General features: G+C 47.2%; 36 protein-coding genes (2 of these 36 only partly in view). 24 read left to right on the forward strand and 12 right to left on the reverse strand.

The features are described 5' to 3' along the window. Nucleotides 1–1489 carry the 5' portion of a DUF4080 domain-containing protein gene (locus ACO0KZ_RS06025; RefSeq protein WP_422993752.1) on the reverse strand. 62 nt of this gene lie to the left of the window's left edge, so the window shows 1489 of its 1551 coding nt (coding positions 1–1489); its start codon is at nucleotides 1487–1489; its stop codon lies beyond the left edge, outside the window. Between the two features lie 303 nt (nucleotides 1490–1792). On the opposite strand from ACO0KZ_RS06025, the gene ACO0KZ_RS06030 reads away from it, so the two are divergent. Continuing rightward, the gene (locus tag ACO0KZ_RS06030; protein ID WP_422993753.1) at nucleotides 1793–2122 is read left to right on the forward strand and encodes a hypothetical protein; all 330 of its coding nucleotides are present in this window, start codon (nucleotides 1793–1795) and stop codon (nucleotides 2120–2122) included. A gap of 216 nt (nucleotides 2123–2338) precedes the next feature. On the opposite strand, the gene ACO0KZ_RS06035 is transcribed toward ACO0KZ_RS06030, so the two are convergent. Together ACO0KZ_RS06035 and ACO0KZ_RS06040 are read right to left on the reverse strand one after the other, a co-directional pair. Beyond that, complete coding sequence (locus ACO0KZ_RS06035; RefSeq protein WP_422993755.1) at nucleotides 2339–3301, reverse strand: diguanylate cyclase; 963 nt, start codon at nucleotides 3299–3301, stop codon at nucleotides 2339–2341. Then, nucleotides 3301–8169 (reverse strand): PAS domain S-box protein, encoded by a 4869-nt coding sequence (locus ACO0KZ_RS06040; protein WP_422993757.1) that lies wholly within the window; start codon nucleotides 8167–8169, stop codon nucleotides 3301–3303. The genes ACO0KZ_RS06035 and ACO0KZ_RS06040 overlap by 1 nt, the downstream gene beginning before the upstream one ends. A gap of 243 nt (nucleotides 8170–8412) precedes the next feature. On the opposite strand from ACO0KZ_RS06040, the gene ACO0KZ_RS06045 reads away from it, so the two are divergent. From ACO0KZ_RS06045 to ACO0KZ_RS06105, 13 genes are all read left to right on the forward strand, one after another. Next, on the forward strand, nucleotides 8413–9423 hold the full coding sequence (locus ACO0KZ_RS06045) for an adenosine kinase (protein WP_422993759.1): 1011 nt from the start codon (nucleotides 8413–8415) through the stop codon (nucleotides 9421–9423). 189 nt (nucleotides 9424–9612) lie between these two features. Next, entirely contained in the window at nucleotides 9613–13287 is a 3675-nt protein-coding gene (locus ACO0KZ_RS06050; RefSeq protein ID WP_422993761.1) for an EAL domain-containing protein, read from the forward strand. A gap of 389 nt (nucleotides 13288–13676) precedes the next feature. Beyond that, the gene (locus ACO0KZ_RS06055; protein WP_422993763.1) at nucleotides 13677–15314 is read left to right on the forward strand and encodes a TldD/PmbA family protein; all 1638 of its coding nucleotides are present in this window, start codon (nucleotides 13677–13679) and stop codon (nucleotides 15312–15314) included. A gap of 20 nt (nucleotides 15315–15334) precedes the next feature. Continuing rightward, entirely contained in the window at nucleotides 15335–16669 is a 1335-nt protein-coding gene (locus ACO0KZ_RS06060; protein ID WP_422993765.1) for a TldD/PmbA family protein, read from the forward strand. A 62-nt stretch (nucleotides 16670–16731) separates the two neighbouring features. Then, the gene (locus ACO0KZ_RS06065) at nucleotides 16732–18369 is read left to right on the forward strand and encodes a TldD/PmbA family protein (protein WP_422993767.1); all 1638 of its coding nucleotides are present in this window, start codon (nucleotides 16732–16734) and stop codon (nucleotides 18367–18369) included. 60 nt (nucleotides 18370–18429) lie between these two features. Then, nucleotides 18430–19758 carry a TldD/PmbA family protein gene (locus tag ACO0KZ_RS06070; protein ID WP_422993769.1) on the forward strand — a complete coding sequence of 443 codons (1329 nt, stop codon included), beginning with the start codon at nucleotides 18430–18432 and terminating at the stop codon, nucleotides 19756–19758. 142 nt (nucleotides 19759–19900) lie between these two features. After that, nucleotides 19901–20521: a DUF4159 domain-containing protein gene (locus ACO0KZ_RS06075; protein WP_422993771.1), complete on the forward strand. Its 621-nt coding sequence runs from the start codon at nucleotides 19901–19903 to the stop codon at nucleotides 20519–20521. A gap of 1 nt (nucleotide 20522) precedes the next feature. Continuing rightward, entirely contained in the window at nucleotides 20523–21527 is a 1005-nt protein-coding gene (locus ACO0KZ_RS06080; RefSeq protein WP_422993773.1) for an AAA family ATPase, read from the forward strand. Nucleotides 21528–21533: 6 nt separating this feature from the next. Next, entirely contained in the window at nucleotides 21534–22418 is an 885-nt protein-coding gene (locus ACO0KZ_RS06085) for a DUF58 domain-containing protein (protein ID WP_422993775.1), read from the forward strand. Further along, nucleotides 22415–23533 (forward strand): hypothetical protein, encoded by a 1119-nt coding sequence (locus ACO0KZ_RS06090; protein ID WP_422993777.1) that lies wholly within the window; start codon nucleotides 22415–22417, stop codon nucleotides 23531–23533. The genes ACO0KZ_RS06085 and ACO0KZ_RS06090 overlap by 4 nt, the downstream gene beginning before the upstream one ends. Beyond that, nucleotides 23517–25637: a hypothetical protein gene (locus ACO0KZ_RS06095; RefSeq protein ID WP_422993779.1), complete on the forward strand. Its 2121-nt coding sequence runs from the start codon at nucleotides 23517–23519 to the stop codon at nucleotides 25635–25637. The genes ACO0KZ_RS06090 and ACO0KZ_RS06095 overlap by 17 nt, the downstream gene beginning before the upstream one ends. Further along, the gene (locus tag ACO0KZ_RS06100) at nucleotides 25634–27331 is read left to right on the forward strand and encodes a hypothetical protein (RefSeq protein ID WP_422993781.1); all 1698 of its coding nucleotides are present in this window, start codon (nucleotides 25634–25636) and stop codon (nucleotides 27329–27331) included. Before ACO0KZ_RS06095 ends, ACO0KZ_RS06100 begins: the two co-directional genes overlap by 4 nt. Nucleotides 27332–27684: 353 nt before the next feature. Further along, complete coding sequence (locus ACO0KZ_RS06105; protein ID WP_422993783.1) at nucleotides 27685–28539, forward strand: hypothetical protein; 855 nt, start codon at nucleotides 27685–27687, stop codon at nucleotides 28537–28539. A gap of 153 nt (nucleotides 28540–28692) precedes the next feature. Here ACO0KZ_RS06105 and ACO0KZ_RS06110 read toward each other — a convergent pair whose 3' ends face one another. Then, nucleotides 28693–29979, reverse strand: a complete 1287-nt coding sequence (locus ACO0KZ_RS06110) for an amidohydrolase family protein (RefSeq protein ID WP_422993785.1) — start codon at nucleotides 29977–29979, stop codon at nucleotides 28693–28695. 579 nt (nucleotides 29980–30558) lie between these two features. Between ACO0KZ_RS06110 and ACO0KZ_RS06115 the strand changes: the two genes are divergently transcribed. Together ACO0KZ_RS06115 and ACO0KZ_RS06120 are read left to right on the forward strand one after the other, a co-directional pair. After that, nucleotides 30559–31710, forward strand: a complete 1152-nt coding sequence (locus ACO0KZ_RS06115) for a hypothetical protein (RefSeq protein ID WP_422993787.1) — start codon at nucleotides 30559–30561, stop codon at nucleotides 31708–31710. 12 nt (nucleotides 31711–31722) lie between these two features. Continuing rightward, the gene (locus tag ACO0KZ_RS06120; RefSeq protein WP_422993789.1) at nucleotides 31723–32154 is read left to right on the forward strand and encodes a hypothetical protein; all 432 of its coding nucleotides are present in this window, start codon (nucleotides 31723–31725) and stop codon (nucleotides 32152–32154) included. 873 nt (nucleotides 32155–33027) lie between these two features. Here the strand turns inward: ACO0KZ_RS06120 and ACO0KZ_RS06125 are convergent. After that, on the reverse strand, nucleotides 33028–33237 hold the full coding sequence (locus ACO0KZ_RS06125; protein WP_186891624.1) for a cold-shock protein: 210 nt from the start codon (nucleotides 33235–33237) through the stop codon (nucleotides 33028–33030). 470 nt (nucleotides 33238–33707) lie between these two features. Between ACO0KZ_RS06125 and ACO0KZ_RS06130 the strand changes: the two genes are divergently transcribed. The 4 genes from ACO0KZ_RS06130 to ACO0KZ_RS06145 all read left to right on the forward strand — a co-directional run bounded on the left by ACO0KZ_RS06130 (nucleotide 33708) and on the right by ACO0KZ_RS06145 (nucleotide 40750). Next, nucleotides 33708–36083 carry a GspE/PulE family protein gene (locus ACO0KZ_RS06130; protein WP_422993791.1) on the forward strand — a complete coding sequence of 792 codons (2376 nt, stop codon included), beginning with the start codon at nucleotides 33708–33710 and terminating at the stop codon, nucleotides 36081–36083. 117 nt (nucleotides 36084–36200) lie between these two features. Further along, nucleotides 36201–38942: a TonB-dependent receptor gene (locus ACO0KZ_RS06135; RefSeq protein WP_422993793.1), complete on the forward strand. Its 2742-nt coding sequence runs from the start codon at nucleotides 36201–36203 to the stop codon at nucleotides 38940–38942. Nucleotides 38943–39013: 71 nt separating this feature from the next. After that, nucleotides 39014–39760: a hypothetical protein gene (locus tag ACO0KZ_RS06140; RefSeq protein WP_422993795.1), complete on the forward strand. Its 747-nt coding sequence runs from the start codon at nucleotides 39014–39016 to the stop codon at nucleotides 39758–39760. Between the two features lie 111 nt (nucleotides 39761–39871). Next, nucleotides 39872–40750 (forward strand): AraC family transcriptional regulator, encoded by an 879-nt coding sequence (locus ACO0KZ_RS06145; protein WP_422993797.1) that lies wholly within the window; start codon nucleotides 39872–39874, stop codon nucleotides 40748–40750. Between the two features lie 108 nt (nucleotides 40751–40858). Here the strand turns inward: ACO0KZ_RS06145 and ACO0KZ_RS06150 are convergent, their stop codons facing one another. The 4 genes from ACO0KZ_RS06150 to ACO0KZ_RS06165 all read right to left on the reverse strand — a co-directional run bounded on the left by ACO0KZ_RS06150 (nucleotide 40859) and on the right by ACO0KZ_RS06165 (nucleotide 45639). Next, complete coding sequence (locus ACO0KZ_RS06150) at nucleotides 40859–41629, reverse strand: hypothetical protein (protein ID WP_422993799.1); 771 nt, start codon at nucleotides 41627–41629, stop codon at nucleotides 40859–40861. Between the two features lie 101 nt (nucleotides 41630–41730). Further along, the gene (locus tag ACO0KZ_RS06155; protein ID WP_422993801.1) at nucleotides 41731–42693 is read right to left on the reverse strand and encodes a cupin-like domain-containing protein; all 963 of its coding nucleotides are present in this window, start codon (nucleotides 42691–42693) and stop codon (nucleotides 41731–41733) included. A 245-nt stretch (nucleotides 42694–42938) separates the two neighbouring features. Beyond that, on the reverse strand, nucleotides 42939–45008 hold the full coding sequence (locus tag ACO0KZ_RS06160) for a methyl-accepting chemotaxis protein (RefSeq protein ID WP_422993803.1): 2070 nt from the start codon (nucleotides 45006–45008) through the stop codon (nucleotides 42939–42941). A gap of 121 nt (nucleotides 45009–45129) precedes the next feature. Continuing rightward, complete coding sequence (locus ACO0KZ_RS06165) at nucleotides 45130–45639, reverse strand: hypothetical protein (protein WP_422993805.1); 510 nt, start codon at nucleotides 45637–45639, stop codon at nucleotides 45130–45132. A gap of 262 nt (nucleotides 45640–45901) precedes the next feature. On the opposite strand from ACO0KZ_RS06165, the gene ACO0KZ_RS06170 reads away from it, so the two are divergent. The 3 genes from ACO0KZ_RS06170 to ACO0KZ_RS06180 all read left to right on the forward strand — a co-directional run bounded on the left by ACO0KZ_RS06170 (nucleotide 45902) and on the right by ACO0KZ_RS06180 (nucleotide 51308). Beyond that, complete coding sequence (locus tag ACO0KZ_RS06170; protein ID WP_422993807.1) at nucleotides 45902–46810, forward strand: foldase protein PrsA; 909 nt, start codon at nucleotides 45902–45904, stop codon at nucleotides 46808–46810. A gap of 424 nt (nucleotides 46811–47234) precedes the next feature. Then, complete coding sequence (locus ACO0KZ_RS06175) at nucleotides 47235–49466, forward strand: TonB-dependent receptor (protein ID WP_422993809.1); 2232 nt, start codon at nucleotides 47235–47237, stop codon at nucleotides 49464–49466. A gap of 90 nt (nucleotides 49467–49556) precedes the next feature. Beyond that, nucleotides 49557–51308 (forward strand): alkaline phosphatase family protein, encoded by a 1752-nt coding sequence (locus tag ACO0KZ_RS06180; protein WP_422993811.1) that lies wholly within the window; start codon nucleotides 49557–49559, stop codon nucleotides 51306–51308. A 158-nt stretch (nucleotides 51309–51466) separates the two neighbouring features. Here ACO0KZ_RS06180 and ACO0KZ_RS06185 read toward each other — a convergent pair whose 3' ends face one another. Further along, the gene (locus ACO0KZ_RS06185; protein ID WP_422993813.1) at nucleotides 51467–53860 is read right to left on the reverse strand and encodes a DEAD/DEAH box helicase; all 2394 of its coding nucleotides are present in this window, start codon (nucleotides 53858–53860) and stop codon (nucleotides 51467–51469) included. A gap of 451 nt (nucleotides 53861–54311) precedes the next feature. On the opposite strand from ACO0KZ_RS06185, the gene ACO0KZ_RS06190 reads away from it, so the two are divergent. Continuing rightward, on the forward strand, nucleotides 54312–55904 hold the full coding sequence (locus ACO0KZ_RS06190) for a response regulator (protein WP_422993815.1): 1593 nt from the start codon (nucleotides 54312–54314) through the stop codon (nucleotides 55902–55904). A 13-nt stretch (nucleotides 55905–55917) separates the two neighbouring features. Here the strand turns inward: ACO0KZ_RS06190 and ACO0KZ_RS06195 are convergent, their stop codons facing one another. Both ACO0KZ_RS06195 and ACO0KZ_RS06200 read right to left on the reverse strand, forming a co-directional pair. Beyond that, nucleotides 55918–57324 carry a DUF1501 domain-containing protein gene (locus ACO0KZ_RS06195; protein WP_422993817.1) on the reverse strand — a complete coding sequence of 469 codons (1407 nt, stop codon included), beginning with the start codon at nucleotides 57322–57324 and terminating at the stop codon, nucleotides 55918–55920. A 19-nt stretch (nucleotides 57325–57343) separates the two neighbouring features. After that, nucleotides 57344–57671: the 3' end of a DUF1800 domain-containing protein gene (locus ACO0KZ_RS06200; protein WP_422993819.1), read on the reverse strand. The gene runs 1430 nt beyond the window's last position; the window shows 328 of its 1758 coding nt (coding positions 1431–1758); the start codon falls outside the window, past its right edge — the gene reads right to left on this strand; it ends in the stop codon at nucleotides 57344–57346.

Below are 57671 nucleotides of genomic sequence, written 5' to 3' on the forward strand. Positions count from 1 at the left end.
GTTTAGTCTCACTGTTTGCTTGAATCTGGGCCAAAACTTCCGGACTTTGTTTGTGTTTTGCGTCGCCTGCGTAATCTTTACCTATCATGGTTTGCGCGGCCTGCAAATCCATTCCTCGCTCTTGGCATAACCATTTGGTGACCAAGTTTGCTAGTCGATCTAGGGCGATTTTATGAGTGGCATCGGTTTGCGCGTAAATCCAGTCCGATAAGTCCATGAAATTTTCAAATGCTTGGGTGCCTAATATGACAGGCAGAGTATGTGTGAAACGGCCAGAATTAGCGATCAGATCCCAATAGCGGGCAAAGCGTATCAGGCGTTGCATGGCGGCGAACGGTACGTCCTTGTTGGTTAAAATGGTGTAAGGCGGGTAAGGATCGAAACGCATGGCAAAATCGTCGGTGTGGCGAATGATAGGCGTGCCACGCAGACGTTTCAATATGCCAAATTGAATTTCATGCGGTCCTAAGGCGTGCAATTGATTAAAGCCTTGCGCAAAACTTTCTACAGTCTCACCAGGTAGGCCAGCAATCAAATCAACATGCAAATGCGCTTGTGAATGCTGCATCAGCCAGAGGATATTCTCGGCCGCTTTGGCATTATTTTGTTTGCGGCTAATGCGCGCTTGTACCTCGGGATTGAAACTCTGTATGCCAATTTCAAATTGTAGTGTTCCCGCTGGGAATTTTTGTATGCCTTCTTTTAATGCATCAGGTAAATGATCAGGTACGACTTCGAAGTGAGCGAATACCGGATCGTCTGGGTTCGCTGCCAGTTTATCGAGGAAGAATTGCATAATCTTCAAACTGGTTTTGATATTCAAATTAAAAGTGCGATCAACGAATTTGAATAGCCGCGCGCCGCGCGCATGCAGACCTTCCATCTCCTCCAGAAAACGATCAATGTCGAAAGGCCAAGCGGTTTTATCTAAGGCAGATAGGCAAAACTCACATTTGAACGGGCAGCCACGCGAGGCTTCCACATACAAAGTCCTATGCTTAATATCCTGGTCGCTATAGTGTTCGTAAGGTAAACGCAGCTCATCAAGCGTGGCTTGTACGCCGGCATGTATTTTCATCAGTGGCTTGGGACCATGCAATATCTGCTGACATAAAGCCGGAAAGCTGATGTCGCCCCAGCCCGTAATTACATAATCCGCCATACCAACGATCGCTTGTTCTTGCGATTCGTAGGACACTTCGGGGCCGCCTAAGACGATGATAATTTCCGGCGCGACGCGTTTGATCAGCGCCACTAAGCGTGTGGTTTCTTCCACATTCCAGATATAAACGCCAAAACCTATGATGAGTTTTTCATCAGCACGTTGCCAGGACAACAAGCGTTCTAGTAAGTCGGTGGTTTTAGCACCAATGACGAATTCTTGTAAATGCGTTTGCTCCTGCAAAGCACCCATGTTGGCGTAAAGGTAACGTAAGCCTAGGGAAGCGTGGGCGTAACGGGCATTTAAGGTGGACAACAGAATGGTCATAGCAACAAGAGCAACAAGCGGGAAAAACGCTATTGTACGCTGGACTGACTGGCGTATGCCAAAAGCGCCGAAGCGGGATTCACCTTGCCTAAGGTCAATATCGTTGAACCAGGTGATGAACTTAGCGCTAAAGAAGCGGCAACTAACTTTCGCAATCTGATTTTGTAGCTTTGTCCCTGCGTTTTTGCATTTCGTCGCAACTCGCTCGCGCTTGCAGAATCAAATCTCTATAGTTCAACCATCGACAAACGTCGACGAGTTCAAAAAAAACTGAATTCAATTTAACTTAAAAGGAAGAACAAAATGAAAACCTCTCTTACCACTAAAACTGTAGTCGCAATCGTTTCTTTAGCTGCATTCATCAGCGCAGCAACTGCGTTTCAAAGTAATGATGATAAACAACCCTTGAACACAAAAGTGGCGACGCAAAAAATGCAAAAAGTCGTAGTTAGCGCAAAACGTATGACTGCTGAAGAAAAATTATCTTTTGACCTGCAAAATAGCGCCATGCAAACCGTCGTTATCAGCGCGAAACGTTTGACCCCTGAACAAAAAATAGCGATGGATGCACAAGAACGTGCCACACAAACTATGTCCGCAAAACCTGAGCGTAGTACAGCGATCAAAGGTTAATGGTATGCAGCAAAAATTAAGCCAAAAGGTGAAGTAGGCGGCGTTGAATCAGCCACACACTCAGTAACAGATTTCAAGTGACTTCACCTTCGTTTCGCTTATAAATCAAAGTCTTTTCTGTCGTTTTAAATTACCGAGAAGTTTTTGATTTGTATTCGAAAAAATGGATAGCAGGGCAAGCAGTAGCATTAGGCAATGATAAGCTGAAGGAAAATATCAGCTCTCTAATTCGGCACCATAATAGCGATGTCGCCCATGCTCTTTTGCCTTATATAACTGAGTATCCGCCAAACTGATCAAACTCATAGCGCTACCATGTATGTGTGCCGGCTTACAGCCTACGCCTAGGCTTACCGTGACGTAAGGTGCGACTGAGGATTCTGCATGTTCGATTTGTAGCCCATTAATTTCGTGTCGAATGGCTTCTGCTAAGCGCATGGCACCAGCGAAGTCGGTATCCGGTAATAAGCAAACAAATTCTTCTCCACCATACCGAGCTACATGGTCGCCCGCGCGCATCAAACTATTCTTCAGGGTGCTGGCGACACGGCGTAAGCAGTCGTCACCAGCTTGATGCCCATAGTGGTCATTAAAGCGTTTAAAAAAATCGACATCCAACATAACCAGGCTGAGTGGTGTTTGGTTGCGAATTGCACGCCCCATTTCTGAATTCACACGCTCATCGAAAAAGCGCCGATTATGGACACCTGTCAGACCATCGAGATAGGCCCAGCTGCGTAATAAATCTGATTGGGCTTTGAGCATCAGGTGGGTTCTAACTCTGGCCTTAACAATACGTGGGTTGATCGGTTTCGAGATGAAATCGACTGCACCCAAATCGAAGCCCATTTCCTCAGCGGATTCGTCCGTTTGTGCAGTGATAAAAATCACCGGAATATCGCGAGTCGCCGCGTCTTCTTTCAACTTTTGACAGACTTGATATCCATCGATATCAGGCATGATCAAATCTAACAACACCAGATCTGGCTGTCGCGCGGCACATAGAGCAAGCGCCTGCGCACCGCTAGTGGCCATAAAGACCTGATAGTCACTCGACAAAATTTGATACAGGACTTGAATATTGGCAGGTTGGTCATCGACTACTAACAGGCGTGGTCGAGACTGCACTGGGAACAGCGCATCGTGCGAGGTTGCGGCTTGAATGATATTGCTAGCCATTAGGTTGCTGCATCTCCTAATAAATCTGCGCACAGTTGTTGCGCCGTGGTGAAGTCCAAAGCGTTGATCGCGTTTGCCAAGGGTATCAGCTTATCATGCAAATCTGCGGCAAACCGATTTTGTAATTCTATGATGGTTTCTGTTGCAGCCATATCAGCATTTTCTAGTTGTTCTGCCAAGTTAAGCAGGCTGCGGCGGAACAATTCGGGGTCGAAGACCTGATTTGTATCAGTTTCGGCAATTGGCTGATTCGATACCAGATGAGGTAGCAAGGCAGATAGGTTTTGTACCAGAGCACTGATGATCTGGCAGGCGTTCTCTATCAGTTGTTGCAGTTCAGGCTGTGGTATTTCTGTATTTAAATCTTGCTCAAGAGCCGCTAGCGCAGCCGCATACGAATTTGCGCCCAAAGTTGCGGTCAAGCCTTTAATGGTGTGCAGTTGCCTCAATACCGCCTTACTTTCAACCGCCGCCGCATCGCGTAATTGCTGCGGTGCCAATGCAAGATCACTCAAAAACATATTGAGCATGCGCAGATACAAGTCTTGCTTCCCGCCCAGGCGATTCAAGGCCGACACAATATCGATATCTAATGAGCTGGCAATGCTAATGATATTCGTGTCCGGTGCATTGACATGAGTAACACGATGTTCCAGAAAAGCGGTTGATTGTTTGGTGTAACGTAAAATAACCTGAATCAGCGTGTGTAGATCAAACGGCTTACCAATATGGTCGTTTAAACCTGCTGCCAAACACGCCGCTTTGTCGGTTGCCATGACGTTGGCCGACATGGCAACAACAGGTAATTGCGTACGGCCTAACTCATGACGTATTTTCTTTGTCGCGGTATAACCATCCATAACAGGCATCTGTAAATCCATTAAGACGATATCAAATGGACTTCGTTCGCTAGAAATTAATTCCACCGCTTCCAGTCCGTGATTGGCAATCTGCACCCTTGCTCCTTCGGCACGTAACAATTCATAAGCGACTTGTTGATTGTTGATATTGTCTTCTACCAGCAGGATCCGGATATCTTGTAAGCGTTTGGTAGTACTTACTAGTTGATTGTTTTGCAGGCTTGACGCCAGGCTGGCACCACTTTCGATCTGCTTATGAATATGGGCTAGTAGTTTATTCTTTGTGAGTGGCTTGCTGAGCACCGCATTAAATAGTAATTGTTCTTTGGGGGCGACTTTCTGTAATAATTCACGCTCGTTTTCGCGCATCAAGAGAAAGAGCGACTGACCAGTCTGGTCTGCCAAGCCGCGCATAGTCCAGATGTATCCCCAACCATCCACTTCGACGATATCCCAATCAATTAAGATCGCCTGGTGCAAGACTTTGCTAGTTTGCATAGTCAGTAAGGCCGCCATACTGCTATCGACAAACTCTGCCTCGAAATGGAGCTCCTGACAGGCCGATTTGATATTTTCACGCACAAAAATATTGGCTTCAACGATTAACAAGCGCGTCGATAGCTGATTCTCAAGTAACTGTTCGTTATGCAGAACTAAAGCTGAAGCCACAGGTAACTGAATGTCGAAGTAAAAGCATGCACCCTGGCCCAACTCGCTCTCTAATGACAGCTTGCCGCCCATCATCGACACGAGGCCCTGACTGATCGCAATGCCTAAGCCAGAACCACCGAAGCGACGTGTGGTGGAGGTTTCTGCCTGGGTAAAACCTGTGAAAATCTTTTCATGGTTTTCAGGTGCGATACCTATCCCTGTATCTTTCACTGAAAAATGTAAGTTCACCGTATTGGCGTCTTGCCGTAGCGTTTTGATTGCAATAAGCACTTGACCTTGCTCAGTGAATTTGACCGCGTTGCTGGCGAGATTAGTCAGGATTTGTCGCAAGCGCATGGCATCACCAATCAATAACTTGGGAATGCTGCGGTCAATATCGAACAGAATATCAACGGCCTTATCTGCCACCGTGATGGCCAATAAATCAGACAATTCACTGAGTAAGTGGTCGAGTTGGAAGGGATGCGGATCCAAACTCATTTTGCCCGCTTCGACTTTGGAAATATCTAAAATATCGTTCAGTAAATTAAGCAAAGAGCGCGCAGCCCCTTCGGTTTTGCTGGCGTAGTCATTTTGTTGTGGTGATAGGGCGGTCTTACGTAACAAACTTAGCATGCCTAAAATCGCATTCATCGGAGTACGAATTTCATGGCTCATATTAGCCAAGAAGGCAGACTTGGCCTGATTCGCGTCGTCAGCCGCTTGTTTCGCTTTGCGTAGCGCTTCTTCAGCTTGATACTGTAAGGTAATGTCGCGATTAATACCGGTAATCAAAATAGCATTGCCATCGGCATCTCGCTCTACACCACCAGCTGCTTGTATATATCGAATCCCATCAGTCAGACTGAGGATGCGGAAAATAGGTGCGTATAGGTCATTATTTTTTAGTGAGGCTTGCAGTCGGCGCTCTGTTTCTTCGATGTCATCCGGATGTACACACGAGCGCCAGTAGCTGTAACTTAACTTGCCGCTTCTAAGCTCGGCTGGAACCTCGTAAATATCATACATACGCTCATTGAAAGCGATTTCATTGGTCGTGACATCCCAGCTCCAGATACCGAGTTCAGCGACTTCGGCTGCTTTGGTGAGCTGGTCACGCACAGTTAGTAACAGCTTGGTACTGCGTTGTAGTTCCGCCTCCGCATTTTTTCTCTCAGTAATGTCCATTTGAGTGCCGGAGACCCATTCAGGCTTACCAAGTGGGGTAAAGGACGAGATCCTGCCTCGTGTTAACACCCAAATCCAGTGACCATCTTTGTGTCGTAGGCGAGTTTCACATTCATAGTAGGAGAGTTCATGCTCAAAGTGTCTCGCCATAAAGGCTTTCGCTTTGGTTAGATCATCCGGGTGGGTTAATCCATCCCAGGTTGTAATGTTTAGTGGTGCTAATTCGTTGAGCTCATAACCGATTTGGTCTGCCCATCGCTCGTTCAGGCGCATTTCGCCAGTTTCGACATTCCACTCCCAGGTGCCTACGTTGGTACCTTCAATGATATGTGCCAAAGCACTACGCTGGCTTGCAAGACGGCTTGCGGCTTTCTTGCTGGCGGTAATATCGGTACGAATCGAGATGTATTTTTCGATTTCGCCCTCGGCATTCTTGAAAGGCGCGATAAAAGTATCGACCCAATATAAGCTGCCATTTTTAGCACGATTACAGACTTCACCGCGCCATGGCGTACCAGAAGAGATCGTGCGCCACATGTTGGATAAAAAGTCAGGCGATTGAATACCTGTTGCGACAATACGATGGTTTCCTTCCAAGATTTCTTCTTTGTTGTAGCCGCTGATACGACAATAGGCTTGGTTGACCTCAATGATGCGACCCGCTTTGTCCGCGATTGAAACGATCGCATGCATATTCAATGTGCTAAGTAGCGCATCGCTGTCGCGCAATGCTGCTTGTAATTGTTGAGCGGCTTTCTTTTCTTCTGTGATATCGGTGCGGATGGCAATATATTTTTCGATAACACCTTGATTGTTCTTAAAAGGTGCAATAAAAGTATTGAACCAAAATAGCGAGCCATCTTTGGCTTGGTTGCAGACATCGCCGCGCCATGGTGTGCCGTGAGAAATGCTCTGCCACATATCCGCCCAGAACTGACTAGACTGCTCGTTCGAGTGTATCAGTCTATGGGTTTGCCCTATGAGTTCATGACGTTGATAGCCACTTATCCTACAAAACGCGTCATTGACGTCAATGATGGAACCAGTCGCGTCGGTGACAGAGACGATAGCATGCATGTTCAAGGTGCTGAGCAGGGCTTCGTTATCGCGTAAGGCGATATCCAGTTTCTTTTGAGTTTGGTCACCCCAACTCAGCTCAATACGTAGCAAGGTAGTGATCAGTATGCAAATCACGCTCACCGCGATAAAAAACAAAACGGGCAGCGTGCGGTTCATACCGGCTTCAAAATAAGCGGTGCTGCGTATGCTTAACTTAAAGATGTGCTGGTGCACTTCGATTTCGCGGCGTTGTTCAAACATTGCGGTGTGTGACACCGGCTCCTTATCATCTGCCTTGTGCGCCGCAAAGCTGACTATGTTGCCGTCCGGGTCAGGTAATGTATTCTGTAGATCAAATACCAGGTTGCCATTCTCAACATCACGCATTTTTGCCAGTAAATCGGGCAACATGACTGGCGCATAAACCAGACCAAAAATAGCCGCTTGTCTTGCGCTGGGTGTATTCGTTATTGCATCTTTCTTAAACACGGGGACGAACATCAAAATACTGGCTTTTTTCTCCGTCTTTGGTGGCGCATAAATCAGGGGGCTGATTGAAGGTTTACCAGCATTGATCGCGTCTTCAATTGCGAGGCGACGGCGAGGATCGGAACTAAAGTCACTGCCTGGTACAAAATGGCTAGGAAATGGTGAGACAAAATATTTTGCAATGTAGCGATAAGCGTTTTGCGCGCCCTGAAACTCTTGCAAATTAAATTGTGGATGGACTTCTACTTTTTGTTGCTCTATGTATTTGGATAAATCGGCTTGCGCGATTCTTTCCACAAAACCAAAACCCCGCACGCCTGGAAACTCTTGTGGTAAGTTGGTGGTACGAATTGCTGCTGCAAATTCACTGGCACTTAGATTCTGTTTGATTCCGAACAAACTTTTAGCGCTGTTCACACCAAAAACGGGATTATTAAATCGTTGTTGGATTTCTGCCGTTATGCGATCTGCTTTATTTTGAAATTCGGTTTCTAATTTGCTTTTGAGGTTATTGTTCAACCACCAAGTACCGGCAGCCGTGATGCACATACCCAGAATAAAAATCGTGGTGGGTAAGTGTTGTGGAAACAACCATTTTCTATTGAGCCAAAAATTTTTCACAAAAGCTTCCATAAACTTCGCTGAAAATTGAACCTATGCCTCGTAGGGTATCTTAGCTCAATCTGATTTTTTTACATTTCAAAATTCTAGGTCTTTTTCCACTGCAGTCGATTAAATATTTCTTTTGAGAAGCGTCGTTTTACGCCAAAATGTAACATATGCGGGAATTGTTCAAATAATTATTTGAATAGCCACAGAGTGACTACCTTGAACCTAAGTACCTTATTGGTATTTTATTAAAAGATGATGATGAAAAAAAAGTATGACATTTATGGCCTGGGTGCCGCCTTGGTTGATACCGAAATCACCTTGGATGACGCTGACTTAAAGCATATGCAAGTTGATAAAGGTGTGATGACTTTGGTCGATGAGGCGCGCCAAAAAGAATTGATCGCAGCCTTAGATCACCACCTGGTCGCATCAAAACGTGCCAGTGGTGGATCGGCGGCAAATACGATTATTGCTGCTAGCTATTTTGGTTGCCAGAATTTTTACTCTTGCAAAGTTGCGGCCGATGAGAATGGCGCTTTTTATTTGAATGACATGCAGGCGGCAGGCGTAACTACGCCCTCTCACATCACGCCTCCCGCAGGAACCACAGGTAAGTGCCTGGTAATGATTACGCCAGATGCTGAGCGTACTATGAACACCTACTTGGGCATTAGTGAACAATTGTCTGTGAATGAAATTGATTTTACTGCAGTACCAGAAGCGAACTATGTCTATATTGAAGGTTACTTGGTGACTTCTGTGACAGGCAGAGCCGCAGCGATTAAATTGCGTGAACATGCTCAAGAACATGGAACTCAAGTTGCCTTAAGTTTGTCTGATCCGGCCATGGTGCAGTTTTTCCGGGATGGTTTGCTAGAAATGATAGGTGAGCAGGTTGATTTGATTTTCTGCAACAGGGATGAGGCTTTGGGATTTATTCAAACCGACGATTTCGAACAAGCCTGTTTGGGTTTGCAGAAGTACGCTAAGCGATTTGCCATCACTTGCGGTGCTGACGGTGCTTTTGTATTTGATGGTGAACAACTGATACAGGTTGCTGCGCCTAAGGTCGAACCTATCGATACCAATGGTGCCGGTGATATGTTTGCCGGTGCGTTCTTATTTGCTTTGAGCCAAGCTCACAATTTTGGGCAAGCAGCAGCGTTTGCTAACCAAGCCGCCGCTCAGGTAGTTACACAGTATGGTCCTCGTTTGCAAGCGGCACAACACCATGTTCTGAGGGCAGATTTTTTCGGTGCCTAAATATTGCGGCATCAATTTTGGTACCTGAGTTTCAGCGCCTTAATTTTGATGCCGAATTTCGATGCAGATAAATGAAGTTTGTCTGCATCAGAGAGTCTGCGCTAAAGCGGCTTTCAGCTTGTGCAAAAGTTTCCACCTCGACGCTACCCGCTCAATCACAAAGAACAACCACAGAGTACAACGCAGTCTATGTTTGCTTCATTTTCTAACCGGATGACAGGCTATTTCGCCGCAGTATTAATTGCGTCGTTGGGTATTCTGTTTGTCCTTTGGTACTTTGGTTGGAGTGCGCTCGGTTTGGTCGGAGCTAGTCAGCAGAGACTCGATGCAGTGATGCAAATGCTAAGCGTGAAAGTGGACTTGCAACGCGATATGATTTCGCGTGAGTTGCAACAGGCAAGTGGCGATGCTTTGTTGATAGCGGAAAGCGCTGAGTTGCAACAAGCTTTCTTGGCGCAGCCATCGCAGAGAACAGGGCAAGACGTAATGGCGAATTTAGCCAACTCCATGCAAGCAATATTGAAACGTCAGGAACGCGCCTATCCACGACGTTTTAGCCGTTTGATGTTGCTTGATCCTGAACGCACTTTCATTCTTGCTAGCAGTCTGGATGCAGAGTCACAAACTGCATTGTTTGACACGGGTTTTACAACTCAGTGCCAGCAGCTATCCGTGCCATGTCGTATCACCAGCTGGATGCGCCCAGGTGGCAATCGAGAACTGATCGTCGTACGCGAGATCAATCTTACGAGTTCAGCGCAGCCTCCAGTGTCTACTTTCAATTTAAATGGAAATCCTTTGAATGCGCAACTGCCCACCAAATTGTGGTTGATTGCCGTGCTCAATTGGGAACAGATGTTCAGCGCCGACATCGCGCTAGCAACGGGTTTGCATCACCAAAGCGATAGCACTTTACTGTACGATAGCAACGCCAATTTATTGATGCGTTTTCCTATACTGCAGCAAACACAAAATCAATTGTTAGATGTGGCACCGGGTAGTGGTGTTGAAAAAGTTTTACTACAAACAAATCAAGTAGGTGATGAGTTTATTGTGGTTTATCGCCAGTTGAGATTGGGGACACAAGCCACTTGGAACTTGGTACACAGCGTTCGTAAATCAGAAGTTCTCTCCGGTCTCCCTGAAGGCCTAAATTTCTTGCTGATCGCAGGCACATTAATTACTTTGCTGGCACTCAACCTGATTTATCTCGCCTCGCGCCGTTTGACCCGTCCACTGGACTTATTAGCCGATGTCGCTAAGAAATTAGGGGATGGCGAGTTGGCGGTCCGAGTACCTGAGACTGTTGCGGAGTCACGTGAAATTCGTGTTTTGTCCGAAGCATTTAATGGCATGGCTGATGCAGTACAAAATGCCCGAGAGTTATTAGAAGCTCAAGTCGCACACCGCAGTCAGGAACTGGCGTGGTCTGAGGCGCGTCACCTGACCTTGTTTAATGCTACTGCCAACGCAGTGATGGTGATGGATGCTGATCGTATGATCGATTGCAATCCCGCCGCAATCAGTCTGTTTGGTGCGCAGGATAAAGAAGATTTGCTTCAGTGCAAACCTTCTGATTTGTCTCCGACATTTCAAAAAAATGGGATCAGCTCTGGTAGCTTGGCGCGCGATTACATTTTCTTGGCGCGTGATCAGGGACAGCATAGCTTTGAGTGGATGCATCGGCGTTTGGATAACGGTGACTATTTTGATGCTGAAGTCTTGTTAAACCGGGTTGAGCTTGATGGAAAGACCTTGATTCAGGCAAGCGTGCGAGACATTTCAGCGCGTAAGCGGGTTGAGGATGCCTTGCATGCAAGCGAAGAACGGCACAGAACCTTGGTTGAGTGGTCGCCAGAGGGAATTAACGTCCATCGCAAAAGTCGCCTGGTTTATGTGAATGCTTCGGCGATACGTATGCTTGGTGCTGAATCCGCTGATCAATTGATTGGCCGTTCGATCCGGGACATTATGCATCCCGATAACCATCATTTGATACAAACCCGGATTAAGTCCATGAATGAAGTGGGTGGACGCGATCAGAATTTCGAAATGAAATTTATTAAAATCGATGGCAGCGTGATTGATGTCATGGGTCAAGGTGCTTTAATCGATTTTGATGGCGAGCCCTCGGTCTATGTTGCCTGGCACGATATCACTGCTTCTAAGCGCCATGCTGAATCGCAGAGGATAGCGGCAACCGCTTTTGAATCGCAAGAAGGCATGTTTGTCACCGACGCAGCGTGGAATATTCTGCGTACGAACCAATCTTTTAATCAAATCACCGGATTTACTGCAGACGATGTGGTGGGGGCGCCGCCGCACTTCTTCAATGAGCAATTTAAGAATGAAATGGCTTACGCTGCCATGCAAAGCAGTATTCGCGAGCGTGGTTCCTGGCAAGGCGAAGTTCTGGATCAGCGAAAAAATGGGGATATGTTTCCCGCTTGGATCAATATTTCTAGCGTCACCGATGAGCAAGGCGTCATTACCCATTACGTCGGTACTTTTAACGATATCACTTTACGTAAATCGGCTGAAGATGAGATTCGTAATCTGGCGTTTTATGATCCCTTGACGCAACTGCCAAATCGCCGCCTGTTGATGGATAGATTGGAACAGGCCTTGGCATCGAGTAATCGGCATCAGCGTAAAGGCGCGCTGTTGTTTATTGATCTAGATAATTTCAAGACCTTGAATGACACTCTAGGGCATGATCAGGGCGATCGTTTGTTGCAGCAAGTCGCAGAGCGCTTGAATAGTTGTACGCGTGAGGGAGATACCGTGGCGCGCTTGGGCGGTGATGAGTTTGTCGTTATGTTAGAAAATCTTGACGAGTATTCTTTCGACGCCGCAAATCATGCAGAGACAGTCGCTATCAAGATTCTTTCTGAATTGAACCAAACCTACTGGTTAGGTGTGAATGAACATCATAGTTCGCCCAGTATTGGCATTACCTTATTTGGCGAAAAAGTAGAAACTATTTCCGAACCTTTAAAACGCGCTGATCTCGCCATGTATCAAGCGAAAGCGGCGGGTCGAAATACCATACGATTCTTTGATCCCAAAATGCAGGCGATGGTGACGCAGCGTGCGGAACTGGAAGAAGATTTACGCGAAGCGATGATGAACGATCAGTTTGAATTGTACTATCAGGCGCAGTTTAACGATGAGGGCCGTTTATTCGCGGCGGAAGTCTTAATCCGCTGGCATCATCCGGTACGCGGCATGATTTCACCTGCCGAGTTTATTCCGATTGCAGAAGATACTGGCCTGATCGCGATTCTCGGTTATTGGGTATTGAATGTCGCAACGCATCAATTAGCAAGTTGGGCGAGCCAACCAGAGTTTGCCGATCTAACCATAGCGGTGAACGTTAGCCCTAGCCAATTTCATCAGAAAAATTTTGTTGATCAAATGGAAGATGTGTTGGAACTCACTGGCGCAAATCCCCGTCGCTTGAAACTAGAGCTCACTGAAGGATTTTCGATTTCGAATATCGAAGACGTCATCGACAAAATGTCGCAGCTAAAGAAACGGGGCGTGAGTTTCTCCCTTGATGATTTTGGCACCGGCTATTCCTCACTCTCGTATTTGAAGCGATTGCCATTAGATCAGTTGAAAATTGATCAAAGTTTTGTGCGGGATATCTTAATCGACCCGAACGACGCTGCGATTTCAAAAATGGTGATTGTGTTGGCGGAAAGCCTGGGGCTGAGTGTAGTCGCTGAAGGCGTAGAAACTTTAGCGCAAAAAGCCTTTTTACAAGAGCAAGGTTGCCGTGCTTATCAAGGCTACCTATATAGCAAGCCTCTGCCACTCGCACAGTTCGAAGCTTTTGCACGGCAAGCGTATTCAGACTAGATAATAGTAAAGTAGGGCGGCCTGCGCACCTCTACGACTTCTAATCGATACTCAGGTTTGAACAGCACAGACCATTACAACGCACTCTACCAAGCTGTTTGAATAAGCCTTTTAATCTGAGCATGATTAATGATAGGGAAAGTCATTTCGTCAATCATTGCTCAAGTAGAGTTCTCAAGTGCTCCAATTCACCGTATCTATTCCGCTACTCGTGCGGAACTTATTTTCCCTGCACTAGTCTTAAACCATTAGTATCAATTCGTCCCAAGTAAAATCAAGTGGTATCTATGCCTTATCGGGTCGGCCTACTAGGTTCGGCTTAGCCCCCCGATAGCCACACCACGATGAAACTTGGTAAGAAGACTTTAACCGATAATTCAGGAGACAAAATGCAAAGACGTGATTTTCTTCATTTAGGTGGCGCCGCGCTAGGTGGTTTATTGATGCCCGCATTTGCCCGGGCGATCGAAGTCGAAGAATTATTAAAGCCAGTGTCGAATCAATTTCGCAAGAGCTTGGCCGATGTCGCCTTGAATGCCGCAACCGGCGCTGGTGCTAGCTACTGTGACGTGCGTATTGGCCGTTACTTGAACCAATTTATTTCTACACGAGATTTGAACGTGGAAAACGTGGCAAATACCGAATCGGCGGGTGTTGGTATCCGCGTCGTCGCGAACGGTGCGTACGGTTTTGCCGCCACCAATGATATGTCGCCTGACAGCGTCGCTGCCGCAGCGCGTCAAGCAGTTGCGATTGCGAAAGCGAATAGTAAATTACAAACAGCGCCGTTGCAGTTAGCCCCAGTGAAAGGCGTGGGTGAGGTTAGTTGGGCAACGCCGATCAAGAAAGACTGGCGCATCGTTCCGATTCAAGAAAAAGTTGATCTGTTGATTGCAGCGAATAAAGCGGGTATGGAAGGTGGTGCTAATTTCATGCAATCAGTGATGTTCCAGGTTAACCAGCAAAAATACTTCGCTTCCACGGATGGTTCCTATATCGATCAAGACGTGCATCGTTTGTGGATGCCGATCACAGCGACCGCGGTGGATCAAAAAACTAACAAATTCCGTTCACGTCAGGGGCTTTCCGCGCCAGTCGGTATGGGTTATGAATATTTAGATGCGCGCCCAGAAGACAAGATCAAAGCGGCTGGTGGCGTCGCAACCCTGTACAAACATTCCTATGATCTGATTGCGGATGCGCGTGCCTGCGGCGCTAGCGCCAAACAAAAATTGACAGCAAAATCAGTCGTGCCAGGTAAGTATGATCTGGTATTGAGCCCTGAACATATGTGGTTGACGATTCACGAGTCAGTTGGTCATCCGACTGAATTGGATCGCGTACTCGGCTATGAAGCGAACTTCGCTGGTACCAGTTTTGCGACCATCGATAAATGGGAAAGCAAGAAATTCAAATACGGTTCCAACAACGTCAACATCATCGCCGAAAAAACCACGCAAGGTTCACTTGGTGGTGTCGGTTACGATGATGAAGGCGTGAAGACGAAACGTTGGGACATTATTAAAGACGGCATCTTGGTCAACTACCAAGCTACTCGTGATCAGGTGCATATGCTGGGTCAAACTGAATCGCATGGCTGTTCTTATGCCGACAACTGGAGCAGTGTGCAATTCCAGCGCATGCCAAATATTTCATTGGAAGCAGGCAAAAAGCGCCTGACGCCAGATGAAATGATCAAGGATGTGAAGAAAGGGATTTATATCATCGGTGATGGTTCCTTCTCTATCGATCAACAGCGTTATAACTTCCAGTTCGGCGGTCAGATGTTCTTTGAAATTAAGAACGGCAAGATCGGTGAGCAATTAGAAGACGTCGCCTACCAGTCGAATACACAAGAATTTTGGAATGCCTGTAGCGCCACTTGTGACGAGCGCGACTGGCGCATGGGCGGCTCTTTCTTTGATGGTAAAGGTCAGCCTTCGCAATCGAGCGCGGTATCGCACGGTTCTAGTACCACACGTTTTAATGGTATTAATGTGATCAACACTGCACGCAAAATTGCTTAATGGCTTAAGGGAGCTTGATCATGAAACTACTGAGTCAACAAGAAGCGCAAGCGATTTGCAATAAAGTCTTGAGCATATCCAAAGCAGATGAATGCAATGTGCAACTGGGCGGTAGTAATACCGGAAATATTCGTTTCGCGCGTAATGCGGTATCGACCTCTGGTGCCGTTAGCGATACGCAATTGGTCGTGTCCGTGGCATATGGCAAAAAACAAGGGATCGCAACTATCAATGAATTTGATGAAAAATCATTGGAGAAAGTGGTACGCAGGGCAGAAGATTTGGCTCGCCTAGCACCGGAAAATCCTGAATTCATGCCAGCAGTAGGCAAGCAAGATTACAAAGCCTCAGCCACATTCAGTCCAAAGACAGCCGCGATTGATCCTGATTTTCGTGCTGAATTAGCGGCTTACACGATAGAAGCCTGCCGCAAAAAGAATTTGGTAGCAGCAGGATTTTTTACCGATAACAGCAGTTTTTCCAGCATTGCCAATTCGAATGGCGTATTCGGTTATCAGCAAGAAACTGGCCTGGATTTTACTTGTACCGTGCGCACTGAAGATGGTCGTGGTTCCGGTTGGGTTAAACGTTCTATCGGTGATGCTGCACGTTTTGATGCACGCGAAGCGGCTGACGTAGCAATCGAGAAAGCGCTGCGCTCGGTGAATGCAAAGGCCTTAGAGCCAGGTCGTTATACCGTGATTTTGGAACCCGCTGCAACGTCCGATTTGATCGGCAATATGCTCGGTGGCTTCGATGCGCGTCAAGCCGATGAGGGACGTAGTTTCTTATCTAAAAAAGGCGGTGGTAATCGCCTCGGCGAAAAGCTGTTCGATGAGCAAGTCAATATTTGGGCCGACCCATGGCATCCTGAAGTTGCCGTCCTGCCTTGGGATGGTTCGATGTTGCCACGTCAACGCACCGAAGTGATTAAAAACGGTCGCGTGAATGCTTTGGAGTATTCTCGCTTCTGGGCACAAAAACAAAAGCGTGATCCGCTGGCTGGCCACGGCAATATGATTATGGCAGGCACTGATAAAACCACGGCAGAGTTGATAGCGAATACTAAGAAGGGCGTGCTAGTTACGCGTACTTGGTACATCCGTATGGTCGATCCGCAATCAGTGTTATTGACTGGCTTAACGCGCGACGGCACTTTCTATATTGAGAACGGCAAGATCATGTATCCGATCAAAAATTTCCGTTTCAATGAGAGTCCTGTGACTATGCTGAACAACATCGAAGAAATCGGTAAGCCGGTGGTGATCGCTGGTGATGAAGTACCGTATCAAATGTTGATACCACCGATGAAAGTAAGAGATTTCAATTTTACTTCCTTGTCGGATGCGGTTTAACCGGTACAGATTGCGAACGGAATTAGTTACGGTAAGTTTTCTCTATTTATTCAGGAGTTGCTATGGAAAGACGTAGCTTTTTAAAGATCAGTGGCATCGCCGCCGGCAGTATGATGATCCCGGTTTATGGCAACGCAATCGCTGCCGAAGCGCTGATGAACCCAGTTGGTAATGCCTTCAAAAAATCTTTAGCAGATGCGGCAATGAGTGCTGCGACCCAGGCGGGTGCCAGTTATTGCGACGTGCGCATAGGGCGTTACGTGAATCAATTCATTACCACCCGTGATTTGCGTGTTGAAAATATCGTCAATAGTGAATCGATGGGCGTCGGCGTGCGTGTGATTGCTGGTGGTGCTTATGGTTTTGCCTCTACCAATGATCTTTCTGTTGATGCGGTGGTGAGTATGGCGCGTCAGGCGGTAGCAATCGCTAAGGCGAATGCTAAGTTGCAGACCGAACCGCTGATCCTGGCACCAGTAAAAGGTGTAGGTGAAGTCGCTTGGGCCACGCTATTCAAAAAAGACTGGCGTACGATTCCCGTCAAAGAAAAAGCCGATATGTTGATCGCAGCGAACAAAGCAGGCTTGGAAGCTGGCGCGAATTTTATGCAGTCGAATTTATTCCAGGTAAATCAGGAAAAATATTTTGCTTCGACCGATGGTTCTTATATAGATCAAGACATACATCGCTTGTGGGCACCGATGACAGCGATCGCCGTTGATAAAGCGACTAACAAATTCCGTACTCGCGAAAGTCTGTCGTCTCCAGTGGGTATGGGCTTTGAATTCTTCGATGTCAATCCTATGGATAAAGTCATGGCGGCCGGTGGTGTGGCTAGCTTGTATAAACACTCGCTGGATGTCATAGAAGAAGCGCGTGAAGCAGGTCGTCAGGCGCGTGAAAAACTTTCCGCTAAGTCGGTCGAGCCAGGTAAGTATGATTTGGTTCTGAGTCCAGAACATTTATTCTTAACGATACATGAATCTGTCGGTCATCCAACCGAGTTGGATCGTGTTCTCGGTTATGAAGCAAATTACGCGGGAACTAGTTTTGCGACGCTGGACAAATGGCGCAGTAAGAACTTTAAGTTTGGTGCTGATCGCGTCAATTTTTTCGCTGATAAAACTACACCGGGTTCTCTTGGAGCAGTTGGGTACGATGACGAAGGCGTTCCAGCAAAGCGTTGGGATATTATCAAAGACGGCGTCTTGGTTAATTACCAAGCGACACGCGATCAGGCGCACATCATTGATGAAAAAGAATCACATGGTTGCTCCTATGCTGATAGCTGGAGCAGTGTGCAATTCCAACGTATGCCGAATGTCTCTTTAGCAGCAGGCAAAGCGCAACTGACACCGGATGAAATGGTGAAAGACGTGAAGAAAGGGATTTATATCCTGGGTCGCGGTTCTTACTCGATTGATCAACAGCGCTATAACTTCCAATTCGGCGGCCAGCTCTTTTTCGAAATTAAAAACGGCAAAATTATTGGTCCGGTTGAAGATGTCGCTTACCAATCGAATACCCAGGAATTTTGGAATAGCTGTAGCGCGATTTGTGATGAGCGTGACTGGCGTATGGGAGGCTCTTTCTTTGATGGTAAAGGTCAGCCGAGTCAAGTCAGTGCGGTCTCACATGGCTCCTCTACTGCTCGCTTCAACGGTATTAATGTGATCAATACAGCGCGTAAAATTGCTTGAGGTACTTGCCCATGGCATTTATCAGCATAACAGCGGCATAAAATAAATAAGGACGATAAGATGAAAATGATGACTCAGGAAGAAGCAAAACGTATTTGCGATCGTGTAATCGGTTTTTCCAAGGCAGATGAATGTCGTGTCTCGATACAAGGAACACGTGCTGGTAATATTCGTTACGCACAAAATAGCGTATCGACTGCGGGTTTGAATCAAGATACGCAGTTGTCAGTCAGTGTTGCTTTTGGCAAGCGTCAGGGCACTGCCACCATTAATGAGTTTGATGATAAATCCTTGGAAAAAGCAGTGCGTCGCGCCGAAGATATCGCACGCTTGGCACCTGAAAATCCAGAGTTTATGCCTGCTGCTTCTAAGCAAGAATTCAAAGCGACGCCAACTTACTTCGAACAAACAGCAGCGATTGATCCCGATTATCGTGCTGAGGTCGCATTGCAAAGTATCAGCCTGGCGAAAAAGAATAAGCTGGTTGCAGCAGGATTTTTCTTGGACACCTTGGGTTTTGAAGTGATCGCTAATTCAAACGGCGTATTTGGCTTTCAAGAATCCTCTAACCTGAGTTTCAGCTGCACCGCACGTACCGAAGATGGTCGTGGTTCCGGTTGGGTGACGCGTACCGCGAATGACGCTCGCTTGTTTGATCCGCGTGAAGCTTCCGAAGTCGCGATTGAAAAAGCCATACGTTCGGTCGATGCTAAGGCTTTAGAGCCAGGTCGCTATACAGTGGTGTTGGAGCCAGCGGCCTCGTCAGATATTTTGAATTTCATGTTTAATGCCTTTGATGCGCGTCAGGCTGATGAAGGACGTAGCTTCCTTTCTAAAAAAGGCGGCGGCAATCGTCTTGGTGAAAAAATGTTTGATGAACAGGTCAATATCTGGACTGATCCGTGGAATGCGGATGCACCTGTCAATCCTTGGGATGGCGCGTCTATGCAAGCGCGCGAACGCAGTTCTATTGTTAAGAACGGCAAGATCGAGTCGTTGCAGTATTCGAATTTCTGGGCGAAGAAACAAGGTGTAGCCGCCAAAGGTCGTGCTGGCAATACGATTATGGCGGGTGGCACCAAGTCCACGGAAGAATTGATTGCGTCCACCAAAAAAGGCATCTTGGTCACGCGCACTTGGTATATCCGCTCGGTCGATCCACAATCCTTATTGGTAACCGGCTTAACGCGTGACGGCACTTTCTATATCGAGAATGGCAAGGTTAAACACCCGGTTAAAAATTTCCGTTTCAATGAAAGTCCAGTGACCATGTTAAACAATATCGATGACCTGGGTAAGACACAGGTTTTCGGTGATGGTCGCAAATCGGTGGTGCCTGCAATGAAATTGCGTGATTTTAATTTCACTTCTTTGTCGGATGCGGTATAAAGTTTTAGAGAAACCAAAGCCGATAATGTCATACCGGGCTTGACCCGGTATCCATGTTATTAGTGTCATTCGTGATTGAAACATGGATGCCGGATCAAGCCCGGCATGACGGTTCTAGCTTCATTTTTACTTCCCTCTCCGCATGAGCAATTACGACTTCTATTTCACCCGTTTAATGTATGACTCCGGCGATTGGGATGTGGATATTCGCATGCCTAGCAATGTCTTAAATTCGTTGGTGGAATACACCACGCTTCGGGTTGATACGGTGGAACGGGTGCTTGCTTTATCCGATCCCAAAATGTTGGAAGCGCCATTTTGCTATATGGCGGGACATAAGCTGGTGCAATTAAGTCCAATAGAGCGAAAACACCTGGAACGTTATATCAAGGGCGGTGGCTTTTTATTTGTCGATGATTGCAATCACGATATTGATGGCTTGTTCGCCAAATCATTCGAAGCGGAAATCGCAAAGATATTTGGAACTAAAGCTTTAAAAAAGATTCCTAATACGCATCCACTCTACACCAGTTTTTTTAGATTTGATGGACCGCCCAATACCACTGTGGAATTGAATGGCTGGGGCGATGATTTGGTACATGATTATCTCAAAGCGATAGAAATAAACGGACGTATTCGTCTACTCTACAGCAATAAAGATTATGGCTGTGAGTGGGATTATGATTTCAGGAACAAACGTTTTTTAGCGGTAGATAACACCCGTTTTGCGGTGAATATTATTCAGTATGCCTTAGGAGCGTAGTATGCAGTCGAATGTGCAAGCGAGTTGGAACGAGCAGGAAATCAGCGATCTCAGCGGCAAAGTACACGCGCTTACCGAGAGCATGTCACAGGTGATTATTGGTCAAAAAGACGTGATTGAATCTTTGGTCATTTGTCTGTTAGCCGGTGGTCACGCATTGGTTGAAGGTGTACCCGGATTGGGCAAAACTTTGCTGGTGAAATCATTAGCCCAAGCCACTGATTTGGAATTTCGCCGCGTACAATTTACGCCTGATCTGATGCCATCAGATATTGTCGGCACAGAGATTTTAGAAGAAGATACCACGACACGTCAGCGCGTATTTCGCTTCCAAAAAGGACCTGTATTTACCCAAGTTTTATTGGCTGATGAAATCAACCGCGCACCACCGAAAACGCAATCGGCTCTATTGGAAGCGATGCAAGAGCGCTGTGTGACTTTCGCTGGCCATACGCACCGTTTGCCAAAACCTTTCTTCGTGTTGGCCACGCAAAATCCGATCGAACAAGCCGGAACTTATCCTTTACCAGAAGCGCAGTTGGATCGTTTCTTATTGCGTATCGACGTTGGCTATCCGAGCGAGGATGAAGAAATGCTGATGGTAGAGCGTACCACGCATGCTGGCATAGGTGATGCAGTCAGTGCGATGGATGTCGCCTCGCTGTTACGCCTACAAGCCTTGGTGCGCGACATCGAAGTCGGTGAACACTTAGTTCGTTATGCGACCCGTCTGATACGCGCGACGCGTCCACAATTGACCCAGGTTGAGAGCGTGCGGAAACATGTGGGCTGGGGCGCTGGCCCACGTGCAGGTCAGGCTTTGGTGTTGGCATCGAAAGCACGTGCATTGATGCATGGCCGTCTGGCGGTGACGCGCGAAGATATGGCGGCAATGCTATTGCCGGTGCTAGCGCATCGTGTCTTGCGCAATTTTGAAGCGGAGGCAGATGGTGTTGCTATCGCCGATATCTTGCAGGCTTTGCGTGAGCAGATCAAGATAGATTAAGCAAAAATGTTGAATACCGCCGCTCTATTGGTGCACAGCCAAGACCTTGATTTGATCATTCGTCATGTATTGGCGGGTTTAGGTCATGGTTTGCATGCCGGACGTGAACGCGGTGCTGGTGTCGAATTTTCTGAATACCGCGCCTATGCGCCTGGCGATGAATGGCGTCGTGTCGATTGGAAATTGTTGGCACGTAATGATCGCTATTATGTGCGTGAGGCCGAGCGCGATAGTCATGTTGCGATCTGGTTGTGGCTAGATGCCAGCGCATCGATGGCAGAGCCTAGCTATCAATATCCCGGTGTGACCAAATTACATTTCGCGCGTGCTATCTTGGCTTGTCTGGCAGCGGTAGCGCAACGTCAGGGTGATGCATTTGGCTTACTCGTCGCTCAAAACGCTAGACTACAAATCACACCCGCGTCACGCGGACCGCGACAGCTCCATCGCGTCATGGCGCAGCTCAATCAAACGCAGGCACAAGGCGCTTTGCCCGATGCCGCTATGGTGAAATCTCAGCTGCATTTCGCCCGTGCGCCTAGCTTGATATTCGCTGTCAGTGATTTCCTTGAATGGCCTTCGTCCAGTTCGGAGAACCTGATCCGCCTGCGTCAAATGCAGCACGATGTACGTGCGCTATGTTTGCAGACGCAAGCGGAGCGTAACGCCAGTTTTTCGACTGATGTCGCCTATGTTGATCCCGAACAGCCAGACAATCTGGTAAAGATATCGGATAGCAGCCGAGCCGACTATAAGACCGCACTGGAGGCACACTTTGCGAACGTCGCACAGCAATGTCGCCAAGTGAATATTCCTTATCTTGCCGCATGTATAGAGCAAGATATAGGCAAAGTCTTGCGTGACTGGCTAAGATTGGCGGGACGCGCATGAGTAGTATGTCTGCTTACTGGTGGCTATTACTGCCGCTGATTATTCTTCCGATCATGTGGTTACGCCAAAAGCGTGAGAGTTCGCTGCGTCAAAGTTTAGCGACTGCAAAATTTCTAGCTGCGGCCAGTCCGCACATGGTGCAAGTCTGGCGCTGGCAAGCGTGGCTATTACTCATTTTGCGTTGCCTGTTACTGTTGATCGCGATCGCTTATCTGGCGAGTATCTTTATGCGTTGGCGCGGTGACACGGTGTTGATTGCGTCTGGCAGTGATAGTGCTTGGGTAGAGCAACAGATCAATGCCAGCAAAATGCAGGATGCTAAGCGTATGAGTTTTTGCGCCAACATCAGTTGCGATATCCAAAGTACACAGATCCTATATTGGCTGGAACAACATCAAAGCTGGTGGAAAGAATCGGCACGACTCTTGGTCTTGGGCGATGCGAACCAGATTAGACTCAATGCACAAAGCCCACAATTGGCGCAGGCTTTGGAAGTAAAAGTACGGCCGCCTTCAAATGCCAACAAGCAGGAAAAAACTAAGCCGGCAGATCACTACATCGCCTTGCACAGCGACAGAGCCGCAGCATGGCAGCATATGTTCACGGCGTTTGCGGCGGCTGGTCGCGCTGATCACAATTATGTCTGGCAGCAAGCGCCGGACGCGCAGACTGAATTAGTGATTTGGGATAGCACGCAGGCGGTTCCGCAAAACTGGAAAACGAATTCAAAAGCGCATCTTTGGTGGTTAAGTTCAAGTGCCGGTATCGTCAATGATCAGGCAACGGAAGAGAAACACCCTGGCTTGCAATCGCTGGCAGACGGTAAGACTTTTATTAAACAATTCAAAACTGCTGAGAGCCGTTATTGGTTAATGCAGAGCGGCAGTGATTGGCCTATAAGTCTAAATGACCGACAAAACGCAAAAAAACTATTCGAAGCCTGGCAAGTGATGAGTTTGAAGGTACAGGATTATCCGGCGACTTCGTTCACTCTGCCCGCGAGTAAGAACGCCATACCACTGCAGCAGCAAGAAAACACGCGCGATGTTTTGCTGGTTTTACTGTTGTGTATTTTCGCCTTAGAACGGATATTGACCCATGTCGGACGTCGCTGAAGTTCGCCGTCGTGTAACGGCTAAATTGTGGCGTGCTGCCAGTTTGTATAGTTTTCCGGCATGGATAGCAATAGTCGCGCCCTGGATCATTTTGCGCCAGCTCTTACCGGTGTTAATGGAGTTGGTCGCAGCTGTCTTATATTCTTGGTGGACAAAAAAACATATAGACGCGCATTGGATCAGTTGGAGTAACGCCAGTTTTCCTGAGTTGGAAGACAGTATGCATCTGCTAGCAAGCGATGTTGATACCGCAGCATTAAGCTCCGTCGCACAATTGCAAAGGGCTCGCCTCTCTCAGAAGATTGAACATGCATTTAATGACGCCGCTTGTCGCCATCTGGCGAGACGGTATTTATCTTTTCCACGTAGTTTGATTATTCTCAGTTGTTTGCTTTCAGTGGCATGGTTTTTCGTACCAGCTCAAACGACTGCACTTAAAGATGGTTCGCTGATAAACGAAATCAAAGCTAAGCCAAGCTTACAACACCATTCAGCATTGAGTGTGCATGTGACACCACCGGCTTACACCAAGCTGCCTGCTTTCACGAGCGCACCAAAAGAAATGCAAATTCCGGAAAATAGTCAAGTGCGCTGGTGCATGGCAACGCCGTCAAGCGCCGAGAGCGCTAAAGAAGCGCTGAGTATTCATTTAAGTAACGGACAAACGCTGATTTTTGTTCAACGTGGCGAAGTGCATTGCGCGGAATGGCAGGCAAGTGAAACCGTATTCTGGAGTTGGAGTGCCGATGCAGCTAAGACCCGTATCGTACTCAAAGTGCAGTTAGATCAGGCACCGCAAATCAAAATCACAACGCCGACCGACATGGTGCAGGTGCTGGCGCAGGATGCAAAACAAGTCCGCATCGCATTGCGTATCACGGATGACTATCAAATTACGCAAGCCAGTATGCACATGACCTTAGCTCGCGGTAGCGGCGAAAATATTCGTTTCAGCGACAAGGAAATGCCAGTCCCGCAAGGCAAAGACAGTAAGCTGCGCGAGTGGGATAAACTATGGTCATTAAGTGAATTGGGGATGGAGCCTGGTGACGAGCTGTATTTCTTCGTTCGTGCGACCGACAATGCCGACAAGAATCCGCACATTACACGCTCACCGACCTACACTTTACGTCTGCCGTCACCCGACGCCGCGGCAGAAGAAAGCTTGGCACTGCCCATGATGGTCAAAGTAGAGTCCTTGCGTAGCCAGCGTCAGATTATTATCGACACCGAACAACTACTGGCCGATATCAAAGCTAATCCAAAATTAAATCCTAATTTGATCCGTACGCGTAGCGAAATGATCGCTGGTGATCAGGGTGCGTTAAGAAGACGCTATGGAAAATTCTTGGGTGAAGAATCGAGCCTGTTTGCTGATGACGACGGTGATCACGGAGATCATTCTGACCACGATGGGCATGGGAAGAAGGGCGATAGCGCACCCGTCGATTTAGCCGCCCAATATGGGCACGCTCACGATCAAGAAGAGAATGCGACTTTATTTGATGAAGCGACTAAGAAGATCTTAAGACGCGCTCTGGCTGCAATGTGGGATGCAGAAAAATCTCTGCGAGCTATTACGCCAGCCAGCGCATTAGCACCAGAAAATAAGGCCTTAGAAGCCATCAAGCAATTGCAACAAGCAGACCGAATTTATCTACACAAAGCTGCATTTACACCGCCCGCGATCAAAGAAGAAAAGCGCATGAGCGGCGATGTTTTAGATTTGAAAAATACGAGCAAAAAACAAAATGAGGCCGCAGTTATTGTGCCAGAAGCTATTCGTAATCTATTGATCACCTTGCAGCGTCAAGACAGTTTGCCAGCGCTGTGGTCAAAAACAGCACGTGATTGGATTGCGGAACAAATCAACAACGAAGAACAACGACTTGCAGCACAGGCAGCGATACAAGATGTGATTGATGGTTGTGCGACTTGCCGCCCCGCCTTAGCGGCATGGATACGTCAGGGTATATCGCATGCAGAGCTGATTTTGCAAGGTCGTAGCGTTTTAAAACCTAAGCAAAACAGTGCCTTTGATAAAGCGTGGGAAGCGTCTTTACAAAACAAGCAGCCGCCATCAGCGAATGGAAAACAGCCATGAGTGAATTAGACTTTTCTTTATCAAATTGGCAGTTGATTTTGCTCTTAGTCCTATTCGTCATTGCCGGAGTCTCTGTTTTTTATTATTGGCGCAAGAGGCAAATTTTGGATGCGCTGTTGATTAGCTGCGCTGCTGTATGCATTGCCGTTTTGATTCTAGATCCGCGCATGCTGGCGGGTGACAAAGTTGTTGTAATCGACAGTGATGATAGCCACTTGAACATGGCGCAGTTAGCGTTAGACATGAGCAAAGCACAGAGCGCACAACTCAAAGGCGATGGCTTGAACGAGGCGCAATGGCAAGACTTGCCGCGTATTCCTGTGCAATGGTTAGCGCAAACTGAAAAGCAAAAGACGACAGAAATTGTCCGTTTAGATTTTCCTATGCAGTTAGCGCAAGGTCGCATGTTCAATCTCGCCGCAGAGCGTGAACAGGTGCAAGGCGAATGGCGTCTGCAATTGCTTGCGGAGAATCAGACCGTATTAGCCGAGGCTCGTGGTAAGGAAAAACGACTGCGCTTGAACTGGTTGCCACCCGTTGCAGAGCGCATGGTATTGCAAGCACGTTTGCTCGATAGCAAAAACCAGCTAATCGAGCAAGGTCCCGTCCCTTTAGAAGTCACACCTGCACAAAGTCTCAACGTACAGGCACGTTTCGCCGCTCCCTCTTTCGATACGCAAACTTTGAATGAATTATTCACTCAAAGCCAGGCTAAATTAGATTGGCAAACCAGATTAGGTAAAACTGTCACTCGCTCCGAGACTAAAGACGACGCTGTAAATGCGAATGGCAGCCGTTCGTCCGAGAATAATGAATCAGAGCGCAATATGCAGAATAAGCAAGCACCAGACTTAGTGATACAAGACGCTGCTAACTTTGAACAGATGAGTGCTATTGCACGCACGCAGCTCTTACAACAAGTCGCGCAGGGCAGTGCACTGATCATACTCGGTGCCAATGCCCGCGACAGCAATGTATGGCAGCGAGAAATAGGGCTGCGCATATCGCCGACCCCTTCGGATAAAGAGCTAGCCATTAACTCTCTGATGAGTTTGAGTCCTACTTCACTAGTCCCGCAAATCAAGCAAAGTCAGGACTGGCGTCAACCTGCAGACCGCCCATGGTTAGCGCAGCGCAGTTGGAAAAAAGGGCAAATAATCTGGCTCGCAGTCGCCGACTGGCACCGCTACAAAATAAGCGCCCCAGATGCCTTAAGCTTGTGGTGGCAAGATATTCTGGATCTGGCGCAAGTAGAAAAAAATCAGGACTGGCGTGTGCAGTCCGAGCAAGCTATGCCACAAATCGGTCAACGCATGCGTGTCTGTAGCCAAGGTTTACCATCACAAGATTTGATCCTACTTTCACAAAATTCACGCCAACATTTGCAAGCGGCGGCGGATAAAGCAGATGCATTATGCACGGCATTCATTCCAAGCAAAGCTGGTTGGCAAGAATGGCAAACGCAAAGCGACAACAAAGCTACTGCCAGCGGTGCCTTCTACGTTTATCAAAACCAAGACTGGCCAGCATGGAAAAAGGCACAGCGCCGTGACGCAACCACCGCGTTTGTCGCTAACACAGCATTGAAAAATGAATCTAAGCAAGCATCGCAACAAACAACAGAAAAATGGCCCTGGGTTTTGGGTTTGATCGCTTTGATGTTGATGTTGTGGTGGCGCGAACAGCGTGCATGAACTATTCAGACAAGCGATCAACAAGAATTTATCGATCGCTATTGATGAAAAATTGATATTACTATAAGGTCATGGACTTGGGAATCAATACCAGCGACCGACATACTTAGCATGAACCATCAAGAACCACCAAGAGCCGAGTCAGATTATCCACCTTTTTACCTTAAGCTCATCCAGATCCGTAATGCGGGTTTGATAGTATGCTGTGGAAAGAGCTAGTGTATCGATGTGAAACTAATTTGAAATAGCTGATCAAGGCGACCCGGAGCTGAAGTCTAATTCTTGGAGAATTAATAGGTCAGACGTCATGCTGATCTATATTGGTTCAGTTTTTCAATACGATTGGTAAGAAAATGAAACTCGTGAAATTAGGAAGTAAAAAAGTATTTGTTATTTCAGGCTTTGTAGTGATCTTTGTTTTAGTGTTTGCAGCTATGTCATTTGAGTCTTCCGATACTTTAAAAGTGAATCCTTTTGTACCCGCCGTTATGGATGAGGCCCGTTTTTCTCGTGTCGATGCTGTGGGGGACTTGGGAGGTATGCCCGTTACCATTCCTAGACACTTCGCTAATTTTGTTGAATATGAAGGCGACCCAGGTTGGAGCAAACGTGAGGGGCCTGTACCTGCGCGTGATCATCATTCCAAATTGGTCAGCTTTGGTTTTAATGTGAGATTTCCAGACATGGTGGGTTTGTCGAGCGAAGAGCTTAGGGAAAATAAACAGAGTTTTAATATCTACAATACACCATGGATATATGTCGGGATTACTACTGGTAAAAATTTTGGTGATGGTTTGGGTTTAGAGCGTACGTTTGCAGGATACATGGAAGAGAATGTGTCAAAAGTAGAGCATCAAATGACTAAGCAGTTCGACTTGGATATCTATACACATGTTGTCGTAGAAGCGAATACTAAAAAAATAATTGTTGCTGATTCCTTTGATAAAGACGTCTTTATCGAGCGCAATGCTCAAGGTAAGCTTGTTGGCTTTATTACTTGCAGCAAGGTTAGCCATGCAGCGGCACCATGTGATTTATTTTTTCAATTAGATCCGAATCTTAAAGCGTGGGTCAACATTATTTTTCGACGTAGTCTTTTATCTGAGTGGAAGCAAATGAAGTCTTTGGTAACCACACTCGTACTTGATTTTAGAAAACCAGTTGACAAGGTAGAGGCAAATGCTTCCTCTGCATCGATAGCTAAGTGATGGCAGTCAAAGTAAGGTAGCGTCATGATCTTTGTAATTGCCAATATCTAATCTGACAGGCGCAAACCTCCATATCACAGCATCAAACCAAATTTGGGTCAAAACCACTTGACCCAAATCCTTGTCACAATAGGTTAAGCAGCGATCAGTAGCTTACTTCGCACTTTTCACCACAACCCCGCCCTTAATCACCACCGCGACGTTTTCTAATAGACGTACATCCTTACTAGGATCACCCGCCACCGCCACCATATCAGCAAAGCGGCCTGCTTCGAGTATGCCTACGTCTTTGCTCGACAACGCTTCTGCGGCATTGATCGTGGCGGCCTGAATGGCTTGTACTGGCGTCATGCCGTATTTCACCATGGTGGCGAATTGTTTGGCGTTGTCGCCGTGTGGATAAATACCAGCATCAGTGCCGTATACCATCTTCACACCTGCGGCATGGGCGCGGCGGAAGCCTTCGCGTTGTACGTCGGCGATTTCTCTATCCTTACGCAGATTGTCTTCCAGCACGCCGTTCTTTTTGCCTTCCGATTGGGTGTAGTCTGTGTTGTAGATATCCATAGACAAGTACGCGCCATGCTTTTTCGCTAGTGCGATACCTTCATCATCGATCAAGCTCGCATGTTCTATCGTATCGACGCCGGCACGGATCGCATCTTTAATGCCTGAGGTGCCATGTGCGTGGGCTGCGACGCGCAGACCCCATTGATGAGCTTCTTCAGCAATCGCGGTCATGTCTTTCAAACTCATTTGTTGTTGACCAGGTTCGGTGTTGTGCGAGAACACGCCACCGGTTGCGCAAATTTTGATGACCTGCGCGCCGTATTTGCGTAACTCACGTACGCGCTTACGGCCCTCTTCAGGACTATCCGCGTTGTATGGGCTTTGTTGATTCATCGAGGGTGGAAAGAAAGTCGAATCGCAATGACCACCGGTCGCACCAAAAGAGTAGGCGGCAGTAACGACGCGCGGACCAGGAATCTTGCCTTCGTCAATCGCCTGACGCAGACCAACGTCATTCCAAGCATCGGCACCAACATTGCGCACAGTCGTAAAGCCTGCATTCAAAGTGCGGCTCGCATGTGGCACCGTCAAGACCGACCAAAAGCGATCACCAAATTGCAGATTGCTGTAGCCGCCATAAGTGGGATCAGAATCCAAATGCACGTGCATGTCGATTAATCCAGGCACTAAGGTCATACCAGGCAGATCAATTTTTTGCGTATCTTTATTGGTCGTAGCGGCAGCTCCGGCCTTGGCACTAACGACGCTGACGATGCGGCCGTCTCTGACCAGAATCTGAGGATTGGCAATCATTTTGCCGCTGCGTACATCCAGCATATTGCCCGCAGAAATAAGCACATCAGCAGCAATAGCGTTACCAGCCAAGCTCAGAGCGGCTGCGAATAAAGAAGTATAAAGGGGGGATTTCATCTAGGACTCCGAAGATTATTTTAATTGCCAGACAGATAGTTTTTGGCAGCTGCTCAGTATCCTGCCTGCGCTGCTGGCGGTCAAATTTGTTTGCTTGAATTGATGTGCTTGACCAACACATGATGTGTCTGATCACGAAGTTCTGCACATGTCATGGTTGCATAAAGAAACGGAGCTTGTGATTGAACTTGCACAAGGGCTAAAGCCGATGAACCGATGCATACGATCCAAATAATTTATTTAGATGCAGACTCATTTATGTTGCGAAACTGGCGATTATGAAAATCATAAATATTTCAAGCAATTTAAAAAAACAAGCTTTGCTATTGCCCACAATAAAGTGTTGCTTTTTGTATTTTTTCAACTTGGAATCTTGCCTATTTGCATGAAGTCTTTTCAGTACGCGCCTATACTTAAATCCATCAACGCCTGTTTCTATAACAAATTGAGCACTTTAGCGCTAAAAGAGCGCTAACCGAGCGCTACGATTTTTGTGCCTGAGAATCAGGTAAAAATAGAAAAAGCGTGATGACCCCGTGTTCGCTGCTTCAATAATTCCCAATAACTGGAGGATAGAAAATGGCTAGATCAAAGGTGGTTAACTTATGTCGCGTTCTTGCGATGTTGAGTGTAGGTGGTCTCTGTAATATCAGCTATGCAGTTGATTTTACGTATTCGGGATTCGGTAACATTAGCGCAGGTAAGGTATTTAGCTCGACCGGTGTTGAGACTGGCTTTCCCGATAACAGCAAATGGAAATGTCCTTGTTACATCGCTGACTATTCCCATGGCAGCGTGTATGAGTCGCGTTGGACCTTGACGCCTGAGTCTCGCTTGGGTTTGCAGGGAGTCGCAAGCTTTAGCGATAACTTTTCGTTTACAGGTCAGGTGATGGCACGCCACGCGGCCGGAGATGCTGATCTCGGTATCGAGCAGGCATTTTTTAGTTATAACCTCAGCCCCAAGTTGACCTTGCAAGTGGGGCGCAAACGTTTGCCTCTTTTCTTCTATTCTGATTTTCAAGATGTGGCGTTCGCTTACAATTGGGCACGTGTTCCGCCTGATGTTTATGGCTGGCCTGTCGTGAATTATAACGGCGCAAATCTCACCTTCCGCGACGACATTGGCGGCTGGGCGGTTAAGTCTACGGCGTACATTGGACAAGAACATTCTAAGGAAGTCCCTATCGCGAAATTAGGCGATCCCTCCCGCGTCGATATCCATTGGGATCGTATGTATGGGATCGATTTGGAAATCAACCGTGATTGGTTCACGGCAAGGGCTGCCATTAATAAATCTCAGCAACGCCGTTTGCGTCTTGGCCCTAAGGGATTAGAACAATTCTCACCTGATCCTGCGGTTTTTGGCAAATCTTCTCCTCAAACTTATTCTTCCCTGTCATTGAACGTAGATAGAGATGACCTGGTCGTACGCAGCGAATTCTCGCGTGTCAACGCAGCCCCTGCGCGTGGTAGTTATCGCGGTTATTTGTTGGGTGCCGGTTATCGCTTCGGTAATTTCTTGCCTATGGTGACTATAAGTCGATTGAATGCGTTTAGTGCAAAAGGTGCTGCAGAAGAAGTCGATCGAAATATAGGTTTGAGCGTGCGTTACCAACTGAGCGACAGTAGTGCTTTGAAAGTTCAGCTTGATCGCAGTCGCTGGGATTTCTTAAACGGCACAGATAACACGCGCAAGTTGGCCACCGTCTCTTACGACTTTACATTTTAATGGGAGAAGATCATGAACTTTTCCCTATCAAAAAAAATGTTAACAGCGGGTTTTTCTGTGCTTGCGCTGTTTGGGTTAAATCAAACAGCGTCGGCTGATGTGGTGGTGATCGTCAATCCAGCGAATTCAGCCAGCATTGATGAAGAACAGATTGCAAAGATTTTCTTGGGACAGACCAAGACTTTCTCAAACGGTACCGAGGCGACGCCTATTGATCAAAAAGAAGGCGCAGTCCGAGAGGAATTTGGCAACAAACTACTCAAGAAAAACCCTGCTCAATTGAAGGCGCAATGGGCGCGGCAGATCTTTACCGGCGGTGCAAAGCCACCAAAAGAATTAGCCAGTGACGATGAAATCCTAAAGTTCGTCGCCAGTACTCCCGGCGCAATCGCGTATATCGATTCATCGAAAGTGAACAAGACTGTGAAAGTGCTCAAGCACTGAGTAATCCACGAGCCATATGATTTGAAATATCGCGGCAGCCAAAAGATCGGTTGCCGTTTTTTTTGATCGCTTCGTCGGCAACGGAACGGATACAAAATCAAATCCACAATGCAAAAAGCCCACCAAAGGCGGGCTCTTCATGTATTGCGTAATCCACTACTAGCCAAGACTATCTGTCAGGTGCTATCAGCTGTTCTGGCACCCATGCTATCTGCGTGGTGTACCTGTCTGAATTAGGTAGCCATCAAAATCTGATCACAATTTTGATAGTGCAATCTAACCCAAATTTTCTATTTGGCGCGTCTTCGACGCTATTTGAGTGTTGGCGTCGCACTTTTGGTCATTTTTCGCGTTCTTCGTCGCTAATAGCTAGCTATTAGCGCCTCATTCACGCAAAAACTGCCTCAAAAAGTGCATCCGCCATCATCTCAAATCCTCATGGAAAATCTGGGCTAACGAATTATTTGCTGCAATATCCGATATGCAAAGCGCACGTGAGTCGCGTTGCCTGTATCGGAAGCACAAATGATTTTCTTATTTTGTTAAATTGTCTTTCAGCGAACTTGCCGTCCACCTTGAAATATTCAAGATGGCGGCGTCGCCTGGCTAAACCATTTTCCTACGCCCCACACTATCTGTGTGGTGGTATCGGCCGGTTAGAACCAGTTTGTGCGGCTATTGTGCTATCACCTGGCACAATCAGCGCTTGCTTTTCGAACGAAATCTTTGCGGGGTTTTATCCACCTATGCTATCTGCATAGTGTGCATAACCGGTAATGGTGCCCCATAAATAAGCTCATTCTGAACGATGCTTAACGGTAAAACTAGTGATGTTCATGCAGCGTTTTTCACAAAATTTTGTATAGACGAATCTTACAAAATTTGAATATTGCTGGCTTTGTCGCCCTTAGGACTAGCGCTGCGTTCGAAAGAAACGCGTTGATTTTCCGACAGGCTTTTGAAACCAGAAGATTGGATGTCTTGAAAGTGAGCGAATAAATCCGCGCCACCAGCGTCAGGTGTGATGAAGCCGAAGCCCTTAGCATCGTTGAACCATTTGACGATTCCAGTTTGAGTGCTCATGTTATTTCCTTTAAATTCAATATGGCGGCCACGCTCTCGCTGCGAAAAAACCAACATGCGAGCGAACAGATTGCCGATAGGCGAAATTGCCTGCTAGGCACTTAAGACCAAGAGATGAGACCGAAGGAGATAAAACAGAACGACTAGAAGAGAACAGCCATGCGGAATTGGGACCAACAATAAAACGACCTGATGCAAGTACAAGCCGAAATATACACAACTATTCCGAAATCACCTAATTTATTTTTCGAAATTTTTAGAATAAATTGTGCGGCTTTCATAAATAGCGTGTTGCAGACATGCTGAAAATTGCTGAAACGGCTTTGATAAATATGCCATTATTGTCTTTATGCATTCACTTTCCCTCATAATAGGGCGATTGCGCTATTTCATCCGTCAACGCAGGATACAAAGTAAGCTCGAAGTACACAAAATCGACGGAAATTCTTCTCGAAGAAAGCAGGATCAGGATGCAGCCGAACCAAGCAAAATCAGGCACACAGCAGAACGCAGCTGCAGAAACCTCAACCCAGCGTTTATTATTCTTTAAACGACTGCAAACGCTGACGAACAAAATTCATGCGACGCAAGCAGTTGATCAAATTATGCTCAACTTGAGTCAGGATATTTGTGATTTGTTTGACTGTGACCGGATGACGATTTATGTGGTGGCCCCCGATAAAGCAAATCTGATTTCTAAGGTGAAGAAAGGCTTGAATAGTTTCAAAGACATACGCTTGCCTATTTCAGACCAAAGTATTGCGGGCTTTGTCGCTTTGCATCAACAGGTTTTATGCATTAAAGATGTATATGACGAAAAAGAATTGCACAGCTACTCTCCGCACTTGCATTTTCAAAAAGCGATCGATGAACGCACCGGCTATCGCACCAAAGAAATGCTGGGCGCCCCCATCGTCGATGCAGAAAATCAGCAACTACTGGGCGTCATTCAGTTTATCAATAATCAGCATGGCGTTGCGTTTACCTCGATTGCGACCGAGGGCGTGAAAGAGTTGTGCGAAACATTAGCTATCGCGCTCACGCAAAAAAATAAACCACTCAATTTACCGCCGTCTAAATTCAATTATCTGGTGTCTGAAGGTATCTTATCTGCTCCAGAGTTTGAATTAGCGATAAGTTCTGCACGAAAAAAGCAAATCGACCTGGAAGATGTCTTGATTGATGAATTCCAAGTGCAGACGGCGCATATCGGTATGGCTTTATCGAAGTTTTTTGCGGTGCCGTATGAAGCCTTTAAACCGGATCGCGTGATAGATGGTGAACTCACCAAAAAATTGAAACGTCAGTATGTAGAAGAGACCAATTGGTTACCTATTTCTGATGATCCAACCGGCCTTAGTATTTTGGCCATCGACCCAGAACATGTGAAAACCACTCGCGTGGTCAATCTGATTTTTTCTACGCCTCGTCTGCACTATCGGGTGACGACTAAGCGTGAGTTCAAGCTCACCATTGATCAGTTTTTTGGACAGAGCGTCGATACCGGTTCGGTCAATGAACTGCTGTCGGGTATGGAAGTGGACGAGATTGATGACACCAACAGCACTGCAGACGTAGCGGCTGCCGCAGACAATGAATTGGTCAAACTGCTCAATAAAATTATCGTTGACGCATACCAACAAGGTGCTTCCGATATTCATATAGAACCACGTCCCGGCAAAGAAAAGACCATGATCCGGTTCCGCCGCGATGGTTCACTTGCACCGTATATCGAGATTCCTGCTAGCTATCGCAATGCGCTGTTGGCACGCATTAAGATTATGTGCGATCTGGATATTTCAGAAAAACGCAAACCACAAGACGGCAAAATTAAGTTCAAAAAATATGGGCCGCTCGACATTGAATTGCGGGTCGCTACCATTCCTTCTTCCGGAGGTATGGAAGATGTTGTAATGCGTATTTTGGCCGCAGGTGAACCGATACCGATGGCGCAACTGGGTATTTCGCCGCACAACTTGCAACGTCTGAAAGACGTGGTTGAAAAACCATATGGGATCTTCTTTGTGTGTGGTCCAACTGGTTCAGGCAAGACCACCACTTTGCACTCCGTGCTGCACTACTTAAATCGCCCGGAAACCAAAATCTGGACAGCGGAAGATCCGGTGGAGATCACGCAAAAAGGTTTACGCCAAGTGCAAGTCAATCGCAAAGCGGGGATGGATTTTGCAACCGTGATGCGGGCTTTTTTGCGGGCTGATCCCGACATCATCATGGTCGGCGAAATGCGCGATAAAGAGACGGTATCAATAGGCTTGGAAGCCTCGTTGACAGGGCATTTGGTCTTTGCCACTCTGCACACTAATAGCGCGCCTGAGTCGATAGTTCGTTTGCTTGATATGGGCATGGACCCATTTAATTTTGCCGATGCCTTGCTAGGCATTTTGGCACAACGTCTGGCCAAGCGTTTATGTATGAATTGCAAGGCTGCTTATCAGCCAGCGCCGGAAGAGATAAAAAGCATGCTCGATGAGTATTGCGCAGAGTTATTGGCCACTCCAGAGTTTCAGATTGATACCGAGCTTGCCAAACAAAACGTGCTCAAAAAGTGGCAGAAAAATTATGCTGACCCGCAAGGTAAATTCACCTTGTATCGCCCAGTCGGTTGTGAGAAATGTGTAGGCGGTTATAAAGGTCGGGTTGGCCTGCACGAGTTGATGGTGGGTACCGATGGCATCAAGAAACTGATACAAGAACATGCCCGAGTTGCGCAATTATTTACCGCGGCTTTGAGCGACGGCATGCTTACTTTAAAAATGGATGGGATGGAAAAAGTCCTGTCCGGCATCATGGATATGAAGCAAGTTCGGGTGGTCTGTATTAAATAAAGCAGAGAATAATCTACACAAAAATTGTGCTCTATCTTGCGTACGCAATCACAATTTTGTAAAAAAATCTAAAAAAATTACCGAATAATTATTAAATACCCTTGGAACCTAAAAACCATGTCTAAACAAATGAACTCTCAGCATTCAGTACGTCCTTTTCCATTGCGACTAACGGCGCATGCGGTTTTGTTACTCTTGGCAAGTAGTGCAGTGCAGGCGCAGGACGCGACACCCGTTAAACCGATGGCACGGGTAGAAATTACCGGCTCAGCGATTAAGCGAGTTGATAGTGAATCGGCGCTGCCTGTGCAAGTTATCAGCCGTGATGAAATTTTGAAGGCCGGCGTGACCACTGCTTCCGAATTATTAGCCAAGGTCGCAGCGAATGTAGGCGGTTTGAGCGACGGCATTAGCATTAATGTGGGCGGCGATCAACGTGGTTTTAATTCAGCCAATTTGCGCGGGCTCGGTACTTCATCGACCCTGATTTTGCTGAACGGGCGACGCATGGCCAATTTCGCTTCACCCGGCGATGACGCTGGTGTGGATTTGAACAATATTCCTGCAGCTGCAATAGAACGAGTGGAGGTTTTACTCGATGGTGCATCGGCGCTGTATGGGACCGATGCCATCGGTGGCGTGATTAATTTTATTACGCGCAAAGACTTTCAAGGCTTCGAAGCCAGCACGTATTGGGGACGTACGCAGGAAGGCGGCGCTGGCAAGCGCACCCTTACGCTGGGTGGCGGTGTCGGCGATATCGTTAAGGATGGTTACAATATTTTCGCCGTTGTTGATCAACAGCATACGGATAGTTTGTTCACCTCACAAAGAAAATTTATTCCCGCACTACAGATCCCTCAGCGCTTGGGACATTTGCTTTCTAGCTATACCGATCCGGCGAATATTCGTTTGACGTCGAACCAGCGCGATTACCTGCAAGAGCAAGGCTTTAAGATTAATGGCAAGCCTATCGTTAATCGCTTGATTAATTTTTCAGCGCCCAATTGCAAACCACCGGCCAATCTCTATTTGCCCGCCGGTACTGGCGGTGCAAATGCCTGTACTTATGACTATATGGGCGATACCGAGTTATATCCAAAATCAGATAAATCAAGTTTGCTTACGCGTGCTGTGTTTCAAATAAATCCTGATCATCAGTTCTACGCCGAATCAACCTGGAGTCAAGCCAAAACTTATTATGTTGCATCCTCGGCGCGCGTGACAGGTGCCATCAACTATAAACTTGTGCCGCAATTGGCGAATACGGGTTTAGACAAGCTAACAGATGACGATGTACCCGGCGAACTTACTTTACGCATGCGTTTGAAAGAAGCGGGGAATCGCACCAGCGAATTGACCAGCGAAGCACAGCGTTTCGTCATGGGCTTTACGGGCAACGCTGCAGGTTGGGATTACGATATAGGCTTGAATCAAAGTGTGAACACCGTGCGTGATCGTGATACGCATGGCTATGTTTTGTACGATAAATTGATCGACGGTATCAATCGCGGTTTGGTTAATCCCTTTGGTCCTTCCAGTGCAGAAGGCGTGAAGTATTTGAACGGTATACAAGTCAACGAGGAAGTGCGTTATGCGCGCGGCACGATGACTGCTTTGGACTTTAAAGCATCGCGTCCGCTGATGCGTTTGGACGGTGGTGATTTGTCTTTAGCCGTCGGTGGTGAATTGCGTCGTGAGCGCTCCGTGTTCACACCATCGGCCTTGTTGATGAGCGACAATATCAACAATGATTTCGCACCAGAAGGTGGTAAAGCAACTCAGGATTCACGTCACGTGGAAGGCATCTATGCTGAATTGCTGGCACCCATGACAAAGGAATTGGAGGCGCAATTAGCCTTGCGACATGATCGTTATCAAGGCGTTGGTGGTGCTTCTAGCCCTAAGCTGGGTTTGCGTTACCAACCAAGCAAAGATTTATTATTTCGCGCCTCCGTAGGCAGCGGCTTCCGTGCACCTTCCTTATCGGATTTGTATCGCCCTACGCAGTACAGCTCTACCGCGACTTTGCCTGATCCTGTGTACTGCGCAGACAATGACAATGATTTATCGGTGTGCGCTGATAATTGGAACACCCGCCGTTACAGCAATCCAAATTTGAAGCCAGAACGCAGCCGTCAATATACGATGGGTATGATTTTTGAACCTAGCCGTAACTGGACACTTAGTATCGATTATTGGAGCATTAAGCGTACTAATTTGATCAGCGAAATCGGCGACGATGTGATTTTGGGTAATCTGAGTAAGTACGGTAACTTAGTACATCGCGATAAAGACGGTTATATCGACTATATCGAATTGCGCAAAGAGAATCGCGGCGCACAGAAAGCCACTGGCCTTGACTTGGCAATGGAGCTGCATGGTATCAAAACTGATTGGGGCAAGCTCAGCGCTCGTATGCTCGGTACGCTGATGTTGGATTCTAAATTGCAGACTAATCCCGGCGACGTTTACGTTAGTAATCTCGGTAAATTCGTAACCGAAGGCGTGGTGCAACGCTGGCGTCATCGCCTGAGCTTGAATTGGGAACAAGGCCCACTGGCAGCAACGTTAGGGAATACTTATTCCGCTGCCTACAACGATCAGAATTCCGCGATCAATATCGACAATGGCAGCGTGGTCGCTGCGAACAAAGTGAAAGCTTATTCGCTATGGGATATGTCGGCGAGCTATGCAGTCAACAAAAACCTGAGTGTGCGTGGCGGTGTGCAAAATATCTTCAATACCGCGCCACCTTATTCAAATCAAGCGAACTTCTTTATTTCTGGTTACGACCCTAGTTATACCGATCCACGTGGACGTTTCTTTTATGTGAGTGCGCAATATTCGTTTAAGTAAAATGGTGCTGCATTTCCATTGGTGAATGCCGCTTTTTTTTGTAAAACTCTGTCACTAAGAGGAAAAGAAAGATGCCGTATTTAGGAGTTGGTTTACACGTTTTGGTAGCGATTTTTTTTGCCGTTCACGCGATACGTCATCGTCGTGAAATGTATTGGTTGATGATTTTGTTTGCCTTCCCCTTGTTGGGGAGTATCGTGTATTTTTTCGCGATTTATTTACCTGATAGCCGATTACAGCATGGCGCCAATAAATTGACCTCAGCGGCATTGAGGGCGCTTGATCCGGGCAAAGAGCTACGCGAAGCGCAACAGGCTTTTGAATTGACACCGTCAGCGCAAAATCAAATGCGCCTGGCATCCGCGTATTTGGAAGCAGGTGATCCACAACAAGCGGCGGTGCAATATGAGGCTTGCTTACGTGGGCCGTTCGCTACCGAGCGTGAAATCCTGTTTGGTGCGGCAAAGGCGCGCTTGCAAAATCAACAGGGTGATGCCGCTTTAGAATTGTTGTTGAAAATACGCCAATTACACGCTGATTTTCGTAAGGAGCAGGTCGGTTTATTGTTAGCTCAGGCGTATGCCTCACAAGGGCAAAACGACGCAGCGCGGCAGGAATTTTCTAAAGCTGCTGTTGATCACGGTAGCATTGATGCTTACGCTGAGTTCGCGATTTGGGCATTAAGCATAGGTGATGTCGCGACCGCGCAAGCGCAACGTCAGGAAATAGAACACATGCAAAAGCATTGGAATAAGCATCACTATGCAATGCATAAGCCCCTGTTAAAGCGTTTGGAAGCTGCATTTTCCAAAGCTTAAGCGCTACAGTCTCCTCAAAATTATCTCTAAATCTTTGCGGGCCTTAAGTCCGCAAGATTTGTCAAATCACTCCATGATATTGTTCTACTCATCGAAACTGAGGAGAGCAAGATGCAGCAAGAACTTACCGCTATTAGCGCACATCGCGCCAGTTACGAGCGCCGTTTCCGGCGCGTCGTTGATTACCTGCACGAGAATTTGGAACGCGAACTAGACCTGAATCATCTGGCAGAAATCGCCTGCATGTCGCCGTACCATTGGCACCGGATTTATCAATCTTTCTGCGGCGAGAGTTTAGCGGCAACGGTCAAACGATTGCGCTTGCAACGCGCCGCCAATTTGTTGGTGAAGACACCGCACAGCATAGAGAAAATTGCCCACGACTGTGGTTATAACAATCTGCAATCCTTTACACGTATTTTTTCTAGTGTCTATGGCATGCCGCCTGCACGTTACCGCAAGCATGGAAGCCATATACAATTTTCTGCAGCACAATTAATAAGGAGTGAGACGATGTTCCCAGTACAAATTCAAGAAGTCGCGGCGATGGATTTGGTAGGTATTTCCCATCGAGGAAATTATATGGGTATTAGTCAGGCGTTTGATCAATTAGTCGGGATTGCCGGAGCGCGCCAGTTGTTCGGCCCTGACAGCAAGATGATAGGCATTTATTTTGATGATCCGGCGCTGGTTGCGGAAGCGGAATTACGCTCTATTGCATGTCTGACGGTGAGTTCCGAGCATCAAGCCAAGGCACAAGCGCCGCTCGAATCCTACAACGTCAAGGCAGGCTCTTATGCCGTGTTGCAGTATCAAGGACCGTATTCAGACATGCAGGCGGCGTACCAATGGTTTTTTGGTGTCTGGTTGCCGGCCTCCGGCTACGAGGCGGCAGATGTGCCTGTATTTGAAGAGTACTTGAACAATCCACGTGATACCGCGCCGGGCGAATTGAAGACGGCGATTTATTTGGCTTTGCAGAGCGCTTAGTTTTGCAATTTGAATTAAATAATCATGCATAAAAAACGGGCGACGCTATGTTACTTAGCTTGCCCGTTCGTTTTGAAACGTATTGTAGACGGTGTTGAGCGAGTCAAGTTACGGTGTTGTCCGGTAGTGATGAATCACTTCACCCAAGCTATGCGCCTGTGGCACCTGGTGTTGCATGAACCAACCCAGACCTACAAAAAAAGTTGCACCGATCAGAAATGGCAAAATAGTTTTGCGTAATGCCGTGTGCAACCAATGTCTTGTATGCAGACCTTTCAAGCGGTGATACAAGCTTGCTGATAAAAACGCATCCACCATTAATTCAGCGAACAGAACCGGCGCACTGGCTATCACGACAGCCGATGAGGCTAACAGGGCGAATACCGCAGCGCCAATCGCGATAATAATGATTAAGGGAATCGCAAATTCGTCTGCCTCTCCTGCAACTTCTAAAGCATCACCGACACCGCCTAGCGGCACTGACGTTCCTTCTGATGCCAAGCCTTCAAAGCTGCCGCTAGCACCCGCCCCGGAAAAATTACCGCCTCCGGCTTCCAGTATATTCAACGACGAACTTGAAGCACCAGATGGCGATGGAATCACATTCAACAAATCAACGGTGTCGACCAGATCTCCACTGCGCTTGTACAGCCATAGCCAGAGAAGGGTGAAGAACACTGCATAGGCCACGCCAAAGGCACAAGCATAACGCAGCCATATCGTTAACAGGCCGCAATGCAAAAGCAACACAGAGGTAAGAAACCCTGATAAGCCAGTGAAGGCGACGATCAGTGTCATTTCCAAACGAGGAAAGCCATCCTGCTCAAGATGAACACGGATGCGTTGTACGAATTTTTCTCTAGAGAATTTTGTCTTCATAACTTGACGATGAATGAGTTGATCGTTTTCTTGTAATGCGTCGCGGTAGTGTAGGAGTAGCGCGTGCACCCTTGGTATAAATTTAGAAAAAATTTAAACAATCAACGTTGCAAAATACCACGCTTATGTTCAGGAATATGTGCTGCCGGATCTTTTGGGCTAAAGACATAATGTTGAAAAATACTTCCCCATGCCGCTTTTTGCGCCGGAGGTAGTTCTTTAAAACTGAGTAAGGCTTGCAGTAGCAAACCATAGGGTGAAGTTTTATTGTCGGTCGAAAAATTTGAACCTCCCCACCAATAATTAATCAAAATATTGATTTTCTCCATTGACTCAACGTGATGCCACCATAAGTTGGGGATATAGATGGCATCGCCTGGTTCTAGTATCGCGGTTTGTGCGTGTTCAAGTGCGATACGATAATTGGGAAAACGCTCGAAATCAGGATCGCGTAAGTTCACCAGACTAATTGGCGACGGTGTTGGCGCAAAATCCAGTGGGCCTATATAGAGATTGGCGATTTGCTCTGGTGGAAATAGTACAAATTGACGCCGCCCACTGACCACACAGGCGATATTGTCTGAGCCATCTATGTGGGTGGGAGTCGTGATGTGATTGCCCAGCCAAATCCGTGGTTGAACCTCGGCGTCCAGCAAAGGCATGACATGATTTTGCAGCAGGCTGGGCAGACATTCAGCGATAAGAGCGCTTTGTATTGCGACCGAAGGTGGCGTTGGGAACTGCGCATAGCGAGCCAGTTGTTCTAAAACCTCGGTAATCGTCACGCGCTTGCGCAGGAAGTTGAAACCATCCATGGCCTCGTTATAGAACAAACGTCCATGACTTTCTGGTCGCAGCAAAATGGCATCGACTGCTGAACCCGAATCACGTTGGTGTAGATTTTCTAGTGTATCTGTGGCGCTACTGCGCGCCATTTGCACCAAAGGCCAGTCACTGACCAGACCACGCAAAATGGCGGGCCGATAGCGTGGCGCAATGTCTTCTTGAAATTGCTGAGGGGTGACTTTGTGCCACTCCGGTATCGCTGCAAAAGATGGTTGCATGGATTGATCGTTCTATCTGTTGGAATAGGTTTAGCTTTGTTTAGCTTAAACGTTAGCGCACCTAATTCGGTTCAGATGGAGGTGCCTTTAGCCATAGCGTAACAGAGCAGATCAACTCTGTGCAAATCAGGCAGATGCGTGGCTTACACTTAGACAATCCAGATTGACCATCATTGATGTTGGTTCTTTAATTCAAACCGCCGGGCGGTTTGAATGTTACCCGACCCTAAGTAGCCGAACTTTGCTTAAGTACCTTTGGCAATAGATAAAGAATTTCGGTTTGTCAGCTGCGCGGTACTTTTTCGTCCTTGACTTAGACGACGGGTGTTCGGTGCATCGACCTTGCTTATCAACGGTTGTTTATCGGCGCTCATGCCTTGTTCATCAACACGAAACACCGTGACCGCTTCGCTGAGTTTGAGTGCCTGATTATGCATACTTTCAGCTGCTGCTGCCGCTTCTTCAACCAAGGCGGTATTTTGTTGGGTGATCTGATCGAGCTGGCTGATTGTCGCGTTGACCATCGTGATTCCATCACCTTGCTCCGCGCTGGCGTCAGCAATGGCTTGTACATTTTGACTCAGCGCTTGAATCTGATCGACAATTTGATGCATGGTTTTTCCGGCGTTTTGTACTTGCTGGTGACCGGTTCGCACTTGTTCGTTGGAGTTAGTGATCAAGATTTTGATTTCTTTTGCCGCACTGGCAGAACGTTGAGCCAGATTGCGCACTTCGCTGGCAACGACCGCGAAACCACGACCTTGTTCACCTGCACGCGCAGCTTCTACCGCCGCATTTAATGCCAGAATATTGGTTTGGAAAGCGATGCTGTCGATGACCGCAATGATGTCATTAATTTGTTTTGAGGATTGCTGTATGCCTTCCATCATATCTGCTAATTGCTGTACCGCTTGTCCACCTTGTTTTGCCACAGCGGTACATGAGAGTGCTTTTTGATTTGCCTGCTGGGCACTATCTGCATTTTGTTTGACTGTGACGGTTAGTTCTTCCATGGAGGAAGAGGTCTCTTCTAATGAGCTAGCTTGTTGCTCTGTTCGTTGCGATAAGTCGGCATTGCCATGAGCGATGTCGCGTGAGGCGCTGCCGATGTTATCGCTGCTTTCGCGTATGTTAGCGACTAGCTGTGCCAACACTTGACGCATGGTATCGAACTCTTTGAGTAATTGCGCAATTTCATCATTTGCGCTACTGCTGATTGTGGTGCTTAAATCACCATCCGAGACGCGATGTACTGCTTGGCTTAAATTGCGCAGCTCTCCTGAAAATGCCAAATAGAACCCTGCTAACAAATAACTCGCGAGGCCAAGTAATAAAAAAATACCCAACAGCATTGCATTGCGATTCCATACATTAATTTCCAGTCTGCGCTGCAATTTGGATTCGATCAAATCAGCAATTGCGCTGTTGAGTTGAAACCAATTCGTCACCACCTGTTGGCCAGCTGCTAAGTAGGCAGTACCTGAGCTTTGATTTAAGGTACTGAGGATTTCGTTTTTGGTGCGCTCTAAAAACGTCAGATTTTCCGCTTGCAGCTTTTCGCTTTGTTGCTCTAATTCTTTCAGTGCGGGATTTGCGAGCATCACCGCTTTGAGTTGGGCACTGATTTTCGGCAAATCTCTTTGGCTCAACATTACGTTCGCGTTGATTAGGACATCTTCATTAGGCTCCATCAAACCCGTGTCGATGTATGGTGCACCGCGTGCGCTGGTGTCGGCGATGACGGCGGCGAATTCGGGTAAGGATTTATTGAATAGGCTGATCAGGTAGTAGGTGTCAACTTGAGGATCGATGCTGAGGTGGGTATTGTCGGCAGTTTTAATCGCCAGTTTATTTAGCTGTTCGAGCAATTGTTGATGCATCAGATAGCTATCTTTGGCTTTGCTTGTGCCGGCTTTTTCCTTTATGTTTTTCCAGCTTGCAAGTGCCTGTTGCAAGTCTTCCTGCGTACCCAGTTTCACGTGTTGCTGGCTCAACTGTGTCAGCTGGTTAAACGTTTGTTCGATTTGTTCTGCTGCTTTTGTCGCATTGCTTATCGCTTCGACATTGCCAGCCAAACCCAAATGTCGCAGTGCCCTGTGTTGTTGGCTCAGTTGTGTCAATTGGTGTATAACTCGTACTTGCTGTACGCCTTGTTGTTCACTCTGCGTAAGCGTGATCGATTTATTCAGCTCCCAGATAAATAAACCAGATACCACGATAGCCGGTATCGCGAACAAGCAAGCGACAATCAAGAATTTTGGTAGTAGCCGCAAGCGGCGCATCCCGGAGATGGCGGGGGCGAAAAATATTGACATAATTACACCGTAAAAAATTGACACAAAGAAATAAAAACTTAGTCCGAATGTACTTGGTGACTATGACCAGCGTATGACGAGGTCTTTTCTTAGCTAGACTTTTACTGTGTCAAGTGTAGGTCTATTCCAGACGACAAGCAATGATTAGCGCGCCCATAACATTGGCTTGCAAGTGAAATGCCTGCAGAATACGTTGACGTTCTAGCGGATCAGCAGGCAAAGCAAACGTTACATTCAGTTGAGTCAAGTTTGCAGTGGATGTGCCGGTAGGCTGATTAACATCACGCATGCTATTTTTTTGGATAGTCTTATCTGCATTTTGGTAGCCATCTAAGGCGAGATCGACAACCGGTGCCGCCGTAGACAATAAGCCTTGTGCCTGCATTTCTGCTATGACCGCAGCGAAGGGTATTGTTATGCAATCATGCGGTTCGAGCCAACGCTTGCTGCCACCACTGGTACTGACGATACCGCCGGTAAGCTCAACCGCAGCATCCGAAATCTTTTCATAATGGAAGGCCTCCCAACCCGGCAATCCACGCTGACGCTGAGCGATTTCTGCCATGATTTGAGCCACTTGCCCGCCGTGCGACACCATACCGACCGGTAACATTTCCGCGAAATCGATCATCTTCTATTTTCCTAGGGTAAATATTTCTTTGATGTTTGTGTTGAAACAAGCGAGCAAGCGATGCAAACTGTGCGAATTTTAAGTGTAATTGTGAAATCACAGGTAGAATTCGCAATCGCTTTTTAAACGATTTACTAATCAGCTGCACATTTGTTTAGCTGTTTAGCTAATTTATTCTTTGCAGCATAATTGTTAACCACATTATTAACCCGCAGCAGTGACAACTGCTGCTTTGTACCGAAAATCATAAAGGAAGACCACGATGTTGATTAAATCCCGTTTCGTCATTGGTAGCGCAATTGCACTCATGGCATTGGCTGGCTGCTCAAAAAGCACAGACAAACCTGCTGATTCAGTAGCAGATGTAATCGCCGCGACCGTCAACGGTAAAGCTATCAGCAAAAAACAAGTTGATATGATCATGAAGCAGCAAGCGGCACAAGGTATGCCTGACACGCCAGAAATGCGCAAAATGATTATCGACAATTTGGCATTGCAAACCATCGCAGCAGAAGAAGCGATCAAAAAGGGCCTGGATAAAAAAGGCGAAACAGCAGAACAAATCGAAATGTCACGCCTCGGTATCTTGGCGCAAGGCTTTGTCGATGACTTCTTGAAAAATAGTCCAGTCACTGACGCACAATACGCTGCGGAATACGACAAAATCAAAGCGGCAGCAGCAGGCAATGAAGTCTCTGCCCGTCATATCTTGGTAGAAAAAGAAGAAGACGCAAAAGCCATCATCGCTAAATTGAAAAAAGATGTGAAGGTATTCGCAGCTTTAGCTAAAGCCCAATCCAAAGATCCAGGCTCCAAAGAAAAGGGTGGCGACTTAGGCTGGTTTGACCCACGCGGTATGGTCCCAGAATTCGGCGCAGCTGTCGTTAAATTGGAAAAAGGCAAATTCACCGAAGAGCCAGTGAAATCTCAATTTGGCTACCACGTCATCTTGTTAGACGACACACGTACCAAAGAAGCCCCAACATTAGAACAAGTTAAACCACGTTTGACTCAACAAATCCAACAACAGAATTTGAAAAAATTGTTGGATGAGATGAAAGAAAAAGCCAAGATAGAAATCGTTGGCGCTTCCGCTGCTTCAGCAACTGCATCAGCAGCAGCCTCTGCACCTGCCGCAGCATCTGCTCCATCAGCGACTGACAAGAAGTAATTCAATTTTTCTCTCATAAAAAAACCGCCAATTTGGCGGTTTTTTTTTGCCAAATTTTCGGTCAAGTATGCCTTAGTTAAGCTTGCCGATATCTATCTGAATCCAGATCTTCTCTTTTTCCGCCGCATCGGTGCACCTTGGCGTCACGTCGCCAAGCAAATAATTCGGGGCATTTATGCCTTGGATTATCACCATCTATTTGAATTTCTAAACTTACAAAATGACCCAGTCATGACTTCGGCTAGAGCGAATTCTCTACTGACTGTCACTGAGTGGTCATTTGTTTTTCTTACGATTCGTTCGTCTTGCCGGCTTAACAACCTGCATAGCCGTGGCTTTTGTTTTGCATCTTTGCTTTTATCAAAAACAGAACTCAAAGACGAGAAATTATTCAACCATAACAAAACATATTTGGACGAGAAAAATGAAACCTCAATTGATGTTAAAACCACTTTGCTTCATGGTCTTACAGGCGATCGCAGTCATGTCGCATGCGGCAGTGATCGATACAAACGCTAGCGATACCAATGAGCCTGATGTGAAAGTCGAAACAGTCACGGTCTTAGGCCAAGGACAGTCGCGTCAAGTACAAAATATTAATCGCAGTGATCTGACCAAAGTGACGCCAGGTACTAGCCCTTTAAAAACCTTGGATAAATTGCCTGGTGTATCGTTTCAGTCAGCGGATCCGTTTGGTAGCTATGAATGGTCGACACGTTTTAGTGTACGTGGCTTTAGTCAAAATCAATTGGGTTTTACTCTGGATAACGTACCGCTCGGCGATATGAGCTACGGTAACAATAACGGTTTGCACATTAGCCGTGCGATCTCAGCAGAAAACTTGGGTCGTGTGAGTTTGTCGCAAGGTGCGGGTTCTTTGTCGACCGCATCGACTAGCAACTTAGGCGGCACTGTACAATTCTTTTCTGCCGAACCTAGTGAGACGTTTACATTGAGTGGTGAACAAACCTTTGGTAGTAACAAAACCTCCCATACGTTCGCGCGTCTCGACTCTGGAAAATTTGATAGCGGCACAAAATTTGCATTGAGTGTGACTCGCCATCGTACTGAAAAGACTAAGGGTGCTGGTGAGCAGAATCAAGATCAATTCAACTCTAAGTTAGTGCAGAATTTCGGTGAAAATCGTCTGGACGCATTCTTCAATTATTCTGACCGTAAAGAAGTCGATTACCAAGATATGTCGTTGGAAATGACTAAACGTTTAGGTTGGAATTGGGATAACTATGCTCCTGACTGGCAACGTGCAGTGAATGCGGCCAAGGGTGTTTTTACTGGCGGTGTAAACAATCTTGATGATGCCTACTATGAAGGTAGCGGTTTGCGTAAAGATAAGTTGGCAGGTGCGACTTTCAGTTGGAAGTTGAGCGACAGTACAGAACTCAAAACAACGCTTTACCATCATAGCAATGAAGGCCAAGGTCACTGGTACACACCTTACACCGCCACTTCGAAGACTGACCCTATCTCTATTCGTACTACTGAGTACGAAATCAATCGATCAGGTCTGATCAGTGATCTGAATATGGACATTGGCATGCACTTCATCAAGGCTGGTTTTTGGTTGGAGAATAGTGACCATACTTTAACGCGTAATTTTTATGCTGTAACTGATGGATCAGACAAAAATTATTTCTTGAGAAATCCTTTTTCAACTGGTTTTAAGCAGAAGTTTGATACAAACACGACCCAGTTCTATGTGCAAGATACCGTAGAATTAATGGACGGTGCATTAGCGTTGAACTTTGGCTTTAAAACCCCAAAAGTGAAGATCGATGCGACGAGCTTAGTTGGCACGCGTGCGCAAGGTTCTATCACTGCGAAAGAAAATTTCTTGCCGCAGCTGGGCGCGAAGTATCAACTCAGTAAAGAGGATGAACTTTTCGCTTCGGTGACCGAAAATATGCGCGCTTATCAACCAGGCGTTTCTGGCCCGTTCTCACAAACGCAAGCGGCGTTTAACACTAGCGTGACAAATTTAAAGCCTGAGACTTCGACTTCTATCGATCTTGGTTATCGTTTTAAACGCAGCGATATACAAGGCTCAGTGGCGTTGTATCATGCGGAATTCAAAGATCGTTTGCTGAATGTTGCTAACTGTGCGGGTATCGTAGGCTGTCCAAATACCTTCGTTAACGTCGGTAAAGTGGCGACCAACGGTTTGGAAGCTGTGTTGATCTGGAAGTTGTCGAACGAATTGTCATGGTTTAATTCCTACACTTACAATGATTCACAGTACCAATCAAACTATTTGGATAAAGTGATCATTCCAGTCAAAGGCAAACAAGTCGTTGATGCACCTAAGACCATGTTCAATACTGAATTAACGTGGGAAAACGAGAGCTTCTTCACACGCATTGGCACCAAGTTTACGGACAAGCGTTACTATACTTATTTAAATGATGGCAATGCACCATCGTTCTGGTTGAGTAATCTGGCTTTTGGTGTGAAGCAAAAGACTTTGGCTGGTTTGAAAGATGTATCGATTCAAGTCAACGTAACGAATCTGGCAAACACCAAGTACTACAGCACGATAGGCTCGAATGGTTTTGCCACGTCCGATACCACGGGTAGCTTTGCTACTTTATTGACAGGTGCGCCACGTCAAGTATTTTTGAGTTTGTCCGCGAAGCTGTAAAACCTCTTTAAGGGCATTACTAAAATGAACGCCGGCCTTCATGGTAAATGAAGATCGGCGTTTTTGATTTGAGCACGAAGGATAGAAAACATGAGAAAAATAGTAAATCCAAAATGGGCATTGTTCTGCTCTGTGGTTGGAGTCACATTGATGCCAACTTGGTTGCACGCGCAGGCTATTAGCGCTACCGCTACGCGCGACAAAGACACCACGACACCGATCAAACATGTGATTGTGATCGTTGGAGAGAATCGGACGTTTGATAATCTTTACGGTGTGTATGAGCCCAAGAAAGGCCAGAGTATTTCAAATTTGCTGTCCAAAGGTATCGTCAAAAAAGACGGCACACCTGGTCCGAACTTTGCCTTAGCTAGCCAAAAACTAGCCAGTAATTTTGGAACCTACAGCCCTACACCAGAAGTCAACGCAAACTATACCCATTTACCGCAACCTTATGCGGCGGGCGCGTTTGGACAGCGCAAAGATATTCCAGACAATCGCTTCCCAGCGAAGATGTCAAACGGCCCGTTTCAAATTACTCATCACGTTAGCTATGGTGCTCACACCGGTGATCCTATCCATCGTTTCTTTCAGATGTGGCAGCAAGTGAATGGCGGCAAAAACGATTTGTTTGTATGGACTGCGGAGACGGTTGGTGTCGGCCCTAGCAACGCACCAGCACCGATAGCGGCGGGGCGTACCTATCAAGGCGCTATCGCGATGGGTTTTTATAATATGGCGACTGGCGATGCGCCGTATTTTAAGAAGCTGGCCGATACCTACGCTATTTCCGATAACTACCATCAGCCTATCATGGGCGGCACGACTGCAAACTATTTTGCGCTGGCGACCGCCGATGTGGCGTTTTATACGGATGGTATTAAGGCAGCGACACCACCAAAGAAGCAGATTGAGAACCCAGACGCACAAGCGAACACGAATAATTGGTATACCGAAGACGGCTATCGTGGTGGCACTTACGTGAAATGTGCTGACGAACAAGAGCCAGGTGTCATAGGCATCAAGACGCTATTGAAAAAATTGCCCTATCCTGCTTTCAGACAGGGCAACTGCGAGCCAGACACCTACTACATGGTCAATAACATGGAGCCAGGTTATACGCCATTAGGGGCAGCGATGCCGCTTGGCGATACGATCTTCACGATACCACCCCAAACCATGCCACATATTGGTGACGCCTTAAGCGCCGCTTCAGTGTCTTGGAAATGGTATACCGGCGGTCGTAACGATGGCAAAAACGTCGATAAGGAGTATTGCGCGATGTGCGATACACCGAGTTTCTTTACCTCGACGATGACAGGGCCTGATAAGGAAAAGCTGCAAGACCTCAGTCAGTTCTACTTAGATGTAAAAGATGCCAAGGCGTTTCCTGCCGTCTCTTTTATCGCACCTTACGACAGCATTTCTGGACATCCGGGCTATGCCACCCAACCCAATTTTGACGAGCTGGTCGCCGACGTGGTGGCGCGAGTTCAAAGCAACCCCGAGCTATGGAAAGATACGGTCATTTTGGTGACCTTTGATGAAGGTGGTGGTTACTACGACTCTGGTTATATTCAGTTGATTGATTTCTTCGGTGACGGTACCCGGATTCCATTGATTGCGGTGTCACCTTTTTCCAAGAAAGGCTATGTCGATCATACTTACTATAATCACGCCTCTATCCTAAAATTCATACAACGCAATTGGCGCTTATCACCGCTGTCTAAACGTAGCAGGGATAATCTTCCGAATCCGGTGAGCGACAAAAAAAATCCTTACGTACCACTCAACCGCCCAGCGATAGGGGACTTGATGGATTTGTTTGATTTTAAAAAGTAAGTAGGTTTGGCATGTATTGAACCTAGGCTCGGATTGCTGAATATGATATACACAGCATGAAATTTTGGGGATTGCGAGCAGGCTAACTTAGCTGAGAAATTGAATAACAAAAAACCGCCTATCAGGCGGTTTTTTGTCTACCAATGCGGCCTAGCACATCAATACTTCTTCGCCTTACTTACGCCTTTAACCGTTTCAAAACGACTACTGCTACCACCGCGTGCTGTTGCTGGCTTTTTGACGCGTGGTGCTGCCTCTTTTTCAGCGACACGGCGATTGCCACCTGCAATACGTTCTTTCAAAGGCACTGGTTTAGCATTGACCAACATAGTGCTCGGGCCGATTTCTTTGATGTCTAATTTTTTACCAGCGACCCACACGCCTTTTAAATGCGTGAGTATGTCTTTTGGCATACCGACTGGCAGATCGACAGTCGAGTAATCGTCAAACAAACCGATATGACCGATTAACTTCGCATCCAAACCTGCTTCATTGGCGATCGCGCCGACGATATTGCCTGGTGTGACGGCGTGTTGCTTGCCGACTTCGATACGGAAAGTCTGCATAGGAATCGCGACTTTGCCTTTGCTGTCTGCACGTTTTTTGTCAGCTTTAACTGGGGCTTCATCGGCCGGGAAAGTGGCTGCGCGTTCGACGACTTTGTCTAGTTTGCTGCGATCAGATTTCCTTTCGAAACTATCACTGCGCTCTGTGCGCTCGGCACGTTCAACACGAGGTGCGCGCTCAGTACGTGGTGCACGTTCGCGAGGCGCTTCGTCATTGCTGCTAGCCGCTTCGCCGTCCGCACGGATATTGAGTGCCTGGCCTGCAACACGCACGCTCTTCAAATGCGACAACATATCTTTTGGCAAATCTTCTGGTAAATCTAAGACCGTGTAATCGTCGTAGATGTCGATGCGACCGATATGTTTAGAATCGATGTTCGCTTCGTTCGCAATCGCGCCGACGATATTGCCTGGCTTAACGCCGTGCTCATGACCTACCGCGATACGGAATGTGCGCATGCCAGGTTCAGCGGTGCGTGGGCTGTGCTCACGACGTGGGCCGCGGCTTTCGCGATCGCTGCGGTCACCAAATCGGCTGCCACGTTCATTGCTGTCGCCACGATCACCACGTGCTGGACGATCTCCGCGTTCAGTACGGCTACCGCGTGAAGGAGCCTCATCACGCCAGCTGTCATCGGTTTTCACTTCGCGTTTGTTCTTATCTAGTAGCAGTGGCTCGTCGCCACGAGCCATCTTGGCTAATGCAGCGGCGATTTCAAACGCTGGGACATTGTGTTCGCTTTCGTATTCGGCGATCACGTTCAGGAATTGTTCGAGTTCGCCCTGTGCCAAAGTCTCCGTGATCTGATCTTTAAAGCGTGAGATACGCACATTGTTAACAGCCTGAATGGTTGGCAATTCCAATGGGGATACCGGTTGACGCGTCGCGCGTTCGATCGCCTTTAAGAGATTTTTTTCACGTGGTGTGATGAACAAAATCGCTTCACCGCTACGGCCTGCACGACCGGTACGACCGATACGATGCGTATAGCTTTCTGGATCATGTGGTACGTCGTAATTGACGACGTGGCTGATACGTTCTACGTCCAGACCGCGGGCAGCAACGTCGGTTGCGACCAAGATATCGATCTTGCCGTCTTTTAATTGTTGAATCGTGCGTTCACGTTGTTGCTGTTGAATATCGCCATTGATCGCAGCGACTGAGAAACCACGCGCTGCTAATTTGGAAGCGAGTTCCTCGGTACCGAGTTTGGTACGGGCAAAGATGATCATGCCGTCAAAAGTTTCCGCTTCCAAAATACGCGTCAATGCGTCGAGCTTATGCATGCCGCTGACCAACCAATAACGTTGGCGAATATTGTCGGCCGTACCGGTTTTTGCTGCGACTGTGATTTCAGCAGGCTTGTTCAAATAAGTTTGGGCGATGCGCTTGATCACGGAAGGCATGGTCGCGGAGAACAACGCGGTCTGATGACCTTCTGGCGTCTCTTGCAAGATGCGTTCTACGTCATCGATAAAACCCATGCGCAGCATTTCATCGGCTTCATCCAGTACCAAAGTTTTGAGTTGAGATAAATCGAGTGAGCCTTTATCCAAATGATCAATCACGCGACCCGGGGTTCCGACCACCACGTGCACACCACGGCGCAACGCTGACAATTGTGGACCATAGCTTTGACCGCCGTAAATCGGCAAGACATGGAAGCCTGGAATATAACGCGCGTAAGTCTGAAACGCTTCTGCCACCTGAATCGCCAATTCGCGCGTTGGCGCTAACACCAGTGCTTGCGGTGCGGTTTGACGAATGTCGATCTGCGACAAAATCGGCAAGGCGAACGCAGCGGTTTTACCAGTACCTGTTTGCGCCTGACCTAGAACATCGCGGCCTTCTAACAAAGTTGGGATAGTAGCGGCTTGAATCGGCGATGGCGATTCGTAGCCAACGTCGCTCAATGCGCGTTGGATGGCTTCACTCAATTGCAGGTCAGCAAAGGTGATAGTCGGGGATAATTGGGCTTCAGACATGGGGCGGGCTCACTAGAGGAACATCGGGTACAAGAGGCGCGTTTTTCACAGGATGCGAAAAAGCATAAGGCCGTAGTTTACTCTCAGATGCGGTTTCTGCCTAATGGCTTTGCTGATTTTCGCTTAAAAATCATGCAATTAGCTTTAAAAGTAAGCTTTTTTAATGGCAAAAAAATATCTTCTGTCGAATTGACCCTGTTATGGTCGTCATTGCGTGGGCTAGGTTTGCGCTATAACTTGGGTTTTCCGTGCGCCTCGGTGTTGAGAGGCTTTAGATTCCCACCATCCTCAGTTTAAAGGCAGTGCGGCTTGGCTTAGTCTGTTGCACACCATGTAGCATTGATGTTAAAGATAGTTTTTTCATCTTGCTTCTGATGTCGAATGAGGGTATTTTCTTTCTAAACTAACTGATTGAATTTGTTTTCGTCCTTAATTTGAAGGTTGGGTAGAAATGGCTGACGCGTGTGAAATTTTGGTCGTCGATGATATTGCGGCGATCCGTAACATCATTGTGCAACAGCTCAGATCTTTGGGATATTCTAAAATTCAGACTGCTTCGAATGGTGATGAGGCCTTACGAATCCTGAACCTGTCCTCGCCGAAGTTAATTATTACAGATTGGTCCATGCCGGTGATGAATGGCTTGGAACTGTTACTCGCCGTTCGGCAAGATTCGCGCCTGAAAGACATCCCTGTGATTATCGTTTCGGCGGAAATGCAACGTGACTATGTCATGCGGGCGATTCAAGCAGGCGTGAAAGATTTTTTATTCAAGCCATTTAAGCCTGAAGAGTTAGCGCGCAAAGTTCGTAATGCGCTCACCAATTCCTACAATACACCTGATAGCTCGGGTAGCAACGCTGAGACGGTTGCCGGAAAAACCGAGAATAAACGTCCAACGGTATTGGTAGTGGACGATACGCCATTTAACCTAAAAATGGTGGCTGGTCTTTTGCAAGATCAATATCAAATCAAAATTTCCGCTAGCGGCCTTAGAGCGATCGAAGTATGCCAAATCGCTGCGCCAGACTTGGTGCTGCTTGATGTGATGATGCCTGAGATCGACGGCTTTGAAGTTTGTCGCCGTCTCAAAGCCGATCCTAGAACCGCTCATGTTCCTGTCATTTTTCTTACTGCAATCGGTGATGCCGACAAGATTGCTGAAGGGTTTGAGCTGGGTGCGGTGGACTACGTCACCAAGCCGATAGAACCCGTCATTTTGAAAGCACGCGTCGCCGCCGCGATACGTATCTCACTCAATCACGAACACATGCGCGAAAAATATGATCTTTTAATGGAGAACTCGCGCCTGCGGGAGGAGGTGGAACGGATTGCCCACCACGATCTTAAGAATCCTTTAGCAATCATTTTGGGACACACTGCCGCGTTTTCTGAGGATAGCGGGTTAAGTGATGAGCAGCGAGAAAAGATCAAAATGATAGAACAAAGCACTTATGAAATTTTGCAGTTAATTGATCTCTCGAATGACCTGCTTAAAATCGAGCAAGGCCGCTATATCTTGCAATCGAAGCGTGTTGATATGTGCGCATTAGTGCGCAGGGTGTGTGATGAAAATCAAAAACTATTCATGAGCAAAGACGTGGTCGTCGAGGCAAAATTTGGTAACGATGGCGTAGCGCACGACGAGTCTGTGCACGGTGAACAAATGCAGGGTGAACAATTACTATTGTATTCCATGCTGCACAATTTTCTAAAGAATGCAGCAGAGGCAAGCAATGCGGGTGATCGCGTCTCGTGTGAATTGCTTGTTAATGACGCTATCGAAATTCGTATACATAATCCAAGCCGCGTTCCGACTGTGGTCGAGTCACGCTTTTTTGAAAAGTACGTGTCGCATGGTAAAGCGCACGGAACGGGTCTCGGTACTTATTCTGCCAAGCTCATTGCTGAAGCGCATGGCGGTACGGCTAGCATGCGAAGCTCGGACGAAGAGGGCACGGTAGTCACGCTGCATTTTCCACGCCAGTCGTCCGAGTCGCTGTTAAAAAGTGATCGAGAATTGCTTAGTAACGAAATAGCTTAGAATTTTCGAGAGCTTAGACAAATCCTAGATTTCTGCTACTGGCATTAAAATTTGCCAGATTCGGCAATAAACTGAGTAATTCAGAATCAGAGATACCTAACCATTTACCTAAAGTGGCGGCGTATTGGTCGACCGAAGTGCTAGGCAATAAACGTCCTTGACCAACATCGTCAGGGCCATTGCTGGCGACGATCGGCGCGGTGCCGTAAAAGCGTTTTCCGTTCACCGCACCGCCGAGCATAAAATGCATACTGCCCCAGCCATGATCACTGCCATCGTTATTGCCACTCAAGGTGCGGCCAAAATCGGAGGCAGTAAACGTGGTGACTTGATTCGCGACTCCCAGCTCCAATGTCGAATTGTAGAACGCTGCCATGGCATCTGCCACAGTTTTCAATAAAACGGGATGATCTGTGAGCAAACCATCGTGATTGTCGAAGCCGCCCAAAGACACAAAAAACACTTGGCGTTTGGCGCCCAAAGTCGGCGCGGCAGCGATCATGCGTGCCACCATTTTGAGTTGGTCACCGAGACTATTATCGGTAGGGAAAACGGTTTTTATTTCTGGACCAGAAGCGAGTGCGCCACTGAGAACGAGATCGGCATCGATCGAACGTTTGGTCACACGGTTGTATTCGTTTTCAAATACATGGCTGCGGCTTTGCGTGACCAAATTGCGTAAGGCATCGGAACAGGCGCTGGAGCCAAATAGCGGCGATTGCAAACCAGCAAGCGGCACTGATCCATTGGTAGTGATTTGGTATTGCACTGCTTGATTTCCGGCTAAATACACGGCGTTGCCTGATACATTGACGCAGGTAAATGTGGCATTGCCATTGCCCGATGCAAACAAATCGCCCATACGGCCACCCCAACCGGACGTCGCGCCCTCAGGAGAGGATGATTGCCATACCGATTGTTGATCGTTATGGGAGAATAACTTCGGCGGTAGCGGTACGCTTTTGTTGTTGTACTCAAGTTTACTGGTAGGTTGTATCAAAGTGCCGACATTGAGCAGTACGCCCATTTTTCCGGCATTAAAAATAGGGAGTAGTGGCGCTAATTCAGGTGCCAGCGCAAATTCACGCGCAACACCTGCGCTATCGACAGGCACTGCGCTGGGTACCAATAGCGTCGAAGTCAAGCTCGCGCGTTGATATGCCAAGCTGGGACGCAGTTGTTGGTAAGCGTTGTAGTTACTGCTGTCGTAAGGTACCAGGGTATTGCCGTAATCATTGCCACCGTACATAAAAACACAGACGATAGCTTTGTAGTCGGTGGCGGTGGCTGCCGCCGCTTCAGCCATCGCAGCCAGATTCACCGCCCAAGGTGTGGCGACGCCAGCGACTGCGAGCGCGGAACCACGTTGTAAAAAAGCGCGACGCGATGCATTGATGTTATTCGGCTTATTTGAGTTCATGATGTTCTCTCTTCTTTATTTATTTTAAGACGATAAATTCAGGTGCCGCCAAGATCAGCGTCAACGCCGCATAAATTCTTTGACTGCGATTGCGGTCATTGGTCGCAGGCATGCTGGCAATCGCATTTTTTATGCTAGTAATGTTGGTGTTACCAATTTGATTCGCTGCCAGTAATAAATTTAGTTCATCAACTAAGGCCTGAGGATTGTTCGCCAGTGGTAAGAGAGCGTTGTAATCCCCGATGAGATCGCCAGCGATTCGAGTGCCACTCACAGCGTTTTGCATGAAATTGATATAGCCAACGACCGATGATTCGCTGACGATTTGCATCTCTGGCGCGACTAAG

It is taken from the genome of Undibacterium sp. Di24W (assembly GCF_049340325.1).
Lineage (GTDB): Bacteria > Pseudomonadota > Gammaproteobacteria > Burkholderiales > Burkholderiaceae_D > Undibacterium.

Coding starts and splice junctions, on each gene's coding strand:
- ACO0KZ_RS06030 (WP_422993753.1), top strand. CDS start 1,793: ATGAAAACCTCTCTTACCACTAAAACTGTAGTCGCAATCGTTTCTTTA.
- ACO0KZ_RS06035 (WP_422993755.1), bottom strand. CDS start 3,301: ATGGCTAGCAATATCATTCAAGCCGCAACCTCGCACGATGCGCTGTTC.
- ACO0KZ_RS06045 (WP_422993759.1), top strand. CDS start 8,413: ATGATGATGAAAAAAAAGTATGACATTTATGGCCTGGGTGCCGCCTTG.
- ACO0KZ_RS06050 (WP_422993761.1), top strand. CDS start 9,613: ATGTTTGCTTCATTTTCTAACCGGATGACAGGCTATTTCGCCGCAGTA.
- ACO0KZ_RS06055 (WP_422993763.1), top strand. CDS start 13,677: ATGCAAAGACGTGATTTTCTTCATTTAGGTGGCGCCGCGCTAGGTGGT.
- ACO0KZ_RS06060 (WP_422993765.1), top strand. CDS start 15,335: ATGAAACTACTGAGTCAACAAGAAGCGCAAGCGATTTGCAATAAAGTC.
- ACO0KZ_RS06065 (WP_422993767.1), top strand. CDS start 16,732: ATGGAAAGACGTAGCTTTTTAAAGATCAGTGGCATCGCCGCCGGCAGT.
- ACO0KZ_RS06070 (WP_422993769.1), top strand. CDS start 18,430: ATGAAAATGATGACTCAGGAAGAAGCAAAACGTATTTGCGATCGTGTA.
- ACO0KZ_RS06075 (WP_422993771.1), top strand. CDS start 19,901: ATGAGCAATTACGACTTCTATTTCACCCGTTTAATGTATGACTCCGGC.
- ACO0KZ_RS06080 (WP_422993773.1), top strand. CDS start 20,523: ATGCAGTCGAATGTGCAAGCGAGTTGGAACGAGCAGGAAATCAGCGAT.
- ACO0KZ_RS06085 (WP_422993775.1), top strand. CDS start 21,534: ATGTTGAATACCGCCGCTCTATTGGTGCACAGCCAAGACCTTGATTTG.
- ACO0KZ_RS06090 (WP_422993777.1), top strand. CDS start 22,415: ATGAGTAGTATGTCTGCTTACTGGTGGCTATTACTGCCGCTGATTATT.
- ACO0KZ_RS06095 (WP_422993779.1), top strand. CDS start 23,517: ATGTCGGACGTCGCTGAAGTTCGCCGTCGTGTAACGGCTAAATTGTGG.
- ACO0KZ_RS06100 (WP_422993781.1), top strand. CDS start 25,634: ATGAGTGAATTAGACTTTTCTTTATCAAATTGGCAGTTGATTTTGCTC.
- ACO0KZ_RS06105 (WP_422993783.1), top strand. CDS start 27,685: ATGAAACTCGTGAAATTAGGAAGTAAAAAAGTATTTGTTATTTCAGGC.
- ACO0KZ_RS06110 (WP_422993785.1), bottom strand. CDS start 29,979: ATGAAATCCCCCCTTTATACTTCTTTATTCGCAGCCGCTCTGAGCTTG.
- ACO0KZ_RS06115 (WP_422993787.1), top strand. CDS start 30,559: ATGGCTAGATCAAAGGTGGTTAACTTATGTCGCGTTCTTGCGATGTTG.
- ACO0KZ_RS06120 (WP_422993789.1), top strand. CDS start 31,723: ATGAACTTTTCCCTATCAAAAAAAATGTTAACAGCGGGTTTTTCTGTG.
- ACO0KZ_RS06125 (WP_186891624.1), bottom strand. CDS start 33,237: ATGAGCACTCAAACTGGAATCGTCAAATGGTTCAACGATGCTAAGGGC.
- ACO0KZ_RS06130 (WP_422993791.1), top strand. CDS start 33,708: ATGCAGCCGAACCAAGCAAAATCAGGCACACAGCAGAACGCAGCTGCA.
- ACO0KZ_RS06135 (WP_422993793.1), top strand. CDS start 36,201: ATGTCTAAACAAATGAACTCTCAGCATTCAGTACGTCCTTTTCCATTG.
- ACO0KZ_RS06140 (WP_422993795.1), top strand. CDS start 39,014: ATGCCGTATTTAGGAGTTGGTTTACACGTTTTGGTAGCGATTTTTTTT.
- ACO0KZ_RS06145 (WP_422993797.1), top strand. CDS start 39,872: ATGCAGCAAGAACTTACCGCTATTAGCGCACATCGCGCCAGTTACGAG.
- ACO0KZ_RS06150 (WP_422993799.1), bottom strand. CDS start 41,629: ATGAAGACAAAATTCTCTAGAGAAAAATTCGTACAACGCATCCGTGTT.
- ACO0KZ_RS06155 (WP_422993801.1), bottom strand. CDS start 42,693: ATGCAACCATCTTTTGCAGCGATACCGGAGTGGCACAAAGTCACCCCT.
- ACO0KZ_RS06160 (WP_422993803.1), bottom strand. CDS start 45,008: ATGTCAATATTTTTCGCCCCCGCCATCTCCGGGATGCGCCGCTTGCGG.
- ACO0KZ_RS06165 (WP_422993805.1), bottom strand. CDS start 45,639: ATGATCGATTTCGCGGAAATGTTACCGGTCGGTATGGTGTCGCACGGC.
- ACO0KZ_RS06170 (WP_422993807.1), top strand. CDS start 45,902: ATGTTGATTAAATCCCGTTTCGTCATTGGTAGCGCAATTGCACTCATG.
- ACO0KZ_RS06175 (WP_422993809.1), top strand. CDS start 47,235: ATGAAACCTCAATTGATGTTAAAACCACTTTGCTTCATGGTCTTACAG.
- ACO0KZ_RS06180 (WP_422993811.1), top strand. CDS start 49,557: ATGAGAAAAATAGTAAATCCAAAATGGGCATTGTTCTGCTCTGTGGTT.
- ACO0KZ_RS06185 (WP_422993813.1), bottom strand. CDS start 53,860: ATGTCTGAAGCCCAATTATCCCCGACTATCACCTTTGCTGACCTGCAA.
- ACO0KZ_RS06190 (WP_422993815.1), top strand. CDS start 54,312: ATGGCTGACGCGTGTGAAATTTTGGTCGTCGATGATATTGCGGCGATC.
- ACO0KZ_RS06195 (WP_422993817.1), bottom strand. CDS start 57,324: ATGAACTCAAATAAGCCGAATAACATCAATGCATCGCGTCGCGCTTTT.